Source organism: Faecalibacterium sp. 9 (assembly GCF_048320955.1).
GTDB lineage: Bacteria > Bacillota > Clostridia > Oscillospirales > Ruminococcaceae > Faecalibacterium > Faecalibacterium wellingii.
Genome location: NZ_JBLWGB010000003.1, coordinates 55430 through 112784 on the forward strand (window position 1 = coordinate 55430; position 57355 = coordinate 112784).

The 57355-nt window shown below is 53.9% G+C and carries 54 protein-coding genes (2 of these 54 cut by a window edge); 26 read left to right on the forward strand and 28 right to left on the reverse strand.

Annotation, left to right across the window (positions count from 1 at the left end; all coding sequences use genetic code 11):
* Positions 1–771 carry the 3' portion of an O-acetylhomoserine aminocarboxypropyltransferase/cysteine synthase family protein gene (locus ACKXF9_RS12490; RefSeq protein ID WP_005946495.1) on the forward strand. 504 nt of this gene lie to the left of the window's left edge, so 771 of the gene's 1275 nt are visible here — the last part of the coding sequence; its start codon lies off the left edge, out of view; its stop codon occupies positions 769–771.
* A gap of 214 nt (positions 772–985) precedes the next feature.
* Positions 986–1918 (forward strand): homoserine O-acetyltransferase MetA, encoded by a 933-nt coding sequence (metA, locus tag ACKXF9_RS12495; protein ID WP_418266425.1) that lies wholly within the window; start codon positions 986–988, stop codon positions 1916–1918.
* Between the two features lie 351 nt (positions 1919–2269).
* Here metA and ACKXF9_RS12500 read toward each other — a convergent pair whose 3' ends face one another.
* From ACKXF9_RS12500 to ACKXF9_RS12510, 3 genes are all read right to left on the reverse strand, one after another.
* Positions 2270–2854, reverse strand: coding sequence for a flavin reductase family protein (locus ACKXF9_RS12500; RefSeq protein ID WP_418266426.1), 585 nt, complete (start codon positions 2852–2854; stop codon positions 2270–2272).
* Entirely contained in the window at positions 2851–3831 is a 981-nt protein-coding gene (locus ACKXF9_RS12505) for a glycosyltransferase family 2 protein (RefSeq protein ID WP_418266427.1), read from the reverse strand. The genes ACKXF9_RS12500 and ACKXF9_RS12505 overlap by 4 nt, the downstream gene beginning before the upstream one ends.
* Before the next feature lie 158 nt (positions 3832–3989).
* Positions 3990–4670, reverse strand: coding sequence for a Crp/Fnr family transcriptional regulator (locus ACKXF9_RS12510; RefSeq protein ID WP_418266428.1), 681 nt, complete (start codon positions 4668–4670; stop codon positions 3990–3992).
* A 222-nt stretch (positions 4671–4892) separates the two neighbouring features.
* Here ACKXF9_RS12510 and ACKXF9_RS12515 point away from each other — a divergent pair, with 222 nt between their 5' ends.
* From ACKXF9_RS12515 to ACKXF9_RS12530, 4 genes are all read left to right on the forward strand, one after another.
* Positions 4893–5945, forward strand: a complete 1053-nt coding sequence (locus ACKXF9_RS12515; protein ID WP_418266429.1) for an ABC transporter substrate-binding protein — start codon at positions 4893–4895, stop codon at positions 5943–5945.
* A 267-nt stretch (positions 5946–6212) separates the two neighbouring features.
* Complete coding sequence (locus ACKXF9_RS12520; protein WP_418266430.1) at positions 6213–6968, forward strand: DeoR/GlpR family DNA-binding transcription regulator; 756 nt, start codon at positions 6213–6215, stop codon at positions 6966–6968.
* Positions 6965–7870: a 1-phosphofructokinase gene (pfkB, locus tag ACKXF9_RS12525; RefSeq protein WP_418266431.1), complete on the forward strand. Its 906-nt coding sequence runs from the start codon at positions 6965–6967 to the stop codon at positions 7868–7870. Before ACKXF9_RS12520 ends, pfkB begins: the two co-directional genes overlap by 4 nt.
* A 48-nt stretch (positions 7871–7918) precedes the next feature.
* Positions 7919–9844: a PTS fructose transporter subunit IIABC gene (locus tag ACKXF9_RS12530; protein WP_418266432.1), complete on the forward strand. Its 1926-nt coding sequence runs from the start codon at positions 7919–7921 to the stop codon at positions 9842–9844.
* Between the two features lie 228 nt (positions 9845–10072).
* Here ACKXF9_RS12530 and ACKXF9_RS12535 read toward each other — a convergent pair whose 3' ends face one another.
* Positions 10073–11281, reverse strand: a complete 1209-nt coding sequence (locus ACKXF9_RS12535) for a GNAT family N-acetyltransferase (RefSeq protein WP_418266433.1) — start codon at positions 11279–11281, stop codon at positions 10073–10075.
* A gap of 253 nt (positions 11282–11534) precedes the next feature.
* Between ACKXF9_RS12535 and ACKXF9_RS12540 the strand changes: the two genes are divergently transcribed.
* On the forward strand, positions 11535–13028 hold the full coding sequence (locus tag ACKXF9_RS12540) for a DUF1846 domain-containing protein (protein WP_418266434.1): 1494 nt from the start codon (positions 11535–11537) through the stop codon (positions 13026–13028).
* Positions 13029–13098: 70 nt separating this feature from the next.
* On the opposite strand, the gene ACKXF9_RS12545 is transcribed toward ACKXF9_RS12540, so the two are convergent.
* Positions 13099–13788 carry a GntR family transcriptional regulator gene (locus ACKXF9_RS12545; protein WP_249237224.1) on the reverse strand — a complete coding sequence of 230 codons (690 nt, stop codon included), beginning with the start codon at positions 13786–13788 and terminating at the stop codon, positions 13099–13101.
* Positions 13789–14179: 391 nt separating this feature from the next.
* Here ACKXF9_RS12545 and ACKXF9_RS12550 point away from each other — a divergent pair, with 391 nt between their 5' ends.
* The 9 genes from ACKXF9_RS12550 to ACKXF9_RS12590 all read left to right on the forward strand — a co-directional run bounded on the left by ACKXF9_RS12550 (position 14180) and on the right by ACKXF9_RS12590 (position 28476).
* Positions 14180–15280 (forward strand): TRAP transporter substrate-binding protein, encoded by a 1101-nt coding sequence (locus ACKXF9_RS12550; protein ID WP_249237223.1) that lies wholly within the window; start codon positions 14180–14182, stop codon positions 15278–15280.
* A 191-nt stretch (positions 15281–15471) separates the two neighbouring features.
* Complete coding sequence (locus ACKXF9_RS12555; RefSeq protein WP_097780928.1) at positions 15472–15927, forward strand: TRAP transporter small permease; 456 nt, start codon at positions 15472–15474, stop codon at positions 15925–15927.
* Positions 15928–15951: 24 nt separating this feature from the next.
* A complete protein-coding gene (locus ACKXF9_RS12560; protein WP_348585033.1) occupies positions 15952–17244 on the forward strand; it encodes a TRAP transporter large permease in 1293 nt (430 codons plus the stop codon).
* Between the two features lie 158 nt (positions 17245–17402).
* A complete protein-coding gene (locus ACKXF9_RS12565) occupies positions 17403–18776 on the forward strand; it encodes a sodium-dependent transporter (protein ID WP_418266435.1) in 1374 nt (457 codons plus the stop codon).
* A 369-nt stretch (positions 18777–19145) separates the two neighbouring features.
* On the forward strand, positions 19146–20933 hold the full coding sequence (locus tag ACKXF9_RS12570; protein ID WP_418266436.1) for an extracellular solute-binding protein: 1788 nt from the start codon (positions 19146–19148) through the stop codon (positions 20931–20933).
* A 37-nt stretch (positions 20934–20970) separates the two neighbouring features.
* Positions 20971–23280, forward strand: coding sequence for a hybrid sensor histidine kinase/response regulator (locus tag ACKXF9_RS12575; protein ID WP_418266437.1), 2310 nt, complete (start codon positions 20971–20973; stop codon positions 23278–23280).
* Positions 23281–23303: 23 nt separating this feature from the next.
* Positions 23304–25043, forward strand: a complete 1740-nt coding sequence (locus ACKXF9_RS12580; RefSeq protein ID WP_418266438.1) for a diguanylate cyclase — start codon at positions 23304–23306, stop codon at positions 25041–25043.
* 39 nt (positions 25044–25082) lie between these two features.
* A complete protein-coding gene (locus ACKXF9_RS12585; RefSeq protein ID WP_418266439.1) occupies positions 25083–25910 on the forward strand; it encodes a substrate-binding periplasmic protein in 828 nt (275 codons plus the stop codon).
* Complete coding sequence (locus ACKXF9_RS12590) at positions 25900–28476, forward strand: response regulator (protein ID WP_418266440.1); 2577 nt, start codon at positions 25900–25902, stop codon at positions 28474–28476. The genes ACKXF9_RS12585 and ACKXF9_RS12590 overlap by 11 nt, the downstream gene beginning before the upstream one ends.
* Before the next feature lie 107 nt (positions 28477–28583).
* Here the strand turns inward: ACKXF9_RS12590 and ACKXF9_RS12595 are convergent, their stop codons facing one another.
* Positions 28584–28814 (reverse strand): response regulator, encoded by a 231-nt coding sequence (locus ACKXF9_RS12595; protein WP_418266689.1) that lies wholly within the window; start codon positions 28812–28814, stop codon positions 28584–28586.
* Between the two features lie 412 nt (positions 28815–29226).
* The gene (locus ACKXF9_RS12600) at positions 29227–29574 is read right to left on the reverse strand and encodes an Hpt domain-containing protein (RefSeq protein WP_339395721.1); all 348 of its coding nucleotides are present in this window, start codon (positions 29572–29574) and stop codon (positions 29227–29229) included.
* Positions 29575–29887: 313 nt separating this feature from the next.
* Here ACKXF9_RS12600 and ACKXF9_RS12605 point away from each other — a divergent pair, with 313 nt between their 5' ends.
* The 4 genes from ACKXF9_RS12605 to ACKXF9_RS12620 all read left to right on the forward strand — a co-directional run bounded on the left by ACKXF9_RS12605 (position 29888) and on the right by ACKXF9_RS12620 (position 36701).
* Entirely contained in the window at positions 29888–30652 is a 765-nt protein-coding gene (locus ACKXF9_RS12605) for a MurR/RpiR family transcriptional regulator (protein ID WP_348585039.1), read from the forward strand.
* A 225-nt stretch (positions 30653–30877) separates the two neighbouring features.
* The gene (locus ACKXF9_RS12610; protein ID WP_418266441.1) at positions 30878–32485 is read left to right on the forward strand and encodes a PTS transporter subunit EIIC; all 1608 of its coding nucleotides are present in this window, start codon (positions 30878–30880) and stop codon (positions 32483–32485) included.
* A gap of 60 nt (positions 32486–32545) precedes the next feature.
* Positions 32546–33871: a 6-phospho-alpha-glucosidase gene (locus tag ACKXF9_RS12615; RefSeq protein ID WP_348585041.1), complete on the forward strand. Its 1326-nt coding sequence runs from the start codon at positions 32546–32548 to the stop codon at positions 33869–33871.
* Between the two features lie 1432 nt (positions 33872–35303).
* Positions 35304–36701, forward strand: coding sequence for an ATP-binding protein (locus ACKXF9_RS12620; protein ID WP_418266442.1), 1398 nt, complete (start codon positions 35304–35306; stop codon positions 36699–36701).
* Between the two features lie 236 nt (positions 36702–36937).
* Here ACKXF9_RS12620 and ACKXF9_RS12625 read toward each other — a convergent pair whose 3' ends face one another.
* Together ACKXF9_RS12625 and ACKXF9_RS12630 are read right to left on the reverse strand one after the other, a co-directional pair.
* A complete protein-coding gene (locus ACKXF9_RS12625; RefSeq protein WP_339396332.1) occupies positions 36938–37576 on the reverse strand; it encodes a YczE/YyaS/YitT family protein in 639 nt (212 codons plus the stop codon).
* A 102-nt stretch (positions 37577–37678) separates the two neighbouring features.
* Entirely contained in the window at positions 37679–37918 is a 240-nt protein-coding gene (locus tag ACKXF9_RS12630) for a GTP-binding protein (RefSeq protein WP_156073389.1), read from the reverse strand.
* Between the two features lie 131 nt (positions 37919–38049).
* Here ACKXF9_RS12630 and ACKXF9_RS12635 point away from each other — a divergent pair, with 131 nt between their 5' ends.
* Together ACKXF9_RS12635 and ACKXF9_RS12640 are read left to right on the forward strand one after the other, a co-directional pair.
* The gene (locus ACKXF9_RS12635; RefSeq protein WP_418266443.1) at positions 38050–38367 is read left to right on the forward strand and encodes a hypothetical protein; all 318 of its coding nucleotides are present in this window, start codon (positions 38050–38052) and stop codon (positions 38365–38367) included.
* A gap of 53 nt (positions 38368–38420) precedes the next feature.
* A complete protein-coding gene (locus ACKXF9_RS12640) occupies positions 38421–39155 on the forward strand; it encodes a hypothetical protein (RefSeq protein WP_317393132.1) in 735 nt (244 codons plus the stop codon).
* A 66-nt stretch (positions 39156–39221) separates the two neighbouring features.
* On the opposite strand, the gene ACKXF9_RS12645 is transcribed toward ACKXF9_RS12640, so the two are convergent.
* From ACKXF9_RS12645 to ACKXF9_RS12700, 12 genes are all read right to left on the reverse strand, one after another.
* Complete coding sequence (locus ACKXF9_RS12645; RefSeq protein WP_418266444.1) at positions 39222–40829, reverse strand: recombinase family protein; 1608 nt, start codon at positions 40827–40829, stop codon at positions 39222–39224.
* A 134-nt stretch (positions 40830–40963) separates the two neighbouring features.
* Complete coding sequence (locus ACKXF9_RS12650; protein ID WP_118700283.1) at positions 40964–41155, reverse strand: transposon-encoded TnpW family protein; 192 nt, start codon at positions 41153–41155, stop codon at positions 40964–40966.
* A 12-nt stretch (positions 41156–41167) separates the two neighbouring features.
* Entirely contained in the window at positions 41168–42007 is an 840-nt protein-coding gene (locus tag ACKXF9_RS12655) for an ATP-binding protein (protein WP_161116805.1), read from the reverse strand.
* The gene (locus ACKXF9_RS12660; RefSeq protein WP_418266445.1) at positions 42004–42744 is read right to left on the reverse strand and encodes a phage replisome organizer N-terminal domain-containing protein; all 741 of its coding nucleotides are present in this window, start codon (positions 42742–42744) and stop codon (positions 42004–42006) included. The genes ACKXF9_RS12655 and ACKXF9_RS12660 overlap by 4 nt, the downstream gene beginning before the upstream one ends.
* Positions 42734–42928: a hypothetical protein gene (locus ACKXF9_RS12665; protein ID WP_006573562.1), complete on the reverse strand. Its 195-nt coding sequence runs from the start codon at positions 42926–42928 to the stop codon at positions 42734–42736. The genes ACKXF9_RS12660 and ACKXF9_RS12665 overlap by 11 nt, the downstream gene beginning before the upstream one ends.
* 174 nt (positions 42929–43102) lie before the next feature.
* Complete coding sequence (locus ACKXF9_RS12670) at positions 43103–44722, reverse strand: relaxase/mobilization nuclease domain-containing protein (RefSeq protein WP_418266446.1); 1620 nt, start codon at positions 44720–44722, stop codon at positions 43103–43105.
* On the reverse strand, positions 44694–45092 hold the full coding sequence (locus tag ACKXF9_RS12675) for a plasmid mobilization protein (RefSeq protein ID WP_040647222.1): 399 nt from the start codon (positions 45090–45092) through the stop codon (positions 44694–44696). The genes ACKXF9_RS12670 and ACKXF9_RS12675 overlap by 29 nt, the downstream gene beginning before the upstream one ends.
* 440 nt (positions 45093–45532) lie before the next feature.
* Positions 45533–45958: a hypothetical protein gene (locus tag ACKXF9_RS12680; RefSeq protein WP_005921288.1), complete on the reverse strand. Its 426-nt coding sequence runs from the start codon at positions 45956–45958 to the stop codon at positions 45533–45535.
* A 42-nt stretch (positions 45959–46000) separates the two neighbouring features.
* On the reverse strand, positions 46001–46198 hold the full coding sequence (locus tag ACKXF9_RS12685) for a helix-turn-helix domain-containing protein (RefSeq protein WP_005921293.1): 198 nt from the start codon (positions 46196–46198) through the stop codon (positions 46001–46003).
* Complete coding sequence (locus ACKXF9_RS12690) at positions 46176–46676, reverse strand: RNA polymerase sigma factor (protein WP_004853592.1); 501 nt, start codon at positions 46674–46676, stop codon at positions 46176–46178. Before ACKXF9_RS12690 ends, ACKXF9_RS12685 begins: the two co-directional genes overlap by 23 nt.
* Positions 46677–46792: 116 nt before the next feature.
* A complete protein-coding gene (locus tag ACKXF9_RS12695) occupies positions 46793–47497 on the reverse strand; it encodes a zf-HC2 domain-containing protein (protein WP_005946129.1) in 705 nt (234 codons plus the stop codon).
* Positions 47490–48002: an RNA polymerase sigma factor gene (locus ACKXF9_RS12700; protein ID WP_003533443.1), complete on the reverse strand. Its 513-nt coding sequence runs from the start codon at positions 48000–48002 to the stop codon at positions 47490–47492. The genes ACKXF9_RS12695 and ACKXF9_RS12700 overlap by 8 nt, the downstream gene beginning before the upstream one ends.
* 254 nt (positions 48003–48256) lie before the next feature.
* Between ACKXF9_RS12700 and ACKXF9_RS12705 the strand changes: the two genes are divergently transcribed.
* Entirely contained in the window at positions 48257–48940 is a 684-nt protein-coding gene (locus ACKXF9_RS12705) for a glycosyl hydrolase family 28 protein (RefSeq protein ID WP_418266447.1), read from the forward strand.
* Positions 48941–49122: 182 nt separating this feature from the next.
* Here the strand turns inward: ACKXF9_RS12705 and ACKXF9_RS12710 are convergent, their stop codons facing one another.
* Positions 49123–49278: an IS3 family transposase gene (locus ACKXF9_RS12710; protein WP_418266448.1), complete on the reverse strand. Its 156-nt coding sequence runs from the start codon at positions 49276–49278 to the stop codon at positions 49123–49125.
* A gap of 145 nt (positions 49279–49423) precedes the next feature.
* Complete coding sequence (locus tag ACKXF9_RS12715) at positions 49424–49738, reverse strand: hypothetical protein (protein WP_418266449.1); 315 nt, start codon at positions 49736–49738, stop codon at positions 49424–49426.
* Between the two features lie 880 nt (positions 49739–50618).
* Between ACKXF9_RS12715 and ACKXF9_RS12720 the strand changes: the two genes are divergently transcribed.
* From ACKXF9_RS12720 to ACKXF9_RS12730, 3 genes are all read left to right on the forward strand, one after another.
* A complete protein-coding gene (locus ACKXF9_RS12720; protein ID WP_015536742.1) occupies positions 50619–51023 on the forward strand; it encodes an AbrB/MazE/SpoVT family DNA-binding domain-containing protein in 405 nt (134 codons plus the stop codon).
* Between the two features lie 49 nt (positions 51024–51072).
* Positions 51073–51246, forward strand: a complete 174-nt coding sequence (locus ACKXF9_RS12725; protein ID WP_255535605.1) for a helix-turn-helix domain-containing protein — start codon at positions 51073–51075, stop codon at positions 51244–51246.
* A gap of 362 nt (positions 51247–51608) precedes the next feature.
* On the forward strand, positions 51609–51989 hold the full coding sequence (locus ACKXF9_RS12730) for a hypothetical protein (protein ID WP_223388105.1): 381 nt from the start codon (positions 51609–51611) through the stop codon (positions 51987–51989).
* On the opposite strand, the gene ACKXF9_RS12735 is transcribed toward ACKXF9_RS12730, so the two are convergent.
* The 5 genes from ACKXF9_RS12735 to mgtE form a co-directional block, all read right to left on the reverse strand.
* Positions 51947–53029 (reverse strand): MBL fold metallo-hydrolase, encoded by a 1083-nt coding sequence (locus ACKXF9_RS12735; RefSeq protein WP_418266450.1) that lies wholly within the window; start codon positions 53027–53029, stop codon positions 51947–51949. The two genes, ACKXF9_RS12730 and ACKXF9_RS12735, sit on opposite strands and share 43 nt — an antisense overlap.
* 1 nt (position 53030) lies before the next feature.
* The gene (locus ACKXF9_RS12740; protein WP_207686079.1) at positions 53031–54695 is read right to left on the reverse strand and encodes an ABC transporter permease; all 1665 of its coding nucleotides are present in this window, start codon (positions 54693–54695) and stop codon (positions 53031–53033) included.
* A gap of 6 nt (positions 54696–54701) precedes the next feature.
* Entirely contained in the window at positions 54702–55775 is a 1074-nt protein-coding gene (locus tag ACKXF9_RS12745) for an extracellular solute-binding protein (RefSeq protein ID WP_418266451.1), read from the reverse strand.
* A 65-nt stretch (positions 55776–55840) separates the two neighbouring features.
* Positions 55841–56794: an ABC transporter ATP-binding protein gene (locus ACKXF9_RS12750; protein ID WP_112115029.1), complete on the reverse strand. Its 954-nt coding sequence runs from the start codon at positions 56792–56794 to the stop codon at positions 55841–55843.
* 180 nt (positions 56795–56974) lie between these two features.
* Positions 56975–57355, reverse strand: the final stretch of a protein-coding gene (gene mgtE, locus ACKXF9_RS12755) for a magnesium transporter (protein ID WP_418266452.1). Its footprint extends 996 nt past the window's final position; 381 of the gene's 1377 nt are visible here — the last part of the coding sequence; the start codon falls outside the window, past its right edge; the stop codon is at positions 56975–56977.

Here is a 57355-nt window from a genome sequence, read left to right on the forward strand (position 1 = left end):
GCTCACGCCCACGGTGTGCCGCTGATCGTGGACAATACCTTTCCCACGCCGGTCAACTGCCGCCCCTTTGAGTGGGGTGCCGATATCGTGACCCACTCCACCACCAAGTACATGGACGGTCATGGCGCGGTGCTGGGCGGTGCCATCGTGGACGGCGGCAAGTTCGACTGGATGGCCCATGCCGAGAAGTTCCCCGGCCTGTGCACCCCGGACGACAGCTACCACGGCATCACCTACGCCGAGCGTTTCGGCAAAGAGGGTGCCTTTATCACCAAGGCTACCGCGCAGCTGATGCGTGACTTTGGCTCCATGCAGTCGCCCATGAACGCCTACATGCTGAACCTCGGTCTGGAAAGCCTGCATGTGCGGATGCAGCGCCACTGCGCCAACGGCATGGCCGTGGCAGAGTTCCTTGAGAGCCATCCCAAGGTGGCCTACGTGAACTACTGCGGTCTGGAGTCCAGCCCGTACCATGCACTGGCGGAGAAGTATCTGCCGAATGGCAGCTGCGGCGTGGTCAGCTTTGGTCTGGCCGGCGGCCGTGAGGCTGCAAGCATCTTTATGAAGAATCTGAAGTTGGCAGCCATCGAGACCCATGTGGCCGATGCCCGCACCTGCTGCCTGAACCCTGCATCCAGCACCCACCGCCAGATGAACGATGAGCAGCTGAAGGCTGCTGGTGTGCCCGCAGAGCTGGTGCGCATGAGCTGCGGTCTGGAAAGCAGCGAGGATCTCATTGCGGATATCGCACAGGCGCTGGATAAGATCTAAAAGGCAAACGGGTTCGCCCTCTCAGCTTCACTTCGTTCAGCAGCTCCCCCAAAGGGTGAGCTTTATGCATCTGCCGGTTTGGGCCCCTCTCCATAAAAAGGTACTCCAGAAAAGCCCGCAGGCTTTTCTGGAGTACAAAGTACAAAAATAAATTCCGCTGAAGATAGCCAGAGCGTCAGCGGAGGCTATTCTAAATCGTTAGGAGTACGACACTATGCCGCTGATCATTCCCAAGACTCTGCCTGCTTACGATGCCCTATACAAGGAGAACGTCTTTGTCATGCACCGCGAGCGCGCCCTCGCCCAGCATATTCGGCCGCTGGAGATCCTGATCCTGAACCTGATGCCCACCAAGATCACCACCGAGACCCAGATCGCCCGTCTGATGGCAAATACCCCGCTGCAGGTGCACATGACCCTGCTGCAGACGGCCAGCCATGCGGCGACCCACGTTTCGGCGGCACACCTCGAATCGTTCTATAAGAACTTTGACGAGGTAAAAAACAACCGCTACGATGGCATGATCATCACCGGTGCACCGGTGGAGACCATGGACTTTGAGCAGGTGGATTACTGGCAGGAACTGTGCGAGATCATGGACTTCAGCGAGACGAATGTCTACTCCACCCTGCATGTGTGCTGGGGCGCGCAGGCGGGCCTGTACTACCACTACGGCGTGCACAAGCAGCTGCTGCCGGAAAAGATGTTCGGCGTGTTCGAGCACCGGGTCGTCCGCCCGTCAAACCCGCTGGTGCGCGGCTTTGACGAGGTGTTCTATGCGCCCCACAGCCGCCACACCGGCATCAGCCGCGAGGATGTGGACAACTGCAAGGCTCTGCGCATCCTTGCCGAGAGCGATGTGGCCGGGCCCTTCCTCATGAGCACCGAGAACGGACGGCAGATCTTTGTCACCGGCCACCCGGAGTACGACAAGTACACGCTGGATTCAGAGTACCGCCGCGATGTGGACAAGGGCCTGCCCATCCATGTGCCGGTGAATTACTACCCGGACGATGACCCGTCCAAACCGCCGCTGTTCCGCTGGCGTGCCCACGCCCACCTGCTGTATGAGAACTGGCTGAACTACTATGTCTACCAGAACACCCCCTATGATCTGGGCGAGATCCAGCGCGTAAAGCACGAATAAATGCAAAAGAAAACCGGTATTGCGTCAAAATTGCGCGATACCGGTTTTTGTGCTATACTGTTCCTGCGGCCCTTCTCCATTCCCTTAACCGCGGAAAGGAGGTGGTAACCAATGGAAGCCTTCATCTCATTTATACAGACTGTCGGAGCAGAGGTAGTTGCCTACTATCTGTGCAAGTGGCTTGACAGCCTGTTCTTCAAGGGCAGTAAGCACTAACCCAAGAAGCCCCCCGGTAGTATCAGTACCGGGGGGCTTTTGGTTTTTTCGTGGTAACCACGGAACAGGCCTTCATCTCATTGCCTATCTTTAGTATATGCAGTTTTGGGCAAAAGTCAAGCGATGAAATGCAAATTATTTTTTACGCCTTACCGGCTTTTTCTTGCGCACGCTGTAGCCAAAGGTGCCCAGCTTCCGGCCCAGAGCCAGATAGTCACCGTGGCTGTAGACGATGAGTTTTGCCTTTTCGAGACACAGCTTGCCGCTTTCGTCCAGCAGGCTTTCATCCACATCACAGGCCACCACTTCGGCAAGGAACAGATCGTGGCTGCCCAGCGGGATCACCTGGGTCACTCTGCACTCAAGGTTCACCGGGCTTTCTTCCAGAATGGGGCAGTCGGTCAGTACAGTGCCGGGGGCGGCGTGCAGGCCGCAGGCGGCAAACTTGTCCACGTCACGGCCGCTTTTCACGCCGCACCAGTCCACCGAACGCACCAGCGCTTCGGTGGGCAGATTGATGGCAAACTGTCTGCTTTCCTGAATGAGGTGGTGGCTGTAGCGTTCCGGCCGAACGCTGATGGATACCATGCTGGGCTGGGTGCAGATGGTGCCCGTCCAGCCGATGGTGATGAGATTGGGCTTTTCCAGCCCGCCGCAGGACACCAGTACCGGCGGTTCCGGGTTCAGCAGGGTGCTGCCGCGCCAGCTCTGTTTGCTCATCCGTGATACTTCCTTTCGTAGGGGGCCCAGGTGCGCTCGCTGATGATGTAGCGCGGACGGGCCTTGGTCTCCATATAGATCTTACCGATATATTCGCCGATGACGCCCAGACACACCAGCTGCACGCCGCTCATGAAGCAGACGATGCACACGATGGAGGCCCAGCCGGCCACGCTGCTGCCCATGGCGGCGCACACGATGGCCCAGATGACCCCGATAAAGCCAATCAGGCTCACGGCAATGCCTGCCCCGGTGATGATGCGGATAGGCTTGTTGGAAAGGCTGGTGATGCCGTCAAAGGCCAGTGCCAGCATCTTGCTCAGGGGGTAGTGGCTCTCACCGGCAAGGCGCTCATGGCGCTCGTAGGTGACAACATCGCTCCGGAAGCCCACCAGAGGCACCATGCCGCGCAGGAAAATGTTCACTTCCCTGTAGTCGGCAAAGCTTTCCAGCACACGGGTGCTGATGAGGCGGTAGTCTGCATGGTTGAACACGATGTCCGCGCCCAGAGCGTTCATCACATGGTAAAAGCCTTCGGCGGTGAACCGCTTGAAGAAGGTGTCCGTATCGCGGCGGCTGCGCACACCGTAGACCACCTCGGCACCATCCAGATACTTTTTTACCATCTCGTCCATGGCGTTGATGTCATCCTGACCATCGCAGTCGATGGAAATGGTAATATCGCAGGTGCCGCTGTGCAGCGCCTCCATCAGACCGGCCAGCACGGCGTTCTGGTGGCCGCGGTTGCGGCTCTGGGCGATGCCGATATAGTGCTCATCCTGCGCAGCAAAATTCTGGATCAGCTCCCATGTCTTGTCTTTGGAGCCGTCGTTCACGAACAGCACCCGGCTCTTTTCACTCACAAGGCCCTGTGCGGCCAGAGAATGGATCTTTTCCAGAAACATGGGTGCTGTGATGGGCAGCACCTGCTCTTCGTTGTAGCAGGGGATCACGATCCATAAAATCGGTTTTGACATATTTAAAAATACTCCTTAAAAATAACAAGATAATGCCGCTGACGGTTACGGCCTTCCAGTGAAAAAGAGTTTTAGAAAAAACCGCAGATTTTTCTAAAACTCAAATATAAAATTTCCGCTGAAGACAGCCAAAGCGCACGCTGCGGCTATTCAAATGGTCACTGCACCATCTGCTTCAACACCTCGGGTTTCAGCAGTTTGAAGCTGCTCTTGTAGGTATCCAGCAGGCCGTCCCGCTGCATCTGGCTCAGCTCACGGCTGAGGGCGCTGCGGTCACAGTTCAGGTAATCTGCCAGCTGGATGCGGGAGAACGGGATGCTGAAGGTCAGGCTTCCGGCCCGTTCGCTCTCGCTCAGCAGATAGGCGCACACCTTGGCCCGCAGACTTTTGAGCACCAGCAGGTCTACCCGGCGGGAGAGGGAAAAATATTTATCGCTGATGGTGCGCACCAGATTGCGCAGCGCCAGCTGATGCGCCGGGCTGCCGTCCGACAGCAGAAGCTGCTCGTAGGGGATGAGCAGCACCTCGCAGGGCACCGATGCCACCACTGTGACCGGGCTGGTCCGGCTGGAACCGCCCAGCACATCGCCGAACACCCCGCCCGGCTCCATGTGTGTGATGGGGATGCGGGTGCCCTGCGGCCCGGGACGGTAGGCTTCCAGCTCGCCGTTCAGCACAATGCCTACCCGACGGCTGGGTTCGCCCGCCAGCACAAGGGCCTCGCCCTTGCCGTAGCTGCGCACCACGGCACCCAGCTGGCTCAGCAGGGTCTGCAGCTCTTCGGCGGTCAGACCATTGAATAATGAGGTGGAGCATAACAGCGAAAGATAGTTTTTCATCGCAAATTTGTGGGAAAGACCTGGGGTCTCCACAGCCCTCCTGCAATTCCGTTGCACACGCAACGGTATTTTTGATTCTATTATAGTAAACTTAGACCCGCAAAGCAAATGATTTTGTAAATTTGCTTTGTAAAAAATATAAAAAGACAGTCCGATGATTCTGTGCAAAGTTTTTGCGGCACAGGAATCGTGCCGTCTGATGAGGAAAAGAGGGAACCCCGCATGAAAAAACTGACATCTATGCTGCTGGCTCTGGCCCTTGCCCTGAGCCTTGCCGCCTGCGGCGGCGCAGCATCCGGCACTACTGCTTCCAGCGCTGCCTCCGGCGAAGCCGTCTCCGAAGCTGCTTCCAGCGAGGAAGCCAAGGAGCTGTCCACCACCGATGCGCTGCGCATCGCCGGCCTGAAGGGCCCCACCACCATGGGTCTGGTGAACCTGCTGAGCATGGAAGAGGACGGTACCGCTTCCATGGACTACGATCTGCAGCTCTACGGTGCTGCCGATGAGATCGTGCCCCTGCTGATGAAGGGCGAGCTGGACATGGCTGCCATCCCGGCAAATCTGGCTGCGACTCTGTATCAGAAGACGGAGGGCGGCATTCAGGCTGTTGCCGTCAACACGCTTGGCGTGCTGTACGTAGTGGAAAAGGGCGGCGATACGGTCCAGTCCATGGCAGATCTGAAGGGCCGTACCATCCTGTCCACCGGCAAGGGCACCACGCCCGAGTACGTGCTGCGCTACCTGCTGACCCAGAACGGCATTGACCCGGACAAGGACGTGACCATTGAATACTACAGCGAGGCCACCGAGGTCACGGCTCAGATGGCCAATACCGAGGATGCCATTGCCGTCCTGCCCCAGCCCTACGTGACCGCTGCAGGCCTGCAGGACGACACCCTGCGTGTGGCTCTGGACCTGACCGAGGAGTGGAACAAGGTGGCCGATACCCAGCTCATCACGGGCGTGACCGTGGTGCGCAAGGAGTATGCCGAGGAACACCCGGACGTGGTGGCTGCATTCCTGACCGACTACGCCAAGAGCGTGGAAGCTGCCAATACCGATCTGGACGGCACCGCTGCTTTGTGCGAGGAGCAGGGCGTTGTGGCCAAGGCTGCGATCGCCAAGAAGGCTCTGCCCGAGTGCAACATCGTATGCCTGACCGGCGACGAGCTCAAGACCAACGCATCCGCTTATCTGCAGGTGCTGTTTGACGCCGACCCCAAGGCGGTGGGCGGCGCAATGCCCGGCGACGATTTCTACTGGGCTGCCGAGTAAGCCTTTTCTGAACCAGACCTTCTCTCCGGCCGCTGTGCGATTGGTACGCACGGCGGCTTTTTTGTTTGCACAGAATGCTTGTATCCCAGCTTTTGTGCTCCCTGCACAAATTTCAAGACAATTTTTTGTGAACGAAAATGAACGAAAGCGACTGAAAGTGATTGATTTTGGCACTATATTTGCTATAATAAAGATGCGATCAACCAAAATAACGCACAAACGGTCACAAACTGTCAAACAAAAATAAAGCCAAAGGAGAGGATGCAGATGCTGGCAGAAGAACGCTTCAGCCTGATCATGGAACAGCTGGACCGCAAACGCACCGTCACGGTGCAGGAGCTGTGTGAGGCGCTGAACACCAGCGAATCCACCATCCGCCGCGACCTGACCGAGCTGGATCGGCAGGGCAAGCTGAACAAGGTGCATGGCGGTGCCACGCTGCCGGACAGCCGCTTTCTGGCAGACGAACCCACCATGGAAGCAAAGGAAACGCTGGCGGTGGAGCAGAAGCGCAGCATCGCACAGGCTGCGGCGCAGCTCATCAATGCGAACGATTTTGTGTTCATCGATGCCGGTTCCACCACGCTGGAGCTGGTGCGGGCCCTGACCGGAGATGCCCTCAAGGCCAGCTATCTGACCAACGGCGTGGCCCACGCCCGGGCGCTGGCCCAGAAGGGCTGCCGGGTGTATCTGCCCGGAGGACTGCTGCGGCCCCAGACCGAGGCTATCGTGGGTGCGCCTACCGTGAGCATTATCCAGCAATACAATTTCACCAAGGCCTTCATGGGTGCCAACGGTGTGGCGCTGGAAGCAGGCTTTACCACCCCGGACCCGGAAGAAGCCGCCGTCAAGGCGGCAGCGGTGCACCGGGCACGGGAAACATGGTTCCTTGTGGATGACGCCAAGTTTGCCCGCATCTACCCGGCAGTCATCGCCGACCTGCAGGGCGGTGCCATCCTCACCAACCGCTGCCCCAATCCGAAATACAAACAGTTCACACTGGTAAAGGAGACGGAAGTATGATCTACACAGTTACATTCAATCCGGCCATCGATTATGTGGTGCGCTTGGAAGCACCGCTGGAAGTAGGCGAGGTGAACCGCGCAGCCGGTGAGGACTGCGTGCTGGGCGGCAAGGGCATTAACGTGTCCGGCGTGCTGGCACAGCTGGGCTGCAGGAGCGTGGCGCTGGGCTTTGTGGCGGGCGAGACCGGCGCATGGCTGGAACGCGGTCTTGCTGCACAGGGCTTAAAGACCGATTTTGTGCATCTGGAACAGGGCATGACCCGCATCAATGTAAAGATCAAAGCCGGGCAGGAGACCGAGCTGAACGGGGCAGGCCCCGACATTCCGGAGAGCGCCATGCAGGAGCTGGAAAAGAAGCTGGACAGCCTGAACGAGGATGATATCCTCATTCTGGCGGGCAGCATTCCCAAGAGCCTGCCGCAGGATACCTACGAGCGGCTGCTGGCCCGGCTGCAGGGCAGGGGCGTGCGTGCTGTGGTGGATGCCACCCGCGATCTGCTGGTGAATGTTCTGCAGTACCACCCCTTCCTCATCAAGCCCAATAACCACGAGCTGGGCGAGATCGTGGGCAGGGTGCTGACTACGGACGAAGAGATCATTGCTGCGGCCCGCACCCTACAGCAAAAGGGCGCCCGCAACGTGCTGGTGAGCATGGCGGGGGACGGTGCCCTGCTGGTGGACGAGCAGGGACAGGTACACCGCATCGGCTGCCCCAAGGGAAAGGTTGTAAACAGCGTGGGCGCAGGCGACAGCATGGTGGCCGGCTTTGTGGCTGGCTGGATGCAGACCCGGAGCTATTCCTTTGCACTGCGTCTGGGCACCGCCTGCGGCAGCGCCACCGCGTTCAGTCTGGGTCTTGCTACCAAAGAAAAAATCGACGAACTGATGAAGGAAATCTGACCCTCTGTGACGGAGAGGGTTGCAGTTATACAGGAAGGGAGAAAAATCATGCGTATTACGGAATTATTCACCGCGCAGTCCATCGCACTGGATGAGGCTCTGACCGATCAGGAGCAGATCATCAGCCGTCTGGTGGAGCTGCAGGCCACCCATGGCAACATCACGGACAAGGAAGCCTACAAAAAGGCCCTTTATGCCCGTGAGGCGGAGGGCTCCACCTATGTGGACAACGGCATCACGGTGCCCCACGCCAAGACCAATGTAGTCACCCGGCCCAGTCTGGCGGCGCTGCGGTTGAGCAGCCCGGTGCAGTACAACGCCGAGGACGACGGCACCACCGACCTGCTGTTTGCCATTGCAGCTCCGGAAAACGGCAGCCTGCATGTGGACATGCTGGCCCGTATGATGCAGATGCTGATGAACGAGGACTTTGTAGAAAAACTGAAGGCCGCAAAGACCCCGGCAGAGTTCCTTGACTGCATCGATGCACAGGAGGAGGCTCAGTTCGGCGCGGAGAGCTTCACCCAGCAGGAGATCCCCCAGAACGGCTACCGTATTCTGGCCGTGACCGCCTGCGTCAACGGCATTGCCCACACCTATATGGCAGCGGAAGCCCTGACCAAGGCCGGTGACAAGCTGGGCCTGCCCACCAAGGTGGAGACCAATGGCTCGGACGGTGCCAAGAACATCCTCACCAGAGAAGAGATCGCAAACTGCAATGGCATCATCGTGGCGGCAGAAAAGAAGGTGGAGACCGCCCGCTTCGACGGCAAGCCGGTGCTGTTCACCCGGGTGGACGATGGCATCCACAAGCCGGAGGAGCTCATCAAGAAGATCGTGCACGGCGAGGTGCCTGTTTACCACGCCGAGGGCGGCGCACAGGCCGCCGAGGATGCTTCCGGCAAGGACAGCTTTGGACGCACCCTGTACAAGAACCTGATGAACGGTGTCTCCCACATGCTGCCCTTCGTGGTGGGCGGCGGCATCATGATCGCACTGGCGTTCCTGCTGGACGATTACACCATCGATCCCTCCAACTTTGGCATGAACACCCCGGTCGCTGCCTTCTTTAAGACGGTGGGCAACGCAGCCTTCGGTTACATGCTGCCCATTCTGTCGGCCTTCATCGCCATGTCCATTGCAGACCGTCCGGGTCTGGCAGTCGGCTTTGCGGGCGGTGTGCTGGCCATGAACGGCACCAACTTTGCAGGCATTGCAGCGGGTGAGACCACCGGTGTTTCCGGCGGCTTCCTTGCGGCGCTGCTGGCCGGTTTTGCTGCAGGCTACATCGTTGAGCTGCTGAAAAAGATCACCGAAAAGCTGCCTGCCAGCCTGAATGGCATCCGTCCCATGCTCATCTACCCGCTGGGCGGTATGCTCATCCTCGGCGCGGTGATGTGCGGCATCAACCCGGTCATGGGCATGATCAACACGGCCATGACCGATTGCCTGAACGCCATGGGCGGCACCTCCAAGGTGCTGCTGGGTGCCATCGTAGCCGGTATGATGAGCGTTGATATGGGCGGCCCCTTCAACAAGGCAGCTTACGTCTTTGGCACGGCAGCCCTTGCCTCCGGCAACTATGAGGTGATGGCCGCTGTCATGGTGGGCGGCATGGTCCCTCCCATCGCCATTGCCCTGTCCACCACCTTCTGCCCCAAGAAGTGGACGGCCGACGAGCGCCGCAACGGCATCGTGAACTACGTCATGGGCCTGTGCTTCGTTACCGAGGGTGCGATCCCTTATGCAGCAGCAGATCCCCTGCGCGTCCTGCCCAGCTGCGTGGCCGGTGCAGCAGTGGCTGGTGCGCTCTCCATGACCTTCGGCTGCGCTCTGCGTGCACCGCACGGCGGCATCTTCGTGTTCCCTGTGGTTGACCACGCAGTGCTGTACTGTGTGGCACTGGCCGTGGGCAGTGTGCTGGGTGCCGTGATTCTGAGCTTGCTCAAGAAAAACCGTACCGACGCAGAATAAACGCTATTCCCTCCATATTCGAGATACTTCATAAAGCCGCAGCAAGCCCCCGGGGAGACCCGGGGGCTTGCTGTATCCAGTTGCCCGGCAGGACGGCAGGAAGCTTTCTCCGCGAACAGCCCGGAACCCACGGTTCCGCCCCACCACCTGCGGTGGCAGGGCCCCACTTCCCGGTCATTCGCTGGAGAAACTTCCTGCTGTCCTGCAAAACTACAGGTAATTTTAGAATCAGATATAATCCGAAATGTACGGGATCTTATGGAACAGTACATCGTCCAGCCGTTCCACGGCTTCCTCCCGGCCCTCGATGCGTTCCAGCTCAAACAGGCGTTCTGCGGTCTTGTAGCCCAGCAGCAGGGTGGAAAGGGTGCCGATGCCCATTTTCAGGTGGTATTCGGCGGGGGCATTGGTCAGCTTGCAGCCGCCGTCTGCAAATCGGATGCGGAAGGTGCGGTCGTTCCAGGGCAGAAGAGTGTCCTCGATCTCCAGCTCGATGCACAGCTCGCCGCCGTCCGGGTCGCAGGGGTAATCCTCCAGAAAGCCGGCCACATCCACGATACGGCCCATGGCATAGGGGCGGATGGCCTCCTTGATGTCGCCGTCGTCCATTTCAAAGGCGATGGGCTCGCTGAAATAGGTATTGCCGTGCACCTCGTCGATCATGGAATCGTGGGCGTGGATATACTCCCACAGACCCTTCTGGGCCTCGCGGTTCAGGTAGATCATTTCTTTGATGTGCATGATGTCGTTCTTGATGAGGTACACCATGTAGCCGCAGGGCTTGTCTTTTACATTATAATAGACGGCAACGTTGGTGTCATCCTCATCCCAGCGCCAGTATTCTTCCCATGCCAGCGCGTTGCGGAACAGACACCCGTGCGTGATGGAAGCAAAGTGCGAGTGCAGCTCGTGGAATTCGGTGTTGTCCCATGCGACGCGCCGCACATAGCCGGGCGCGGAGACCTTTGTGGGGATCTGCCGGTCCTTGATGTTGAAGGAGATCTTGTTGGAGATGATCTCCCACCCAAGGTGATGGTACAGCGGGATGGAGTAGGGGTAGAGCAGGGCAAAGCTCTTGCCCTCCTTGTGCATCTGGGTCAGTCCCTGGATCATCAGCCGCTTCATGATGCCGTTGCCGGTGTACTCCGGGTAGGTACACACGCTGGTCACAAAGCCTACGTGATATACCGTGTCGTAGATGTTCATTTTCAGCGGGTAGACCGCGAACTGTGAGACGAGGTTTTTGCCGTCAAAGCAGCCCAGCACATCGGCGCGTTCCAGCACAGGAAACTTGGACTGCTTGATCTCGTCGTCCTTCCAGCCGGTGGCGGTAAGCTCTTCCTCGGTCACCTGAAAGGTATAGCGCAGCAGGGCGTTATACTGATCGAGATCGTCGGTCTCAAGATAACGGTATGTATAATCCTCGGCAGAGTTCATGATAGACTTCCTCTCTGTTTTCAAAGGCGTTTGCCGAACAGCTCCATTATACACCCGTTGTCAAAAAGGCGGCAAGAACCATTTTCACAAAAAACAGGGCAAAGAATAAGGCGAAACGCCGCATTTGCTGGAAAAAGCCTCACGGGCCTCCTTTTGGATTGCACCCGGTTTTTGAGTGTGGTATACTGTTTCTGTTATGGAAAAGTTCCGGTGCGGTGTACCGGGCACAGCAAAGAGGAAAAGGAAACGAACGATGAAAATTGGATTTGACAACGATAAATATCTTTCGATGCAGTCGGAGCACATCCGTGAGCGCATCAAGAAGTTCGACAACAAGCTCTATCTGGAATTCGGCGGCAAGCTGTTCGATGATTACCATGCATCCCGCGTGCTGCCGGGTTTTCAGCCCGATTCCAAACTGCAGATGCTGCTTCAGCTGAAGGATCAGGCCGAGGTGGTCATCGTTATCAGCGCCGAGGACATCATCAGCAACAAGATCCGCGGCGACTACGGCATCACCTACGATCTGGACGTGCTGCGCCTGATCGACGCCTTTCAGGAGGTGGGCCTGTATGTGGGCAGCGTGTGCGTGACCAAGTACGCCGCCGCACCGGAGGTGGAGGCCTTTGAAAAGCGGCTGAACGGTCTGGGCATCCGCACCTTCCGCCACTACAAAATTCCCGGCTACCCCAACGATGTGGCCCGCATCGTCAGCGACGAGGGCTACGGCAAGAACGATTACATCGAGACTCAGCGCCCGCTGGTGGTCATCACGGCCCCCGGCCCCGGCAGCGGAAAAATGGCGACCTGCCTTTCCCAGCTGTACCACGAGTACAAGCGCGGCGTCAAGGCCGGCTACGCCAAGTTCGAGACCTTCCCCATCTGGAACATTCCCCTCAAGCACCCGGTGAATCTGGCCTACGAGGCCGCCACGGCCGACCTGAACGATGTGAACATGATCGACCCGTTCCATCTGGAAGCCTACGGCGTGACCACCGTCAACTACAACCGCGACATCGAGATCTTCCCGGTGGTGAACGCCATGTTCGAGCTCATCGCGGGCAAGAGCCCCTACAAGAGCCCCACGGATATGGGCGTCAACATGGCGGGCAACTGCATCGTGGACGATGCGGTCTGCCGCGAAGCATCCCGCAAGGAAATCCTGCGCCGTTACTTCAAGTGCCTGTGTGAGCAGAAGATCACTGGCACGGTCAAGGAGACCGAGCGCTACAAGCTGGAACTGCTGATGAATCAGGCCGACCTGACCGTGGGCCAGCGCGAAGTGGAAAAGCAGGCTCATGTCCGCAGCGAGAGTACCGGCGGGGCCCCCGCTGCCGCCATTGAGCTGCCGGACGGTACCGTTGTCACCGGCAAGACCGGCCCCCTGCTGGGTGCGGCTGCATCTGCCCTGATGAACGCCCTCAAGGTGCTGGCCGGCATCCCGCAGGAGACCGACCTTGTGAGTGCGGCTTCCATTGAGCCCATCCAGACCCTCAAGACCAACTATCTGGGCGGTAAGAATCCCCGCCTGCACACCGATGAGATCCTCATTGCCCTGTCCAGCTCTGCAGCCGACAACGAGCAGGCCGCAGCGGCCATGCACCAGCTGCCGAACCTCAAGGGCTGCGATGTGCACTCCACTGTGCTGCTCTCGAGTGTGGATACCAGCACCCTGAACCGGCTGGGAATGTACCTGACCTGTGACCCCGTTTACGAGGAAGAGGACCGCAAGTACCACAAGCAGTAAATCATACAAAAAACGAAACGGGCGCATCCAAAGGCCGAAAGGCTGGCGGATGCGCCTGTTTTTTATTGGTTCAGATACCGGTAAAATACGATTTGTATTTCTCCGCATACAGCTGGGTGCCCATGCGGCGCAGGCCGCCGTACAGGTGATGCCGAATCAGCGGTTCAATGGCGTCCACATCCTTTTCCCGGATCACGCGCAGGATCTCCCGGTGCTCGCTGAGCACATCCGGCACATTGTTTGCCCGCACCACATCCAGACGGGTGAAGCGGGAGTAGTCCGGCTGCGGCTTGGTCAGGCTCTGCCAGATGTACCACTTGTTCATGCTGCAAAACCAGATGGCGTGCATTTCCAGATCCAGCATGAGGAAGGCGTTGATATCCACATTCTCCGGGTCGGTCATGGTCTGGGCCATTTCCTCCAGCAGGTCATATTTGTGCTTGATCTCGATGTACTCTTTGGGCGAACAGACCTGAATGAAATCGCGCAGCACCATGCTTTCAACGGCTGTGCGCTGGTATGCGATCTGATCCACGATATCCAGATTGATGGGGGTGACGATGGTGCCCTTGCAGGGAATGATCTGCACAAAGCCGTTCTGTTCCAGCCGCTGCAGGGCAGCGCGCACCGGCGTGCGCGAAATGCCGAACCGTTTGCACAGCTGATTTTCGCTGATGGTCTCTCCGGGCTTGATCTTCAGCGTAACGATATCATGTTCCAACGTCTGGTAGATGTCCTCCGGATGCAGCTGTTCAGCCATGTGTTCACACTCCATTTACACAGTTGATGATAAGATATTTCTATTTTAGCCTGCCCAAAAGAGATTGTCAACGTATGAGGATGAAGTATACAATAGCCTGTATACAAGTATAGGAAAAGCTCCGAAATTTATCATTTTTGACGAAAATTGATATATCAGATGAAAATGAACGGAATTGTGTCATCGAATTGTAACAGTTTCCACGAGAAACGGATAAGATTGTTAGTTATGCACAAAGAAACTTTACGAAGTTGGTGAAGTTTGGCTCTTGTGCGGATGTGAATTTTCTGTTACGATTAGCGTGCAATGAAAATGCTGTATACAGGGGCATACCAAAAAACTTTGCTGGCGTATGAGGCAAAACGGCACCCCTGAAACAAGGAGGAAGATTATGAAAAAGATCTCTCGTCGCAATTTCCTGAAGGTATCTGGTGCAATGGCAGCTGCAGGTGCTCTGGCAGCCTGCGGCGGTTCCGGTGCATCCACTCCGGCTGCTTCCGGTGCAGCATCCACCAGCACTGCAGCAAGTGCCGCAGCAGCCGGTGAGGACAAGTTTGCATCTCTGGGCGATTTCACCATGACCGTGGGTCATGCACAGCCCGAGGGCAACCCCCGCTTTGTTTCCATGGAGCAGTTTGCCGCCGATGTGGCAGAGGCCACCAACGGCCATGTGAAGATCGAAGTTTACGGCAACGGCCAGCTGGGCACCGAGAAGGAGATGCTGGAGCAGGTCGTGGCCGGCACCGTGCAGGGCATGCGCGGCGGTCAGTTCGACTTCAGCCCCCGTCTGCTGATGTTCACCCTGCCTTTCCTGACCAATACCCGTGCACAGGTCACGGCTCTGCTGCAGAGCGATCTGGCACAGAAGGTGTGCGCTGAGGCCGAGGGCGAGACCGGCACCGTCATCATCAACCTGTGCGATGCAGGCGGCTACCGCCAGTTCTCCAACTCCAAGCATGCCATCAAGGCTCCTGCAGACCTGAAGGGCCTGAAGATGCGCACCAACGGCATGAAGACCATTGACATGACCTTCCAGGCAATGGGTGCTACCACCACCACCATCCCGTACTCCGACCTGTACATGGGTCTGAAGACCGGCGTTGCAGACGGTCAGGAGAACCCCTGGGTCAACGTGGAAGGCATGAAGTTCTATGAAGTGCAGAAGTACTTCACCGAGGTCAACTACCAGTTCCATCCGGACCCCTTCTATGTGAACGCAGCATGGTGGAACGGCCTGCCCGAGGAGTACCGCGATATCATTACCGAGTGCGCCACCAAGATGGGCGAATACAACGACGAGCTGATCGACAAGAACTCCAGCGCCGCAAAGCAGACCATCGTGGACTACGGCTGCGAGGTCTACGAGCCCTCTGCCGATGAGCTGAAGGCCTTCCAGGCCGCTGTGCAGTCCGTGTACGACCAGTGTGTCACCGAGGGCATCTGCACTGCCGACGAGATCAAGGAGATGCAGGATATCGTCGCAAAGGCATAAGCAGAAACGACCAAAGGCGAGAACGGCCATGTTACGGTAAAGGCGAGAGGGCAGCCTGCGGGCTGCCCTCTGCTGTAACAGGCCAATGGAAAAAGTTGTAAAATAACCGAAAGGGGCTGAGCACCATCGAAAAGCTGAAAAAAATCGGCAAGAAGCTGTTTGACATATACTTTACCATCGGCGTGATCGCCATGGCACTGCTGGCAGCTCTTGTGATCTTTACCGTTATTGCGCGCTACTGCTTCTCTCTGAGCTGGAAGCAGCTGGCAGAGTTCAACACCACCCTGTTTGCTTTTACCACCTTCTGGGGCATGGGCATCAACGTGATCAAGGACGAGCACGTCATGATCGACATCCTTTACGACGGCGTAAAGCCTGCCCGCAAGCGCTGGCTTGCCATCATCAACTACCTCATTGTGCTGGCCGTGGTGCTGGTGTTCACCTATCAGGGCTTCAAGTATGTGGGCGTTGCCGGTAAGCAGATCAGTCAGGGCATGGAGATCCCCATGATGTATATGTACGGCATCATGCCGGTGTGCGGCATCATCTGTGCCATCTGCGTCGTGATCAAGATCATCACCCTGTACAAGGCCGACATTTCCTACTTTGCGCCCAAGAATCAGGCGCTGAGCCGTGACGACGCATAAGCGGAAAGGGGAGAATACACAACTATGGCAATGCTCATCCTTCTGGTGCTGCTGATCTTCTTTGCCGCGCTGGGCATCCCGCTGGCCTTCGCCATCGGCGCTTCCTGCGTGACCTACATCCTGATCTATGCACCTACCTTTATTACTATGCTGCCGCAGCGCGTGTGGAACGGTGCCTACAGTGAGCTGATGATCGCCATGCCGCTGTTCATGCTGGCTGGTGAGCTGATGAACACCGGCGGCATCACCCAGCGCATCATCAACTTCTGTATGGAGCTGCTGCGCCCCGTCCGCGGCGGTCTGGGCGAAGTGAACATCGTGGCTTCCATGATCTTCGGCGGCATTTCCGGTTCCTCGGTGGCCGACACGTCGGCTCTGGGTTCCATCCTGATCCCCGCCATGGAGAAGGAAGGCTACCCGCCGGAAGCTTCTGCGGGCATCACGGTGGCATCCTCCACTATGGGCATGATCATCCCGCCCTCTACGCCCATGATCGTTTACTCCATGATCTCCGGCGCATCGGTGGGTGCGCTGTTCGTGGCAGGTGCCGTGCCCGGCATCCTGATCGGACTGACCCAGCTGGTGCTGGTGTACATCATCAGCGCCAAGAAGGGCTGGCATCCGGAAAAGGTCAAGTTTGACGGCAAGCGCGCCGCAAAGAGCCTGCTTTCCGGCATTCCCGCCCTCATCATGCCACTGTTCATCATCATCTGCGTTTCCTTCGGCGTGTGCACTGCATCTGAAAGTGCCGGTGTGGCCGTGCTGTATTCCATGCTGGTGGGCTTCTTCGTCTACAGGGAGCTGACATGGAAGGGCGTCTGGGAGGCTTTGAAAAAGACCCTGATCTCTTCCTCCTCCATCATGCTCATCATCGGTTTTACTACCATCTTCACATGGGTGCTGACCATGCAGAAAGTGCCGCAGACGGTAGGTGCCTTCTTCATGTCCCTGAACATGCCCGCGTGGGCCATTGCGCTGATCTTTGATGTGCTGATCCTGATGATCGGCACCTTCATCGACGTCAGCCCGGCCATCCTGCTGCTCACTCCCATCCTGCTGCCGGTCATGGTGCAGTACGGCTTCTCGCCGCTGCAGTTCGGTGCCATGATGATCACCGGTCTGGCCATTGGTCTGGTCACCCCGCCGGTCGGCATGTGCCTGAACGCCTGCAATAAGATCAACCGTATGCCCATCATCGAGATCTTCAAGGGCGCAGCGCCCTACGTGATCTGCAATGTGATCGTTCTGATCTCCATCAGCCTGTGGGGCCCGCTTACCACCGCCTTGCCGCAGCTGCTGGGCTACAGCATCTTCTGAGCTCAACGCGTATACCTCTTATAAAGACAGGCAGCGCTCCCTTGCGGGGCGCTGTTTGTTTTTTGTACGCAAACAGGCGGGACTGTTGTATTTGGCCGACAGATATGGTACACTAAGACCACTTGTGTATAGGAATATAGGAAAAGAGGATCTGCAACATGGATACACAAAAACAAAAGCGCAGCGCTTTTTCCGGCAAGATCGGCTTTGTGCTGTCGGCCGCAGGCGCTTCGGTGGGCCTTGGCAACATCTGGCGGTTTCCGTATCTCGCCGCGAAATACGGCGGCGGCATTTTTCTGCTGGTGTACATCGTGCTGGCCGTCACCTTTGGCTACACGATGATCGTGGCCGAAACGGCACTGGGCCGCATGACCCACAAAAGCCCGGTGGGTGCCTTTGGTGCCTTTGGCAAAAAGGGCGGCCTGCGGTTCGGCGGCTGGATCAATGCGGTCATCCCCATTCTGATCGTGCCGTACTATTCGGTCATCGGCGGCTGGGTCATCCGCTATCTGTCGGAGTATATCAGCGGCCACGGCAGTGAGCTTTCGCAGGACGGCTATTTTTCCAATTTCATTTCCAGCGGACTGTCGGCAGAGGTGTGCTTTCTGATCTTCACGGCCTTTACGCTGGCCATCATCTTTGCCGGTGTGCGCAACGGCGTGGAGCGTGTTTCCAAGGTGATGATGCCGGTGCTGGTGGTGCTTTCGGTGGTCATTGCAGGCTATTCGGTCACGCGCCCGGGTGCACTGGCCGGCGTCAGATATTTTCTGGTGCCGAACGTGGCAAACTTCTCCTGGATGACGGTGGTCACAGCCATGGGCCAGATGTTCTATTCGCTGTCCATCGCCATGGGCATTCTGGTCACTTTTGGCTCCTATATGAAAAAGGATGTCTCCATTGAGGAATCCACCGAGAACGTGGAACTGTTCGACACGGCCATTGCCATCATGGCGGGCCTGATGATCATTCCGGCGGTGTTCTCCTTCTCCGGCGGCGACCCGGATACCCTGCAGGCCGGTCCGGCGCTGATGTTCATTACCATCCCCAAGGTGTTCGAGAGCATGGGCTTTGGCCACGTGGTGGGCATCCTGTTCTTTTTGCTGGTGCTGTTTGCAGCCGTCACCAGCTCCATTGCCCTGACCGAGAGCGCTGTCTCCACCTTTGAGGACGAGCTGGGCTGGAGCCGCGAGCGCGCAACGGCACTGATCGGCCTGATCATGGTGGCGCTGGGCAGCCTGTCCGCGCTGGGCTACGGCCCGCTGGCGGGTGTGACGGTGTTCGGGATGCAGTTTCTGGATTTCTTCGATTTCCTCACCAACTCTGTCATGATGCCCATTGCAGCCATTGCCACCTGCCTGCTGGTGTCCCGCGTCATCGGCGTGCAGAAGATCGAAGAAGAGGTGACGCTGGACGGCAAGCCCTTCCGCCGCAAAAAGATCTTCAACTTTATGATCCGCTATCTGTGCCCCATCTTTGCGGCCATCATTCTGGTCAGCTCGGTGGCAAATGCCCTTGGCTGGATCGCCATGTAAGCAGCCGTTACCATCGGGTAGAATGCTGAAAACGCAGCGGTAAATAACAGAAGAGTCGTGCAAAGCTGAGCATCTGTGCAAGAACAGGTGCTCAGCTTTTTTGCGCTTTTTTGCCGCACCGGAAGGAAAATAACGATAAAAAGCCCGGATTTTACCCTTTTAAGTGCGAAAAATTTCCAAGCGGCTTGAAACGCTTTTGTTGCAGTGTTAAAATAATAACACTGCTTTTATGGGGTAATCGACGCAAAACTCAGTGCGGTCTGCTCGCAAGCGTCGGAGTTCCTGTGGGATGTGTAAGAATCGCTAAAGCAGCACTGCGCTACTGCACTTGCGTGGTACTGCCTCCGAAAATGTGAGGAAAATATTTGTATGATGAAAAAGATCTCCCGCCGCTCGTTTTTGCGGGTTTGCGGCATTACGGCGGCAACGGCAGCGCTGACCGCCTGCGGCGGCGGTAAGACCGAAACGGCGAAAAAAGACGATGCGCACGAAGCCATCACCTTTATGGCACCTTATAAGGAGATAGAAGCCTTTATTGAGCAGGTGCACAGCGTTTACCCGGAAGTGAACATTGAGGTCGTGCCCTACAGCGGCGATAACACCACCACCTGTTTGCAGAATATGTTTGCGGCGGGCGACCTGCCGGACGTCTGCACCTTGACCTACTACGACCCCCGGATCAATCTGGTCTCCGACAAACTGCTGGACCTTTCCGGCTACGATTTTACGGATAACTATGTGGAGTCCCGTCTGCAGGACGTGTTCGACAACGGTGCCATCTACCTGCTGCCCTCGACCTACAACTGCTACGGCATCACCTACAACAAGACCCTGCTGAAGAAATACGGCTGGGAGCTGCCCAATTCTTTCGCTGAGCTGGAAGAACTGGCGGCAAAGGCCAAGGAAGCAGGGGTCGATCTCTGTCTGCCGCAGATCCAGTATCCGGGCTACGGTTTCCAGTACCTGTGCAACATTGCGGACGCCGATTTCCTCGGCACACTGGACGGCAGGCTGTGGCAGCGGGATTATCTGTCCGGTAAGGCGAATGTCAGCAATACCCCCGGCATGATGCAGGCCATGGCCTATGTCCAGAAGTGGAAGGACATCGGGATGCTGAACGACACCGGCGACGCTCTTGACGACAATGTGACCCGGCAGAGGATGGCCGAGGGCAACACCCTGTTTCTGATGGGCGGCACCAACGGCATCGTGGAGGCAGAGGGCAACACCGATAAATACGGGCTGATGCCGTTTCTCTCGGAGGACGGCACCCAGAACGTTTTTGTGCTGAATGTGAACCGCTTCTACGGTCTGAATAAAAAGCTGGAGCAGGACCCCCAGAAGCTGGAAGATGCGCTCAAGGTGATGCGTGTGCTTTCCACCGTTGCAGGCACCAGCGCTCTGCAGCCCGCAACGGCGCTGAAAAGCAGCCTGCTGCCCTTCAAGGACGCAAAAGCGGACGGCACCTACTATGCCGACATCGCCGATGCCCTGAACGCAGGCAACACCGCGCCCTTTATCTATTCCGGCTGGGAAAACACCATCGTGACCACCGGCCTTAAAATGCTGGACTTCATGAAGGGCAATGCCACCATGGAGGATGTGATCCGTCAGCTGGACGAGGATCAGGATAGTGTGGTGAACAACACCCCGGATACCATCACTACCGTCACCGAGGAGCTTTCGCAGGAGGACTGCGCCATGCTGGTGGGCCGCTGCTTTGCACAGGCTACCGGCAGCGACCTTGCGCTGGTGTCGCTGAGCACATGGATCCCTGGCAACCCGTCCGAACAGAACCATCACGGCGTAGCGGCCAAGCTGTACGCCAAGGGCATTACGGATTACGACCTTTCGGTCATCCTGCCCACCGGCTGGAACCGCACCATCCAGACCGTTGCCCTGACCGGGCAGCAGATCAACGACCTGCTTGCTTCTGGTTATGATGCCTACGGCAACGGCAAGGGCTACCCCTATGTGCTGGTAAGCCCGGTGCAGCCGGATGCGGGCAAGACCTATCAGGTTGCCATCTGCGGTGTGAGCGACCAGTTGGCTGCGGAGACCACGGTCACAGACAGCGGCGTGGTGGGCATGGATGCTGCAAAAGCCTTCTTTGGTGCATACACCACCATCAGCCGGGCAGATACCGCATGGAGCTAGGGTGCATCTGAAACAGAACAGACAGGAGATACTGGATGTGAACAACAAACTATATAAAAAGCTGCTTTGGGGCATCGGCGTTGTCATCGTTGCGGTCATCCTGACCCTTTTTATCGTGAGCCGGACCTACATCCAGAACCTTGTCTACCATGAGCGGCTGAACCAGATGGAAGAGGTCACCCACCAGATGTTCCGCAGTCTGGAGGATGTGATCGACACCCACTGGGACGAGGTGGATGTACAATGCAATTATTTGTACTGCACTCCGCTAAAGACCGATACCGAGTTCTACCGCTATCTGAAAAAGCTGTCGGAGCTTTCCAATTACCATGAAAGACAGATCGAACTGATTGCCGTGGACTCTGCCGGACATTACTATACGGAGAATGGCCGCATGGGGCTGCTGCGAGGAATGAAGTATTTGGAAAGCGCACCGCAGCGGATCAGCTACGTTTCTAACTCGCTGACCGTGGACGACTCCCGGATGGTGTTCCTGAAACAGCTCTCCACCCCCATCACACTGCAAAGCGGAGAAAAAGAGATCACCCTGCGCTATTTTGGCATTTCGCAGAGCATGACCCAGCTGAACGATTATTTCCGCTGTGATGCCTACGAAAATAACAACAGCGTCTATGTGCTGGATAACGACGGTTTCAAGCTGTTCAACGTCAACGATACCGAGCTGCTGAAGGGACACAACGTATACACCGTGCTCTCCCGGATGTCCTACTTGCACGGTTCTTCCTTTGCGGAGGCAAAGGAGCGGCTTGACCGCACAGGCTCCTGTTATTCCAACGCCGTGCTGGACGGCACCGAGTATTTCTACGCTCTGAAGCAGATGGAAAACGCCCGGTGGACGCTGGCGTTTCTTGTCCCGGCAGAATATGTGGCCGTGAATACCCAAAAGCTGGTCAACATCGTCATGGTCATCATCATCGTCATTGCGATGGTGTTCTCGGTCATAACAGTTTTTGTCGGCTGGTCTCTCCTGCGGCAAAAGCAGCAGCAGGAGCTGCAGGCAGAAAAAGAAGCGAACCTCCGTCTGGAGCAATACAACATCCATCTGACGCAGGTAAACGAAGAGCTGCGGCAGGCACAGGACATTGCCGCGGAGGCGCTGCAGTCTGCCGAGCGTGCCAGCAAGGCCAAGACGGACTTCCTTGCCAACATGAGCCACGATATCCGCACCCCCATGAACGCCATCATCGGCATTACCACCCTGATGAAAAACGAGCTGCACCAGCCGGAAAAGCTGGCCGAACATCTGGGCAAGCTGGAAAGCTCCGGCCAGCTGCTGCTGGGCATCATCAACGATATTCTGGATATGAGCCGCATCGAGAGCGGCAAGACCACCCTGAATGAGGAAAAAATGAACCTTTCCCAGCAGATCAGCCAGCTGGACAGCATCATCCGCCAGCAGGCAGGCCAGCACCGCCAGACCTTTACGGTAAACACCCATCTGCAGCACGAAAATGTGCTGGCAGACCCCAACCGTCTGAATCGGGTGCTGATGAATATTCTCTCCAACGCAGTCAAGTATACGCCCACCGGCGGACATATCCGGTTTGAGGTGAACGAGCTGCCCCGGAACGAGCACTACGCCCGATACCGCTTTGTGGTGCAGGATGACGGCATCGGCATGAGCGAGGCCTACCAGAAGACTCTTTTTGATCCCTTTACCCGCGAGGAAAAATCCGGCACCAACAAGGTGCAGGGCACCGGCCTTGGCATGGCCATCACAAAGAGCATTGTGGACCTGATGGGCGGCTCCATCGGCGTGGAGAGCGCCACCGGCAAGGGCACCCGCTTTGAGGTGGTGCTGGAATTTCCCATTGACGCCGAGGCAGACCATGCGCAGCAGGTGCAGGCCCTGCCGGAGGAAGCGGAAGAAACTTCGCCCCTGTGTGGCATGAAGTTCCTCTGCGCCGAGGATAACGCCATCAACGCCGAGATTCTGCAAATGCTGCTGGAAGCCAAGGGTGCAAGCTGCACCATCTGCTCCAACGGTCAGGAGATCGTGGATGCCTTTGCCAGCGTAAAGCCCGGCGATTACGACATGATCCTGATGGATGTGCAGATGCCGGTGATGGACGGCTTGGAAGCCACCCGCCGCATCCGCAGCGGCGAGAATCCGCTGGGCAGGATCATCCCCATCCTTGCCATGACCGCCAACGCCTTCCTTGAGGATATGCAGAAGAGCAGGGAAGCCGGTATGGACGAGCATCTCTCCAAGCCCGTGGATATCGCTGCGCTGGAACAGACAGTAAAACGCTTTCGTGTTACCCCCCCCCCGAAAATAAATAGCGGACAAGCGCGTTTCCGCAGAGGAAGCACACAAACGATGTAAATGATGTAGGAGAAGGTTAGAACGTGAATACACTTTCCGAGATCGAGGACTATTACAAAAAGCGCGAGCAGCAGCTGATCGAAAAGCTCCACAAACAGGAAGCCGCCCTTGCCGCAGCAAATCAGAAGCTGAAACAATTGACCGATAATCAAAGAGCACCGGTGGACGAAACCGCCGAGCAGCAAGCTGCACGGGAGCAGAAGCTCAAAGAAGAGCTTTACCGGGACCCGCTGACAGGAGCCTACAACCGCCGCTATTACGAAGAGGTCGTCCGCAAGACCATCGGCCCGGCGGGTGTCGCACTGCTGGATGTGGATGATTTCAAGATCTGCAACGATACCTATGGGCATCATGCCGGAGATATGGCGCTGAAAACGGCGGCAAACGCCATTCAATCCCGCATCCGGAAGTCGGACCTGCTCATCCGCTGCGGCGGGGACGAGTTTTTGCTGGTGCTGCCCGGCATTCCGGGAGACTTTCTGCGCACCAAGCTGGAACAGATCTGCACCGCCGTGCAGATGGCATCCGTACCCGGCTACTCGCATTTCCGCATCTCGCTGAGCATCGGCGGAACCATGCAGTCCATCACCGACCCGATGGAAAATGTGGTCCGCCGTGCAGACCGGCTGATGTATCAGGCAAAGCGCCGCAAGAATACCGTCACGGTGGAGGTCCCGGGGCAGGATCTGGCTGCGCTGGAAAGACTTTTGCAGGAAAAGTCACAGATCCTGCTGGTGGACGACTCCGAAATGAACCGCGTGATGCTGTCGGAGATCCTGGGGCAGGAGTACCGCATTCTGGAAGCGAAGGACGGACAGGAATGCATGGAAAAACTGCAGGAGGAAGCCGGAGACATTGCACTGGTGCTGCTGGACATCAATATGCCGGGAATGGACGGTTTTGAGGTGCTGAGGGCCATGAATGCCAACCACACCATCGAGGACACCCCGGTCATCATGATCTCCAGCGAGGACTCCGAAGACGCGATCCGGCGGTCCTATGAGCTGGGTGCGAGCGACTATGTCAACCGTCCTTTTGATGCACGCATCGTATACCGCCGGGTGACCAACATCATCAAGCTGTACGCCAAGCAGCGGCGGCTGGTACAGATGGTGTCGGATCAGATCCGCGCCCGCGAAAACGATACGGATATTCTGGTGGGCGTGCTGAGCCACATCGTGGAGTTCCGCAACGGCGAAAGCGGGCCCCATGTGCGGCACATCCGCACCATCACCGAACTACTGCTCCACCATCTGCTGGACATCAGCAGCAGATATCCGCTCACGGCGGAGCAGCAGGATCATATCCCGCTGGCCTCTGCCCTGCACGATATCGGCAAGATCGCCATTGACGAAAAGATCCTCAACAAGCCCGGCAGGCTGACCCCGGAGGAATTTGAGCTGGTCAAGACCCACAGTATGCGGGGCGCCGAAATGCTGCATGATTTGGATAATTTTGGCGAGCAGCCGCTGCTGCAGACCGCCTACGAGATCGCCCGCTGGCACCACGAACGCTGGGATGGCCGCGGCTACCCGGATGGGCTGAAGGGCGATGAGATCCCCATCAGCGCACAGCTGGTCTCGCTGGCCGATGTGTACGATGCACTGACCAGCAACCGCTGCTACAAAAAAGCCTACCCCCACGAAAAAGCCGTGCAGATGATCCTGAACGGCGAGTGCGGGGCGTTCAATCCGCTGCTGCTGCAATGCCTGACGGATATCCAGACCGACCTGAAAGAAGAGCTACAGGGGCATCCCGACTGAGCTGTGGATGCGATCAAAACAGGAGTATAAAAAGCCCGAATGAAACACAGAATCTCACGCCGTGCATTCCTGAACGGATGCACGCTGCTGGCGGCAGCTGCTGCCGTAGGCAGTCTGACTTCCTGCGGAGGAAAGGAAGCAAAAGACCGCGGTCTTGCACAACTCGTTGTGGGAAGCGACACCTACCCGCCTTATATCTATCTGAACAATGACGGTGTTCCCACCGGGATCGATGTGGAGATTGCCACCGAGGCGTTCCGCCGCATGGGGTATGCTGCCCGGTTTGAAACGATCGACTGGGAGCAGAAAACAAATCTTGTGGAAAGTGGTGCCATCGACTGCATCTGGGGCTGCTTTTCCATGGATGGCCGCGAAGAGGCATACCGCTGGGCGGGGCCTTACATGGTGAGCCGTCAGGTGGCTGCGGTGGATGCGAACAGCAGCATCCGATCCCTCAGCGACCTTGCCGGCAAGACCATCGCCGTGCAGAGCACCGGCAAGCCGGAGGAGATCTTTCTCAGCGGCTCCGACCCGCGCATCCCGCAGACGGTGGAGGTGCTCAGCATCGAAAACCGCAGTGTGCAGTACGCAATGCTGGCCTGCGGCTTTGTGGACGGCATCGCCGCCCACGAGACAGGCATCCTGCAATATATGAAGGACAATGCCGTAGACTTCCGCATTTTGGAGGAACCGCTGCTGGTCACCGGGCTGGGCATCGCCTTTGCCAGGAACGACACCCGCGGGCTGGACAGCCAGCTGACCGATACCCTTGCGCAGATGCGCGCGGACGGCACGCTGGAGCGGATCATTGGCCGATACCTTGAAAATGCTGCGCAGTATCTGGAGGTGGACACCATTGGCGCGTAAAAACAGAACCACCCCGGATAAAAGGAGATGGGCGGGCTATCTGATCGTCGGCGTGCTCCTGATGATCGGTGTGACATTTCTTTCCGGCTGGCGGGCAATGCGCACAGCGGAGGAACGCTTTTGCCAGACCCTTGAGTTTGTCAAATCCCAGTCCACCAGCTTTGAAAAGTACAATGATACCATCACGGCAAAGGCACTGCGCCGCACGGCGGTCGCGGTCCATCAGCTGGCAGAGGACCCTGCCCTCGACCTCTCCGACCCGCAGTGCCTGAACAGGCAGGCAGAAAAGCTCTGGCTTACAGGCATTTCGGTTCTGGGGCCGGACGGCACGCTCCGGTGCGAGTCCACGACCAATGGCATCGGCTATGCCCGGTTTGGCGACCAGCTGAAAAATGACGCTATTCTGGACGTTTTATCTTACCCGCGAAAGACCTATGTGAAGCGCGTCCTGCTGGAAGATGGCTCTGCCGTGGATGTTGCGGCACACCGGGCAGACAGCACAGAGCTGCTCCTGCTTGCCTACCGGTATACCCCGGCGGAATTTGTGGAGGAAACGGCGCTGTCCATCCAGAGCGTACTGGACGGCTACCCGGCAGAAACCAGCGGCACGCTGTTCATCGTGCAGAACAATCAGGTCATTGCCGCAAACAGCCCGGAGCTGATGGGGCAGGATACTGCGGACAGCCCGCTGGTGCAGGGGATCCGCAAAGCCGGTGCCGCAGAGAAGCTGACCCATACCCGGGACTGGAACGGCTCCGGCTGCTATTTCGGGATGTTCTGCCATGGCAGATCCTTCGATCTCTATGCGTACACGGATGAAAAAATGATCTTCCGTGAGTCGCTTTCGCTGGTCCTGACGGCGCTGGTCGGCTACATCCTGCTTGTAATGGTCCTTCAGCTGCTGCGCCGCCGTTCCGTGCAGGAGATGGAACAGCAGAAAAAAGAGCAGGAGAGGAAGTATCAGACCCAGCTGGAAGAGCAGAACCGCAAGCTGGAGATCGCGCTTCAGCACGAGGGGGCGGCAAACCGCGCCAAGCGGGAGTTCCTGTTCAATATGAGCCACGATATCCGCACCCCCATGAACGCCATCATCGGCTTCACCTCGCTGGCTGCGACCCATATCGACAATAGGGAACAGGTGCTGGACTACCTGAAAAAGATCTCCACCTCCAGCCAGCATCTGCTTTCCCTCATCAATGATGTGCTGGATATGAGCCGCATCGAGAGCGGAAAGGTAAAGATCGAGGAAAAAGCGGTGCATCTGCCGGACCTCATCCACGATGTGCGCTCCATCATCCAGCCCAATATTTCGGCAAAGCGGCTGTCGCTTTTCATCGATACCATGGATGTGGAGAACGAGGATATCATCACCGACCCGCTGCGGCTGAACCAGATCCTGCTGAATATTTTGTCCAATGCCATCAAGTTTACCCCCACAGGCGGCATGATCAGCATTCGCATTGCTGAGAAAAACGGTGCGCCTGCGGGCCGGGCCTGCTATGAGTTCCGCATCAAGGACAATGGCATCGGCATGAGCGAGGAGTTCCAGAAGCACATCTTTGAGGAGTTCACCCGTGAGGAAAACTCCACCGTCAGCGGCATTCAGGGCACCGGCCTCGGCATGTCCATCACCAAGAACATTGTGGACCTGATGGGCGGCACCATCGCCATTGAGAGCGAGCCGGGCAAGGGCAGCGAGTTCATCGTGAATCTCTGCTTTGCGCTCAGCGGACAAAAGGTGGAGCTCAGGCAGCTCCCGCAGCTGGAAGGGCTGCGGGCACTGGTGGCGGACGACGATACCGACACCTGTCTGAGCGTCAGCACTATGCTGTCCAAGATCGGGATGCGGCCGGAGTGGACGATCTCCGGCAGGGAAGCGGTGATCCGCACCCGGTACGCCATGGAGCAGGGGGATGAATTCAGTGTTTACATCATCGACTGGCTGATCCCCGATATGAACGGCATCGAGATCGTGCGGCAGATCCGCAAGGTGATCGGAAAAAGCTGCCCCATCATCATCCTGACGGCCTACGACTGGGCTGATATTGAAGAGGAAGCCCGTGCTGCCGGTGTCACCGCCTTCTGCGAAAAGCCGCTGTTCCTCTCGGAGCTGCGCAGGGTGCTGGCAGAGCCGTTCGGTGCAGAGCCTGCCTGCAGGCCGGTGCAGCTGAATGCGGAGCCCTTCAAAGGGAAAAAGATTCTGCTGGTGGAGGACAACGAGCTGAACCGTGAGATCGCAGTGGAAATCCTGAAGGAAGCGGGATTTGAGGTGGAATCGGCCGAGGATGGCGAGATCGCCGTCCGGAAGATGAAGCAGGCGGCAGACGGACAGTATGACCTGATCCTCATGGACATCCAGATGCCCAACATGGACGGCTACGAGGCAACGCGGCAGATCCGTGCGCTGCCGGATGCCGCAAAGGCGGGCATCCCCATCTTTGCAATGACGGCAAATGCCTTTGAGGAAGACCGTCAGAACGCGCTGAAGGCCGGTATGAACGGCCATATTGCAAAGCCGCTGGATATTCCGCACCTGCTGCAGGTCCTTGCAGACGTACTGAAATAAACAGCGCCCAAAAGCAAAAGCACCCACAGCAAGCATCACAGAGGTTTTGACCTCCGGTGAGCAAATTGCTGTGGGTGCTTTATTTTTTATGCCTGACAGGCGGCTTGTTACAAAATTTTGCACAGTTCCTGCACAAGATCGCCGATCACGATGGGTTTGGACAAAAAGCCATTCATGCCGCTTTCCAAGGCATTGCGGCGGTCTTCGTCGAATGCGTTGGCGGTCATGGCAAGGATCGGGATCTTTGCCAGTGCAGGGTCGTCCAGTGCGCGGATCTGGCGGGTAGCGGTACACCTGAATGGTCTGGGCGTCCTCCTGCTGCTGTACCTGTTCTGCAGTTTTTGTGCCGCAGCCGGTCAGCAGGGAAACCGCCATCACCAATGCCGCAAGCAGGGAAATAAGGCGGTGCAATGTTCTTTTGCTCACTAAATCGTTCTCCTCACAACTCTTGGGCAGCTGGCGTTTTCCGGCAAAGCTGCTTTGGCCTACTTGTCGTACATCACTGCCCGCAAGAGTGTGCGCTGTAAAACCCGCCCACGGAAAGGATGCCGCAAATATTTTGCGTGTGTCCTGTTTTGTACTCTCCCTCTACCGCGAAAGGGCAGAGAATGACAGAAACATAAAAATATTTTACTACTGCCATGAAGGATTTTCAATGAATTTTCACGTATTTATACATAAAAACCACGCATGTCCGATTTCTTTGCATCGGCGCACATGGCGGGCGGAAAACTGTGGGGGCAGCCTGCGTTACTGCACCCCACGGATGGCATCCGTCGTGATCTTGTACTGTTCCGTTACACGGGCAAACCATTCCCCGGAGCCTTCCAGTGTGCCCGCACGCAGCACCTCGGTCAGCTCATAGGCGGGCTGATAGAGATTGGTAAAGCCAAGGTTCTGGCATACACCCTTGAGCGTGTGTGCCGCACGGAATGCTTCCTGTGCATTTCCTTCCTTCAGCGACTGCTCCAGCTTTGGATAGCTGTCGTCGTTCAAAAACATCAGCGCAAATTTACGGACCATACTCTCACGGGGCAACCGATGAAATACCTCTTCATAGTCTGCGCCCATTTCTTTATAACACTCCTGAATCGTCATAATCCCCTGCACGGCCTTTCTTATTTCTTTCTATGTGCGGCACTGCATTGTCACAAAAGTGCCACGCGGATTTGTTGCAGTTTGTTATGTTATCAATATACCATTTATTAAGTAGGATTTCAATTCATTTGCAGCGGTATTTTATAAAAATAAGGGCCGCTGTACATTATTTTGTGCAGCAGCCCCCTTTGCAGGATGTCCTGCCGCTGTGAAATCTGTTCTTGACGTCCGTGCGAGTAAGCGGTACGATACAAGCATAGACCGGAACGGCAAACGGATGATACAGAACGATCACGTACAGGAGGATGCTTTTGTGAACATTGAAAAGATCACGCAGGGGAAGAACCTGACCGATACAGAGCAGACCGTGCTGGAGTACATTCTGGATCATCTGGACACGGTGCAGACCGAGGGCGTGCGCGGGGTGGCGCGGGCAAACTATACCTCCACCTCCACCATCATGCGGCTGGCGCGCAAGATGGATTACAGCGGTTTTGTGGATATGTGCTACAAGCTGCGCTCCTTTACCGAGACGCCGCACCAGACGATGAAGGAGGAAGAAAACTTTCTCAACAGCTTTGGCGTGGAGTCGCTGCTGAACTACAATACCTATACGCAGCTTAAAGCCTGTGCGGAAAAGATCCTGGAGCAGAAAGACAAGATCATCTTTGTCTACGGCACCGGCTTTTCCGGTACGGTGTGCACCTACCTGACCCAGAAGCTGGTCAACATGGGCATTTTGTGCGTCAGCGCCACGGGCGGCGACTCTGTGGGCATCTTTGAGAATACGCTGGAGCGGATGGGGATGTTTTTCTGCATCTCCAAATCCGGCGAGACCTCGATGGTGCGCGACAAGATCAAGACTGCACAGGAAAACGGCGTGTGCACCGTAGCCATTACCGGCGAGCAGAAAAACAGCATCGGACAGTTTGCAGACCTGTGGTTTCGGATAGAGAACCCGTGGAAGCTGGATGACCAGAACACCATGCCCAGCACCTTTTTTCCGCAGACCATGATGCTGATCGAGCTGATTGCCTACGAATACCGCCGTCTGTGCCTTGGAAAAGACATGAAATAACGAGTATTTGTGCAGAATGTGCAAAAAAGACTCCGTTTTTTGCACAGAAGCGCCAGAAACGCGTTACCGCTTTTGGTAACGCGTTTCCTTCTGTTCAAAATTTGTTTACATCTGTAAATTTTTGTGCGATAGTAATGGCACAGATCCGGCCGGATATGTGTGGATGGACGCATCCCGCGCAAGAACGATATCTGAAAAATGTGAAACGAAAGAAGGAGTCAACCCATGAAGGATAAGGTAATGGATGCATTGCAGCGGTTCTCCAAAGCAATGTTCATCCCCATTCTGATCCTGCCCATTGCCGGTATTCTCATCGCTGTGGGCAACCTGTTCACCAATGTCCGGCTGCAGGCAGTGCTGCCGTTTCTGAACAACCCGGTCACCATCGGCTTCGGCACGCTGCTGTCCGGTTCGCTCAACGCCATCCTGGGCAATCTGGGCGTTATCTTCTGCGTGGGCCTCAGCGTGGGCCTGGCCAACAAGAAAAAGTCTGAGGCAGGCTTTATCTCTCTGCTGGCATTCCTGGTGTTCCTCAATGCCATGAACAAATTCATGAACATGCGCGGTATGCTGGTAGAGGGCAGCCTTTCCGGCACCGGTCAGGCCATGGTTCTGGGCGTTCAGGTCCTGGACATGGGCGTGTTCATCGGCCTGCTGCTGGGCATCGTGGTCGCATGGGTGCACAACCGCTTCTGCGAGACTGAGTTCAACAACGCTTTCCAGATCTACGGCGGCACTCGTTTTGTGTTCATCGTTCTGATCCCGGTCATGGTGGTTCTGGCTGTGCTGTTCACCTTTGTGTGGCCGTATGCACAGGCTGGCATCAACGCTCTGGGCGGCTTTATCCGCGGCGCAGGCAACTTCGGCCTGTTTGTCTACGGCACGCTGGAGCGTCTGCTGATCCCCACCGGTCTGCACCATCTGGTCTACACCCCGTTCCTGTACACCTCTCTGGGCGGCACTGCCACTGTGGGCGGTCAGGTGCTGGAGGGTGCCCGCAACATCTACTACGCCGAGATCGCAGATCCCTCCGTTGCTGTGCTGAGCCAGTCTGTCATCTGGGATGCCCGCGGCATTTCCAAGATGTTTGGTCTGATCGGTGCTTGCCTGGCCATGTACCAGACTGCACGTTCTGAGAACCGCGAAAAGATCAAGCCCGTGCTGATCACCGCTGCTGTCACCTCCTTTATCGCCGGTGTCACCGAGCCCATCGAGTTCAGCTTCCTGTTCGTGGCTCCCGTCCTGTTCGTTGTGCACGCTGTGCTGGCCGGTTCCAGCTTTGTGGTGCTGAACCTGCTGGGCTGCCGCGCCATCGGCCCCAACGGCTTTATCGATTTCCTGCTGTACAACCTGCCGCTGGGCATTGGCAAGACCCGCTGGCCCATCTACATTGGCGTAGGCGTTCTGTACTTCTTCCTGTACTATGTGATCTTCCGCGTGCTGATCGTCAAGCTGAACCTCCACACGCTGGGCCGTGAGGCGGACGGCATGGAGATGAAGCTCCACACCAAGGCTGAGTACAAGGCCAAGACTGCTGCCACTGCTGGGAACGGCACCGCTGCTGCGCCCGCACAGGACACTGCCGTGGACGCTGCCACCATCGTGGAGGCACTGGGCGGCAAGGAGAACATCCTGAAGGTGACCAACTGCTACACCCGTCTGCGCACCGAGCTGGCAGACCCCGACAAGGTGCAGGATGATGTGCTGAAGAACCAGACCGGCGCTTCTGCCGTCATCCACAAGGGCAAAAATGTGCAGGTAGTGTATGGCCTGAAGGTCAACGCCGTGCGCAAGGCCGTGGATGCAGAGCTTGGCCTGAGCGGCGAAGATTAACCAATTGCGTTTCTTGAATTGAATTATAGAAAACATCCATAAGAAGGAGGGCATTTTTCCATGAAAAAGTTTTCTATTGTGATCGCCGGCGGCGGCAGCACCTATACGCCGGGCATCGTTATGATGCTGATGCATAGTCTGGATCGCTTCCCGATCCGCAGCCTGAAGCTGTACGATAACAACCCCGAGCGTCAGAAGACCATTGCCGATGCTGTGGCACTGGCTATGAAGAAGGTCGCCCCGGATGTGGCATTCAGCTATACCACCGACCCCGAAGAGGCCTTCACCGACGTGGATTTCTGCATGGCACACATCCGCAGCGGCGGCTATCCCATGCGTGAAAAGGACGAAAAGATCCCCCTGAGCCACGGCGTAGTGGGTCAGGAGACCTGCGGCCCCGGCGGCATCGCCTATGGTATGCGCAGCATCCCTGACATCATGCAGCTGATCGACTATATGGAGAAATACAGCCCCAACTGCTGGATGCTCAATTACTCCAACCCTGCGTCCATCGTCGCAGAAGCCTGCCGTGTGCTTCGTCCTCACTCCAAGATCATCAACATCTGCGATATGCCGGTGGGCACATTGCGCCGCATGAGCTACATCGTGGGCAAGACCCCGAAGGATCTGGACGTGCGTTACTACGGTCTGAATCACTTTGGCTGGTGGACCAGTGTCAAGGACAAAGATGGCACCGACTACACCCCGCAGCTGATCGACTACGTGAGCAAAAACGGCTATCTGACCCAGAAGGCCATTGAGACTCAGCACATGGATGCCAGCTGGCAGGAGACCCACCGCAAGGCCGCCGATCTGCTGGCGGTCACTCCGGACTGCCTGCCCAACACCTACCTGAAGTACTACCTGTACCCGGACTACGTGGTGGAGCACAGCGACCCCAACTACACCCGCGCCAACGAGGTGATCGATGGCCGCGAAAAGAATGTCTTCGGTGCAGCACGCGCCATTACCGCTTCGGGCGAGTTTAAGGGTGACGAGTTCAACATCGACAACCACGCCAGCTTTATCGTCGATCTGGCTCGCGCCATTGCCTACAATACCCACGAGCGGATGCTCTGCATCGTGGAGAACAAGGGTGCTATCAGTAACTTTGATCCCCACGCCATGGTGGAGGTCCCCTGTCTGGTGGGCAACGATGGTCCGGAGCCCCTGTGTCAGGGTGAGATCCCGACCTTCCAGCTGGGCATGATGAACCAGCAGGTCGCCGTGGAAAAGCTGGTGGTCGAGGCCTACTGCGAGCACAGCTACCAGAAGATGTGGCAGGCATTGACCCTGAGCAAGACCGTGCCCAGCGCCAAGGTAGCCAAGGAGATCCTGGACGACCTGATCGTAGCCAACAAGGACTACTGGCCTGAGCTGCACTAAAGTCTGCGCTTGTGAAGCGCTGTCCCGAATATCCCCATTTTTCATGAACTGAAAGGGGCTGCTGCACCGCGATGTGCAGCAGCCCTTTCGTTTTTGCAGAGAGTTCAGAAACTTTCTCTGCCGGATTTTCTTTCGGGTGGCAATGTCCTGAAAACAGAAATGGCCCGGCTGATGCCGGGGCTGGGTGTACTTGAACAGCATCCCGTCCAGATAGATTGACACCGGTTTATAGGGAGCGCCTGCCTATTTTAGCAGAAAGCATAGAAAACGGCGATTTTGGCCTCAATTAGCTGGAAAGCCGATTTTATTAGCTGAAACCGAAAATTCTGCTAATGGCATTCGCTGGCTGATTTTGGCGATAGGTTCAAAATGAAAAATGCGAAGATCGTCTTTCCCATGGAAAAATGACCTTCGCATTTTCTTGAAATGGCGTCCCCGATGTGATTCGAACACACGGCCTTCCGCTTAGGAGTAGGGGCTGAAGCAATAAATCCTAGACAAAAGTAGGTAAAACAAGTGACGTTTTATCAATGGATTTTTTGTTGCGCTGTCAATCTGAGTAAAGAACACAAACCCCGAAATAAAACGAGTAAAAGGCTTTTCATTAGCAGAAAATTAGCAGAGCTAATGAAAAGTGGAAGGTTCATTGTAAAATGCCCACCTTTCATTAGCTGGGAGGTGTACGTTTCCCTACGGATATTTGCTTGTTTAGCATTCGTGAACCAGTCCATACAGCCGTAACTGGTGTGATGGACAAATGTTTTCAATACTCTTTCTCTTTTTTGCCTCGTGTTGCCAATTTGGATTTCTCCTCTCTATCCGTATATGTAACAGTGGGCTGCTCGCACAGCCCACCCTACTATCTCAAACAGCAAATTGCTGTGATTTATAGTTCTATACCTTTCCGTATTTGTCCCCGACATCCCCGGAAACCGAAAACTCTGTTTTCGTGTGGGAAATCTTTCAGCCGTCTGGCAGCGTACCGAATCCATAGGGTTCTCACCGAGCTGCCCGAAGGCAGAAGTATCATTATTCTGTGATGGCTCTTAGCTATGGAGAAGCTGTCATCCATTTACCGTCAACCTACCGCTCATTCCCTCAGTGGGAGATCATCGCATTTGTTACGGACGTGGCTCATCATCACAGGAACGTGACTGAAGAATGCGTGTTCAATTTTCAAGGGGCGGGATAGCTTGAGGGCTGCTTTGAACGCTTTCCGAAGCTATGGCTGTATTGTAACCGATGCGGAACGAAATGAACAGGAACTCAGAGTTCACAATTTTTGAGGAAAATAGGAAGTATCGTTCCTGTTTCTCGATGAACCGTCAAAAATATATTTCTTGACTTTATGTAAGAAATGAAGTATTATACTCGTAAGAAACTAACTTACGAGTATATAAATTCGATAAATACACTTTGGGGAGGGAACAAAATGAGCCGATTTTACTGCCGCGATGAGGAACTTCGGAAGTTAAACAAACGATATGAGAATGGAAAGTTTGAATGCGTTGTCATTTACGGCAGACGCCGTGTTGGAAAAACTGCGCTGATCAATGAATTCTGCAAGGATAAACCGACCATTTTCTTCTCTGCCTTGAATACGACCGGAAAAGAAAATCTGGAAGCCTTGTCCAAGGCAATCATGAGTTTTGAACGACCCAATGCAGAATCATCTCCGGAATTTACAACCTACGATGCAGCATTGGACGAACTGACAGCTCTCTCCAAGGAGCAGCGGATCGTATTTGTAATTGATGAGTATCCTTATCTTGCAAAGGCTAAACCCGCTATTTCCGCAATGCTTCAGCACATCATCGACCATAAATGGACAGAGTCCCAAATGTACCTGATCCTGTGTGGCTCGTCCATGAGTTTTATGGAAAGTCAGGTTTTGGGCAAAGAAAGCCCTCTGTATGGGCGCAGAACAGCGCAATTCAAGATCATGCCGCTGGATTACAAGGAAACAGCGGTGTTCCATCCGAATCTGTCCGAGGAAGATAACGCCCTGATTTATGGCATCACAGGCGGCGTTCCGCATTATATCAACAAATTGGATGTTCGGGACAGCGTAGATGAAGCACTGATGGAAAACTTGTTTGACCGTTCCAGCTACCTCTATGAGGAACCGGCCAACCTGTTAAAGCAGGAGCTGCGTGAGCCGGCAATTTATAATGCAATCATCAAGGCAATTGCAGAGGGGGCTTCTCGCCTGAATGATATCACCACGAAAGTTGGTGAAGAAAACTCTGTGGTGGCGAAGTACCTCAAAACGTTGATAGACCTTGGAATCGTCAAAAAGGAAACGCCGATCACTGAGAAACCGGGCAAAAAAACGATCTATCTTCTGGCAGACAATTTTTTTCGTTTTTGGTACCGTTTTGTGCCGGTCAATGCAAGTGCCATTGATTCGGGGCGGATCGCAAAGACCTACCCCCATGCGGTGAAGCAGTATTTTCCAGACTATATGGGTCTGATTTTTGAGAAGATGTGCCAAGACTACTTGCTCTATTATGCGAATGATCTTCCTATCGAGTTGAGTGAGATTGGGCAGTGGTGGGGAACCGACTCTCAAAAAAAGCAGCAGATACAAATCGATATTGTCGGTAGGCCGGTTGAGGGCAATGACTATATCATCGGCTCCTGCAAATATCGCAATGAAAAAATCGGTTTGGACGAACTGGAACTGATTCGGGAATATGCAGCAGTCTTTGGGAAAGGAACAAACTACCACTACTACATTTTCTCGAAAGGCGGATTTACGGACGGACTACTTCAGGCACAGGAACGCGGAGAAGTACAGCTGCTTACCCTTGCCGATATTTTTGAATAACACAAGAAACGCTCTTGCCGGTGTAAAACTGGCAGGAGCGTTTCTTGTTGAAGTGATTATAAAAGACCTTTGATTTACTTCTTCCAAAGCCTGTCTGATGGGTTTGTTATGGCTCCCCATCGCCGCAGCAGTCCACAGGCGGTTTTGAAAGATAAATCTCCTTCATTTTTATTTTCTGCTTAACGGCAGCAATAAAAAAGACCCCCGCAGCGTATGATTTGACGCTGCGGGGTTTCTCAATTATTCGGTTTGTATTGCAGCACCTTCTGGGAGAACGTCCGATCGAAGAACTGGATGAAGGGCCCAAGGCAGAACGCACAGATCAAGGTGCCAAGGCCCACAAGGCCACCCAGCAGCCAGCACAGCAGGGCGCTGAGCGCATCGGTGAAGATGCGGCACCCGAAGTACGGGCAGGGTGTGTAGTCCCGCAGACCGAGGGAAAGGTAATCGTAGGGCGCAATGCCGAGGTCGGCGGTCTGGTAGAGCGAAGCACCCAGCGCCGTGACCAGCACCGCCGCGATGACCCACGCCAACTGCACCGCCAGCGACGGCGCGTCGCCGAAGTGGGCGTGAATGGGGTCATAGAACGCCGTGACGATGTACCCGATGCAGATACCGTTGACGAAGGTGCCAAGGCCGATGTACTTGCGCCCGAACCAGAATTCCAGCAGGAAAAACAGGATGTTCGTGCACAGGTTCTGGGTGCCCAGCGAGATGCCGAGCAGCTCCGCCAGCCGCATGTTCAGGGCGCTGATGGAGTCGTTGCCGAGGTGGGACTGCTTGAAAAGCGCAATGCCAAGGGCGATGATGACGATGCCCGCCACCATGCCCACCACCCGCCGGGCAGTCGGTTTGCGCAATGTGGTGCCGTTCATAGGGGATTCTCCTTTAGCGTTTCTTTTCCCCTATTATACGCCTACTTTGGGCGGGAGACAAACTATTTATGGAAAGATACAACGATATACGAGGGATCCGCCTTACCCCTTTAATCTCACCTCAATCCGTTCTTTCTCCAGCCCCTCCCCGATCACGATGAGCACTTCCTGCCCCTTGGGGATAGCGTTTGCCGTCAGGCCGTCGGCGGTGGCGTTCAGCTTCACCCAGCCGTTCTCGTCCTGTACGAAGCCTTTCGCCCGCAGCACATGGCCGCACGCGGGGTCGGTGAAGAGGGCCGGGATATTCTGTTCGAGCTGCTGGCACGAGAGGCCCAGCTCCAAAAAGTAGGCCGAACCAAAGGCCCTATGCGGTTGGCGTTACCTGCTTCTAATTATAGCAAAAGGAGGTTCTTTTTCTACCGTTTCAATGCTACGGCTCTATTCTTCCACAAGCATAGCTTGTGGTTTTCTCTATGAATAAGAGCGGGGCCTTGCAAAAGGCTCTGCTCTTGTTGTCTAAGAAAGTATTGTCATTTCGAGACAGAAAGAATATACTTATATTAAATGATAAATATATACCGGTTTACAATGCATATAGCGGTCAGACAGAAACCATGCAGGCAAAATGGGCTAACCTGAAAAAAATGGAAAAAGAAACATTTGCAAAGATTATTATGGGAAAAGCAGATATCAGCGAATTTGATACTTTTGTTGAAAACTGGAAGAATCAGGGTGGTGACCAGATTCTCAAAGAGATCAACGAAGAATTAAATAATAGCTCTGGTAATTGATTATAGGCAGTATGAATCATAAGTATTTATGATGGAGCGAGGAGAAAAGAGATATGAAGGATTTTGAAAATGATTTGATTTATTATCCTAATCCGGACCCGGTCAAGGAACCGAGATTTATTTTAAAATCTGTAGATGAATTGGAAAAATCAACAAAATACAGTGTTACCTGCAATGGAACAGAGCGTGTGGTATACCATACAGATTCGTTTGACTATGTTGTAGTAGTAGATAACGAAGCGTATGATCTGGAGATTTCAATCCATACACCATATGAAAAACTTGAAATCCGTCCGTCCAGCTTTGGCATAGTTCCTTTTGTAAAAGGAGAAACAGTCCATATCCATCTTGATGAACCGAGAAAGTTTACTGTAGAGACAGATGGTGGTCTTCATGATGCATTGTTTGTGCTTTGCTCGCACAGGATTGAGAAGCCGGCAGATACCACCATCTGCTTTGAAAAGGGCAAGGTATATAATGTAGGAGTTCTTACCTTAAAGTCCAATGATACGGTTTACATAGAGGAAGGTGCTGTTGTATCAGGTTGTGTATACGCAGACCATTGTGACAATATTTCCATTGTAGGAAACGGAATTATCAATGGAGCCTGCTGGCATCTGCCGGACAGTAATGCAGACCGTTTCTTTATCTATGCCAAGTGGTGTAATAATGTACTCTTAAAAGGCTTTACTGCTGTAGACGGTCCTTCCTGGCATGTAGTTCCTGCGGCGTGTGACCATGTTGTGATTGATGATATGAATATTTGCTTATGTGTGATAAAGAAGTAATAGAAGTGTAAAAAATTTTGCCGTTCCTATCCGGCACTTGCGCTTTGTGTCGGATAGGTCGGGCGGTCATTCGGGCAAGTCCACCTTGCCAACGAAAGAGTAATAAATCTCAATGTCCTGTCTGCGTGTGCCGTTTTCATCGTAGCTGCACTCATGCACAACGATTTTCTCTACAAACTCACGTAAGAGGGTGTGGGTCAGTTCTTCAAAGTTCATGTGCTTGCGGACAATGTTCATAAACTTTTCTGCGTTTACGGTAGCTTCCTGTGCTTTGGAAAGCTCCGCCTGTATTCTGGCAACACGCTCTTTCAATTCCTGCTGTTCGGCTTCATAGTCTGCCGAAAGCTCCGTGAAACGCTCGTCAGAAATGCGACCGCTTACGCTGTCCTCATACAGCCGCTTGAAAATAGCGGAAAGTTCACCGATACGCTTTTCGGCAGCTTCCAGTTCCTTTTTCTTGGCGGCGTTCCGGCGTTTGCCGCCGTCCTCGTTCTGCTCGATCAGCAGCTTCATAAACCGGGCTTCATGCTTTGCCGCATAGCTCGTCACTTTCCGTAGATTGGAGAGAACGCCCGCAGTCAAAAGGTCGGTGCGGATAAAATGTGCGGTGCAGTCATGGGTGCGCTTTTTGTAGTTCCCGCAGATATAGCAGTCCTGTTTCCGCTTATCGGTCTGGTAACGCTGCTGATACATGACGCTGCCGCAGTCCGCGCAAAAGAGCATACCAGAGAACAAACCCACTTCATCATAGCGGTTCGGACGCTTGCGCTGTTTGCGTAATTCCTGCACACGCTCCCATGTCTGGGTGTCGATGATAGGCTCATGGTGGTTCTCGAAAATTGCCTGTTTCTCAATGGGATTTTCTATGCTGTGCTTGGTCTTGTAGGACGGTTTCTCCGTCTTGAAGTTCACCAAACAGCCCATGTACTCCCGGTTTTCAAGGATATGCACCACGGTATTTGTCGCCCATTTGCACTCATAGCCGAGGTGGTAGCGGCGGGTGCTTCCCGTCCTGCGGTATTCCAGCGTCCCCGGCGTTGGGATTTCCTGCTCGGTCAGCATACGGGCTATCTTAGTCGGACCGTTCCCGGCAAGGCACAGACGGTATATCTGCTTGACTACGGGTGCGGCTTCCTCGTCAATGATGAAGTTTTCGTCCTCGTCCATGAGGTAGCCATACACAGGCTTGCTTGTGATGGGCTTGCCACTCATGCCTTTTGAGCGTTTTACTGCTTTGATTTTCTTACTCGTATCTCTCACCAGCCATTCGTTGAAAATGTTCCGCAGAGGGGCAAAATCATTGTCGCCCTGTGCGCTGTCTACTCCATCGTTGATGGCGATAAAGCGGACTCCTTTTTGTGGGAAAATCATCTCGGTATACATTCCCACCTGCAGGTAGTTTCGCCCTAACCGTGACATATCCTTTACGATAACGGTAGCCACTTTCCCGGCTTCAATGTCCGCAAGCATGGATTGAAAGCCCGGTCTTTGGAAGTTCGCACCAGAATAGCCATCGTCCGTGTACCAGCGCAGATTGGAAAAGCCGTTCTGCTTTGCGTAGGTTTCAAGGATACGCTTCTGGTTGGAAATGGAATTACTTTCGCCTTGCAGCTCGTCCTCATGGGATAGTCTTGGATAAAGGGCAGTGATTTTCTGGGTGGTCTGTCTTAACATAAAATCCTCCGTTTCCGACAGCCAGCCCCACTATTCCGTATTTCGATTATACCACATGGGGCGGCTGTCTGTATAGCGGCTTCTGCTTCTTTACCGCCCGGTAAAATGACGATTTTTCTGTGCGGCTTGTAGCGTTAGGGCGAAAGCTGGGCTTTGTGTCCTGCGGCGGCTTCCGCCTCCAGCACTTTCATCATCTTATCGGCTGCTGTGTCGGTGGTATCTTTTTTGAAAAAGCCGGAAACGACAAGGACGGTGTTGCCCATGCGGATCTCTGTCACGCAGTCCGGGCAGCGTTCCGGGGTGGTGTTCTGCTTGTTCTCTGCCATAGGCAACTCCTTTCATTTCATCAATTCTTTTAGTCTGTTCAGCTTGGCTTGCGCCGTTTCACGGCGGAAGTTCTCTCCCGTAAAGAGGATAGGGGCGCACATTTCCAAAAGGCGGTCATAAATCCGGGCATGGGCGGTGTCCAGCGGATTTTGCAGGCTGTCCAATGTCAGATTGGTGGTAACGATTAAGGGCTTGCGGCTGCGGTAGCGGCTGTCAATCACATTGTAGACCTGTTCTAAACCGTACTCTGTGCCGCGCTCCATTCCAAAATCATCAATGATAAGCAGAGGAAAACGGCAAAGACGCTCGATATACTCGTTGCGCCCCTCAAAGCTGGCGGTCAGGTCATTCAAAATCGCAGAGAAGTTCGTCATGCGGACAGCGACTTCCTGCTCCATGAGGGCATTAGCGATACACCCGGCAAAATAGCTTTTTCCTGTGCCGACCTTGCCCCATAGCAGATAGCCGATATTTTCCTCGCGCATGATTTCCCAATGCTCCACATAGAAGTGTGCAATCTCCATTTGCGGGCATTTCCCGTTGTCGTTGGCGAAAGTCCATTCCTGCATGGTAGGATTGGTAAATCCCCGGCGTTTCAAGTCCTCCACGGTGTCAAGGTGCTTTCTGCGCTGTTCGGCGGCTTCACGCTCCAAACGCTGGGCTTTCTGGCAGTCACATTCTGCCGGGTGGCGGTCACGCCCAAACAGGGCGGCTTGCTTTTCCAGGAAGTAGGCTTCTTTCGGAGTGTGACACTTGCCGCAGTAAAGCAGTCCGTCCTCGCCCGTGTAGTCCTCCGGCTGTGGGGTAACAGCCGCCATATTCAAAACTCGTTCTGTAAACAGATTACTCATAAGCTCTCGCCCTCCTTGCAGGTGTATTCGGGTATGCCCTGTTTCGGGGCAACCTTTGCGGTATCGTCTGCCGCCCATCTGCGGATAGTGGCGGCGTGGTTTTTATATTTCTTGCCCGTGGACGCGATATAGCCGGAAAGCCGCTCAATGTAGTACGCCCATTTTTCGGGCAGCTCCGCTTGCAGTTCGGAAAGCTCCGTATCAGTCAGAAATACATTCTCATATCTGCCATAGCTGCGGGCGAGGGCTTGTCCCTTTAACTCTCCCTCTTTTTCTAACTCTATATCTATCTCTTTCTTTATCTCTATCTCTGGTGGACGAATGTCGGACAAATGTCCGCCATTTGTCCGCGGCGGCAAAAGTGCCTTATTTTCAAGCCTTGCGGCGCGTTTCCGTTCCGCTTCGGTAGAGGATTGACCAATCATCAGCTCGATGTCGGTCATATAAAGCAGCCCGCAGTCAAGCTGCTCCACAAGTCCTAACTGCTGGAAGATGGCTAATGCCCATTCCACCGTCCCGATTTGGTGACGGGTCAGCGTGGCTATCATCTGGGCGGTATAGGGGATATGCTCGTCAAGCTGCAATCTGCCGCCATTTTTCAGCGATTTTAAGTACAGCTTCAAGAGGATATTGGAATACAAAATCCCGTCTTTCATGTCCTCCAACAGCACAATGGAATCGCTGTCGAAGAAGTTTTCTTTCAGTTTGAGGTAGTAATATTTGCGGTTATCTGCCATTGGCGGTGTCCTCCCTGTGTTTCCATCTCTTAGAGAAATACCGGGGGCAGAGGACGATAATCGCCCGGAAGCTCTGCTTGCAGCCGTGTGTGCAGCCCCGGCAAAGGTCATTGTAGGTAATACGGTTTCGGTGGTTGAGGAAAAAGCTCCATTCCAACCGCCGCTTTTTGCTCATGCGTGGCATTTCTCGCTCCTTTCTGCCGTTTCCGCTGGTATAAGCGGATAGGTCGGTAAAAATGTAGTTTCTCGGTGTCATTTTCGGGGATTTCCTGCGCTGTGCGCCCCGTTTCAAAGGTGGGCAGTATTGCGGATAGGGTGCAGGGCATATCCCCGTTTTGGTATCGTTTCGGGGCGGTTTTTAACGCTCATGTTCGTGCTTTTTCTCTCTGTCTTTCTCGCCTTGCAGGATTTGAGAAAGATTGCTTTTCACGGTATGCAGCTCCTTGACACGGGCTTTTTTCTCCCGGTATTCGTTGTAATGGGCGTTCTTTTCGGCGGTAAGCTGCTCGATTTCCGCTTGCAGGGCTTTATGGCTTGGCAGCTTGGAAACGCCATGCGCCCGAAAATAACGGGTGGCTGCGTCCGCTATGATAAAATCGCTTTCGTGCCGTTCCCGGTAGACGCTACGGGCTTTTTCCGTTTTCTGCGCTTTCAGACCGTCACGGGCAGGCTTGGTCTTGGCATAGGCAAGCACCTGTGTCTGAAGCTCCTTTTTCTCCCGGATAGCAGCGTCCAGGGCTTTCAGCTTGGCGGTGCTGTCCTGTAAATCCGCATTGGCGGATACAAGGGCTGCGTCCAGCTCCTCCGGCGAATAGCCGTACTGCCCGTAGGCGGAAACGGTAGCCGCCATTTGTTTCAGATTGTGGACTGCCGCCCAGCGGTCATAGCCCGCGCCCTTTCCCTCCGCTCGCTTCGCTGCCCGGTCAACCATGCGCTGAATACCGTCCTTTTCCGGGGTGGTTTGGACAGCTTTTTTGCCCTGCAAACGCTCCCTTATGTTGCGGGGGTATTCGGGTACGGTTGCGGTCTGCTCGGCGGCTCTGTGGGCGTTCTGTTCCAAAAGGGCAAGAACGGCAGCGCGGTCAAAATCATCTCCCAACTTGCGGGCGGTAATGGGCTTTGTCCTGTCCGGCGTGAGGTAGGATAGCCGCCCTCGGCTCTCCTTGACAGTCACGCCCTGTTGCAAGAGAACGGCGGTGAACTCGCCATAGTTTGCGGCAGAGGACAGCGCGGTGCGTATGGCCTGCCGCAATTTTTCCTTGTCTGTTTCAAACTTCGTGGGCTTGGCTGGCTGCTCCTCGGCTGGCAAGGCGGCAGCTTCCTTGTCCAGCTTTGCCTGCCCTTTCCGCTGCGCCCAATACTCACGCTCGGTAATGCGGCTTTTGCTGCCATGCAAAAGGTCGATTTGATAGAGATTTTCCCGGTGGCACAGCTCCATGACTTCGGCTTTGAAGTATTCCATCGCCGCGTCTGTGCAGCGGTGTTTGCACCCGGCGCGGGTGTCTGCCGGTCTGTCCATATAGGGCAAGAATGGAACTTCGGCTATCCGCAGAGAATTGATAACGATATGCACATGGATATTGCCGCTGTGGTTGTGTCCGTCCGGGTGGGTGCAGACAATGGCTTGGTGTCCAGGAAACTGCTTCCGGCAAAATTCCTCGCCCAACGCCTGCGCCCGGTCTACGGTCAAACCGTTGTCCACCGCGTCCCGTGGGTCAAAGCTGATAATGTAGTGGTGGCTTTTTACATCTTCCCGCTTCTGGTTCTTCCCATAGCGGAGATTGGAGCGCATACAGGCAACGGCAAAATCCTCGTCGCCGCAGTTCAGCGTGGCTATTCGATAGTCCTCCCTGAGCATGAGCCGCCCGTTTTCATCAAGGGTGGGCTTCATGGTAAACTCGTCATGTTCAAAGGTGAGGTACTGCTCGGCTGCGCCATAGTCCGCATTTTTAGAGCTGATATGTTTGAATGTTGCCAACAGCGTCACCTACCTTTCGCAGGACTTCAAACTTCAAGGCAGCAAGGTCAGAAATGGCGGCGCGGACTTCAACGGACAGGGCGTTGTATGGTGTGCCGTACTCGTTGAGGGCGCGGGCAATCTGATTGAGGTTGCCACCGATTTTTCCATATTCGGCGGTCAGCCTGCCAACGGCGGACAACAGTTCATCATTGACCGGGGAAACGGTAACGATGGGGCGAATGGTCGCCCGTGTAATGGCTTGCCGGATAAATTCGGCTTGGCTCATGTCATAGTGTTTCAGCCGCTCGGTAAAGTCGGCGTATTCTTCCTCGGTCATGCGGGTTTTGACCACATGGCAGCGGTGGGGCGTGTTGTATTTTTTCTTCAAGCGTTGACCTCCTTTCTCGCCCGACAGGGCGCATGAGCAGGGTTTGGGGAAGGCACTCCCCAACAAGATTTACCAAAGGGGGCAAAACCGCAGATATGCGGATTTTGGCACCGTGGTAGAATCTTGCTCTAAAAAACTACCGCTTTCCTCGGCGGCTCTGGTTTGCGGATATACTGGCTTGCTCCACCAATATAGCGATTGCGGCGGCGTGTTCTGCCCGCTGTTCACCACTACAACGGTGAAAAGGGGTCGTTTTGGCAAACGCAGCGGAAATTTTTTTGTTTTCCCTGTCTGCTCCCTACAACAATCCGGCGGTGTGGTTTGCCAAAGATTTTTGAAAATGGGCGCAAAAAAAGCAGTAAACCTTTTCAAGATTTACTGCTTATCTACCGCTGTGATGGGCGGCGGTATTAAATTGTCAGCCGTTTTTCAAATGGAATTTATCTGCAATCGCTTTCTTTCCGCTTTCCAATTCCTTTTCTGTAATCTTCCATAATCCTAACGCAATGATCTGCTATCTTTTGCATTCCGAGTTCTTCAAAAAAGGCAATTTGTATTTTCATCAGTTCTTCACAAACAGTCAACTTCTGCTCATCCATATTACTAATAGCAAGCCATGGGAACGCTTTATATTTCTTAGTGTCCCCAATGAGAAAATTGTACCCTATCAACTCATTTTCACGGAAAACGAAATAGAATTGTGGGCCTGAACCTGGAACTGACTTTTCCATAATTTGCTGCATTGTTCTCACGCCGCCGTATGCCGGAAAAAAACCTATTCGCTCAAGAGCATTTAATATGTCAATCCTTTTATCTGTGGGTATGTCTCTATAATTGATAATCTGTTCCATTTGCTCTACCCTCATTGAAGTTTAATTTGTCAGGCTCTAATTATACAACTTTTCTGTTTAGCGGTCAAAGCGGAACTTCAACAGGCTTTCTATCAGTTGCCTGACAATATGCTCCTGCATATCCGTGTTAATCTGTCCGTCCATTTTCGCACAAGAGCGGACATATCCCGCATAATGGGATAGGACGGCGGCAACAGCTTCCGGGTCGCCCTCGCTTGCCTTAACGATTGTCTCATAGGGAAGTAGCTGGCTCATAGGACAAACCCTCCAACTCTGCCCGTAGCCGCCGTAAAATCATCTGAATACGCCGCCCGGTTGTGTTGCCAGCCCGTCCATATCTCCGTCCAATCTCCCTATGCGTCAATCGTTGGAAGTAGTACAAGAAAATGATTTCCTGTTCCATCTGTGATAGTGCGGACAGGGCTGCGGCAAGCTCTGGACTTTCCAAAAGCACCATCTGACCACAGACGAAAAGCGGATAGCTGGTCATGCCGGATTGCTCCGCAAAGTATTTATCTGTGGTACTGAATGGATAGTGTTTTTCTTCTATCAGATATTCAAGCGAGATTTCCCGCTTGCGGCGGCTCCGTATGCTCCGGGCTGCGTCTATGGCAGCGTGGCGAATAACAGTCTTGCAAAAGGCATCGTGTGTATGCCGGATATGTTCTTGATACTTTTCGTGTTCGGTCATGGAAAATCCCCCTTTCTGAATAATGGCAGAGGGCGGCAGCATCTTGTGCTGTCGCCCTCTTGATTACCGAACAGCAAAGACGGGCGGGGCTGTCAACGGCGGCGCATTTGCGCCGTTCATCTTGACCGTTGACAGGCTCGGCTGGGTTTGCTATCTGCTCACGGCAATTCACTCTCATTGATAGGAATTGCCTCAAGTTCCGTATTCAAATTGTTCCAATAAGAGCCGATATCCGCACTTGTGAAATACTTAAAACCGCCTGCTGCTGACTTCAATTCGCCGTTTTTAACCCCATAGCAGGCGTAAATCAAATCGTAGCTTGTTCCATCTGAGAGGTTAAATCTAAAGCTGGTCACATCTGCTCCGGCAGTTTCCTCAGTCGTTTTGTCTTTTAGGGATAAGCCCTTGAACTTATCATATAGGGTCTTTATATCATTTTCAGCAACAACTACTTTCTTTTCTGCTGATGCAGGCACTCCGTCATAGTGGTACATTTCAACGTTTTCGACATCTTCAACCTCAAATGGGAAGTCGATTTTGACAGGCTCATAAGCAATGTTTATAGGTAACAGAAAGAGAGCTGTAAAAATTGCAATGATACAAAGAGCGATGGAAACGAGAACAGCAATCGTTATCTTTTTTCTGCCTCTCTGCTTTTCTTTTGCCTCATGGCGCATAATAACGCTTTCGCTTTCTTCGTGAAGAACATCTTCGCTCGTGTGAGAAAGCAATTTCTGATAAATTGCGTTACAGTCAGCACAGGCGTTCAAATGCTCTTTTACCATCTCTGCGCTTGCTTCGCTGCAAGCACCGTCAACATACAGCGGAAGAATATCTCGAACAATATCGCATTGTTTACTCATGCTTTTCATCCATCCTTTCTTGAATTTTTAGCTTTGCACGATGATAAGTAACTCTCGCCCATGATTCTGTTTTTCCAAAAATTGCAGCGATTTGTGAAAAAGATAGTTCCCCGAATACGCGAAGCTGAAAGACTTCTTTGTATGGTTCTTCCAAACGGTGAAGAACGAGGTGTATGCGGAACGCCATGTCAGAATCTGCAACTGAGTTCTCAACATTTTCATTTGATGGCAAGTCATTGATTTCACTCACATCAGCTACTCGCTGACGGCTTCGCATTTCATCATGGTAAAGGTTTTTTGCTATGGAGCAGAGCCATGTCAATTCATCTGACTTACCTTTGAATTGTGATGTTGTAGAAACAGCCTTATAGAATGTGTTCTGCGTGATTTCCTCTGCTATCTCACGATTTTTGGCAAGAGAAATAGTATACGAGTATACCTGTAAATAGTAGGCTTTATAGAGCTTTTCATAGTCCATACTTGTCATCACCTCCTTCAGCTTCATAGGTTAGACGGAGAAATCGGAATTTCGTTACAAAGAAGTTTGAAATTTTTATACCTTTACGCTACTCTTGCTTTGTGCGGACTATTGGTAGACGCGCATTAACGGCAAGTAAAGAGATTGCTGTGTCAGCTTGATATGTTCAAATGCTAATTAAGTATAGCATACAGCTATGAATTTTTCTATTGCGTTCCCCTGACTTCGGAATAGTGGCAGGGCTGGCTATCCTTGTTTTGCTTTGTGCTTCTCTACCGTACATGAGCATTATGTCGAGGATTGTAACGGGAGACGGTATTGATATTACGAGCAGCCAGGACGTAGAGGTAAAAAATTGCTTTATCCGTTCCACAGACGACAGTATCTGCATCAAATCCCAAAGATTGTTTGAAGATCCGTCAACGGTACGTGACGTAACAAAAGTGCATGTTCACAATAACGTGATCTGGAATGCAGAACCCGGTAATGCCATAGAGCTTGGTTATGCCCTCCAGAGCGAAATCCACGACCTAGTATTTGAGGATTGTGATATTATACACTGCCAGTATGAAGGAAACATGGGTGGTGCGGCGCTTTCCATCCATCAGGCAGATGGCGGCCATGTTCATGATATACATTATAAAAATATCAGAGTAGAGCAGGCAGAACAGAAACTGTTCGATATTAAGGTTCTGCTTTGCAGATATACGGAACAGCTTGCCAAAGGAGAGATTAATGATATCTATTTTGATAATATCCAGGTGCTGAACGGAGATATCCCGGTCTCCATGATCCGGGGGTATCAGACACCGACAGAAGAAGTACGTGTCCATGATGTCCATTTTGATAACATTACTTTTATGGGGAATAAGTGTGAAACCTGGCAGGATATGCGGCTTGTTACAGAACTGGCAAATGACATTTATGTCAATGGTGCCAGAATATGCAGACAGATGAAATTCTGAGAATATCACCATATAGAGATGGTTTTATTACTTGCAGCAAGGAGGGTATTTATGGAACAAAGCAGCATGCTTTTCCAAAAAGACGGAAAAAATTATTTACAGCTGGACTGTGAAAATGCAAAAGAGCTTTCTATGAAATGATATGTACCCGGTTTTCTGGACACCGGTTCAAAATTGAATAATTAAGCTTCCATCATGGATGCTTCCCTGAATTTAGAGGGAGGCATCCATTTTGTTTTCGCTTGGATCCTGCTGTTATTGTAATAGTCGATATAATCAGCAATAGCTTTGGAGAATGCTTCAAAGGAAGGATAATCTTTCTCAAAACCATATCCCATTTTTCAGGTGTGGAACGGAATACATGGACCTGCTTCTTATAGGGGCAGTGGGCATACAGGCAGGTGCGGAACTTGAAATCGGGTCGATAGTACGGGCACAGCTTGCAGCTGTCCGGGGCACGGTCAGAACCTTCGCCAGCGGCGATCACATGGTGCATGGAGTGCTGAACATGGCGCAGAGCTTCGTTTCGCTTGTGGCGCACTTGGTATCACCTCGTTTCTCCAGCGGTGCCATCAGATCTTTGTAGCAGGGAACCAGCACACAGGGCTTTGCCCGCTTGTAGGGACACCCTTCGCACTTGCTGGGGCCTTTGGGCGGCTCGATCAGATAGTAGCAGTTCTCTTTACCGAGAACGCAGCCCTTCTTTCGGTTCTTCCAGAAGAAGCAGTGCCGGCAATCTGCCGGGCGGGAAGCGTGGTAGCGGATACCGTCCATCGTGACGGTCAGAACTTTTTTCATCGGTAAACCCTCCTTTGGTGGATTCGGGAAGTTCAGCCCGAAAACAGAAAAAGCGCGTTCCTCTTTCTGTTCCGAGAGAACAGCGAGTGAACGCGCTATGTATGGAGAAAAGTTGTTTTGCACGGTTTCTGGTAGGAATGTGAAAAATAGATTTACATAGTTTATCTTGTATTTACATGGATTTACAGGAAAGCGGTTACCAATTTTAGCAGAAAGCATAGAAAACGGCGATTTTGGCCTCAATTAGCTGGAAAGCCGATTTTATTAGCTGGAACTGAAAATTCTGCTAATGGCATTCGCTGGCTGATTTTGGTGACAGGTTCAAAATGAAAAATGCGAAGATCGTCTTTCCAATGGAAAAATGACCTTCGCATTTTCTTGAAATGGCGTCCCCGATGTGATTCGAACACACGGCCTTCCGCTTAGGAGTAGGGGCTGAAGCCATAAATCCTAGGCAAAAGTAGGTAAAACAAGTAACGTTTTATCAATTGATTTTTTGTTGCGCTGTCAATCTGAGTAAAGAACACAAACCCCGAAATAAAACGAGTAAAAGGCTTTTCATTAACAGAAAATTAGCAGAGCTAATGAAAAGTGGAAGGTTCATTGTAAAATGCCCACCTTTCATTAGCTGGGAAGTGTACGTTTCCCTACGGATATTTGCTTGTTTAGCATTCGTGAACCAGACCATACAGCCGTAGCTGGTGTGATGGACAAATGTTTTCAATAGAAAAAGACCAGAGCTTTCTGCGAGAAAACTCTGGTCTATGTAACAGTGCGAATGGAAATGCGCATTGTCTTGTAAAAGGAAGGGGCTTATGGTATTCTTACGGGAGTAAAGGCACTGGATGCAAGGAACTTTGCGTGATTTTAGGAGTGTGCGATGGAAAAGAAATTTAATATTGTAGTCGGTGAAGATGGAACTGTAAAACTCCCAGATGCGGTTCTGGAAAAACTTGAAGTCAAACCCGGAGAGGAAGTTCGCTTCGAGGTAGATGACAATTTCTATGCAGTCAGGCTTCTATCGCGGATAGAAGCTGAACGCTTGGATTACTTGAATTGGATGCATAATAAACATTGCCCCTCTATTGAGGAAATGATTGCAGAGTCGAGAAAACAAGCCACTCAGAACATTGTGATCTCCCGTATCCTTGATGGGATGCCGGCAGAAAAAATCGCAGAAGGCTATGAAGTTTCACTCGATTATGTAAAACAGCTTACACATCAGCTGAAGATGGACATAGAGGAAGCTAAGGCGAAAAAACACAAAGAAACGGGATCATCCTAAAACAGATAGCGGCAGTTTTCCATATACGGAAAACTGCCGCTGTTTATGTATGCAAGCGCGTGATATGAATCTGTGTGTGTTGGCAAAGAAATGCGGAATATCGTATTCCACGATCCAAACCACTGCTCGTCGGGGAGGCCAGTTAAGCGTAGAGACGATTGAAAGAATCTGTCTGGGTTTGGAAATTACACTAAAAGACTTCTTTGATTCCTCATATTTGTAGTAAAAAGCCGCTCACCATGCTGGAAACCTGCACGGTGAGCGGCTTTAATACTGCTTCTATTTATCCTTTGGCAACCTCCAGATAAACGCTATTCTCCATGCTCATTACTATTGAAGGAATATACGGGATCGCATTGTCATTATACCGTGTGGAAATAGTGGTCGATTTCATCTCTGTATGAGTTGCTAAATCATAAAGTGACCAGTTGCGTTCTTTACGGTGGGCGGTTATAGTATTCAGAATATTATCCGCCGCCGCTCCTCACTTTCGCACAATAAACTTTTGCTTATTATACTGTACTACGCAAAAAACATATGCCTTCTCGTCGCATAAAAAGTACGAAGTTCGGGAGTGTTAAAATCATGGATAGCCTGTCCGCATTTGACGATTTATACACTGCCATCGAAGCGTGCCTCATTTACCCTGATGAAGTCATCGATCGTTTGGCACGGGCATTCTACCCAGCCATCCTTGCCTGCTGGAACAGCGAGGAAGGCCAGCGTGAGTTTGCTGCATGGCAGGCGGAACAGGTTCATCTTGCTGGAAAAGAGAAGCAGGAAGTTCCCGCTGGGGAACTCCCTGCTGTACATATCATTCTTGTCTGTGGCTTTTGGCAGGGTACGTCCGGGTGGGCGCACCCTGTTTTTTTGTTTTTAATAAACAAGATGGAGCAAATCGGCCAGTACGATCATAGCAACAATTATAGCAAAAAGAAACACGGGCAATCAATCTCCGGGCTGTGATATGGGATTACCCGGCCAAATTGATTCTTTTCCGCAAGCTCCCGGCACTGCATTGCATCCAGATGCACCGGATACCGCAGGAAGAGCATCTGCCCGTTTTTCAGCATTTCTGCGCTCAGGCTGCCCGCATCCGGGGTGCCTGTCATGATGCCGTGTGCTCCGTGCGCCACCATTTCGCGGGCGCGCTGCCCGGCTTTTCCTGCCAGCTGCGGTCCGCTGAGAAAGACAACGCCTTTTTCCCGGCTGAGGATAGCATCCGGCTGCACCCAGTCCGCAAAATGCGGCGGCACAGGCAACAGCCACGGTCCACCCAGCTGGATCTGCTGTAGCTGACGAAGGAAATGCGCATCGCCGTAAAATTTCAGATTCGGTGCAAAGCGTTTCAGCAACAGAAGGATCTCCGGCCCTCGGCCATATTTCGGCACCGGGAAGAACAGGAGCTGTGTCTGTTTCAGGCACTGCACGGTCTCCACACAGAGTTTTTTGACGCAAGTGTTCCAGTCTGCGTCCGTGCTGCCGTAAGCCGCATCCAGAACGGCCAGATCTGCCGTCTGGCTCCGCAGCGGGTCACAGGGGTAGAGCGGGCTGTGCTCTGCATAGTCGCCAGAAAAGAGAATGCTCTTTCCGTTCCATTCAAATCGCAGCCAGACGCTGCCTGCGCAGTGCCCGGAACGCCCCCATGTGACCTGCAGGCCGGGCAGTTCCGGCACAGAGCCGGAGCCTTTGCAAGGGCAGAGACTTTCCAGCGTTTGGATATGATTCAAGGAAAAGGGCAGTTGGGTCAGAGTAGGCAGCGTAGCATAGACCGGCCCCTGATACCCCTGCTGCGCCAGCCACGGCAGCGCCCCGGTGTGGTCTGCGTGGCTGTGGGTCAGAAAGACAGCCCGCAGTTTTTGAATCTGCTCTGCATTCAGCCGGGGCAGGGCGTCCTCTGCGCCAGCCAGCAGACCGCAATCCACCAGAAAAGCAGCACTATTCTGTTCCACATAAAAGCAGTTGCGGCCATGTTCGCCGCAGCCCCCGGCAATAAAAAGTTCCATCTCAATGCACCTTCCGATGATCGATCACCGTGTTCAAGATCAGCAGTGCCGTGGTCGAAAACAACACACACAGCACCGCCATCGCCATGCCAACCGAAACGCTGCCCTGCTCAAATTCCCGCACGATAAAGGTGGAGACCACCAGTGTGTTGGGCGGAGCGATCAGACTTGCCGTTACCAGTTCCCGGAAAGCGATGATGAAGGTCATCATCCAGCCGGTGGCGATGCCCTGCCGGATCAGCGGCAGGGTGATACGCCGCAGGATGTAAACCGGGCTTCCGCCGAACACCTGTCCTGCCGCCATCAGGCTGTCACTGATTTGGGTAAAGGACGAAGTGACGTACTGCACCGTATAGGGAAGAAACAGCACCACATAGGCCAGAACCATGATGCCCATAGTGTTGTACAGCGGCAGGATGTTGTAGATTTGGTTCCAGAATAGCATAATTCCAATGACCAATACAATACCCGGCAGCATTTCCGGCAGCAGACCAATGGCTTCTACCACCTTGCGCAGTTTGGAGTGCGACTTCCGCACCGCCAATACCAGCAGAGTGCCCAGCACTGCACAGATGGTAGCCGAAGTGACCGCAAGAAAAACGCTGTTCTTCAAAGCACTCAATCCCTTTTCGTTCTCGGTGAACAGTTCTACATAATGTGCGATGGTAAAGTTGCCCGGTGCCAGACCGTAGCCGCGGAGATTGATGAGAGATGTGGAAATGACCGAGAAGTACGGAACCCCAACTGCAATCAGCAGCACCAGAACGATATATGCCCACGCAGCGACGGTGGCTCCTTTGCCCATGGACTGCTCTACGCGGCGGGCACCCTTGCCGCTGACCAAATTGTAACTTTTGCGCGTGGTAATGTAATTTTGCAGCATCCACATACACAGACAGATGCCTACCAGCACGGAGGAGAGCGTGGCTGAACTGCCAAAGTCGATGGGGGCTACGGTGGCGTGGCGGTGGATCTCGGTGGTAAACACCTCAAACCCGATGCGCTTGCCCAGCGTAGAAGGCGTGCCGTATTCAGACAGCGTTTTCACAAACACCAGCAGCGCACCGATGGCGTAGTTGCCGGAGAGCAGCGGCAGAAAGATCTTGCGCATCCGGGCAGAGAATCCGGCCCCAAACACAGCACCTGCCTCTTCCAGACTGGAGGGGATATTCAGCATGGCGTTTTTGAGCATGGTGAGCATGAACGGAAAAACGTGCAGGCTCATCACCAGCACCAAACCGCCCAGAGTGAAGAAGATCTTTTCGCACCCGGCAGCTGCGGGGATCAGCTGCTGCAAAAGCCCCTTTTTCTGCATAAATAAGATCCAGCCCATGGAGGCAATGTAGGGCGGCGTCATGAACGGGATCATAAAGAGGATGTCAAAGACACGGTAGCGGGCAAACTTTGTCCGGGAGAACAGATAGGCCAGCGGTGCGGCAATCAGAGTAGACAGCAGCACCACCAGCACACCCAACAGCAGCGAATTGCCGATCATGTGGGCGTTTTCCGGGTTCAACAGCGTCTGCACAGCGGGAGAAAAGTCAAGGCGGCCATTCTGCATGACCGCCTTGGCAAAAATCATTCCCACAGGACAGACGATCAGAAAGATCAACACCACTGCCAGCAACAGCAGCGGAAGATCCGCCTTACGATTCGTCTGTTTCATGGAGCGTTACCCGTTGCTGGCACCGCAGATCTGGTTGATCTTTGCGGCATCATCGCTGGCTTCCGCCATCATCTTGTCCCAATCGGGCGTGATCTGAGGAATATCCTCCAGATTGCTGCGCTTGTCGCACTTGATGTCGGTGCGGCCGGGCAGCAGATAAGCATTTGCCACCAGCTGCTGTGCCTCATCGCTGAACAGATAATCAACAAATGCCTTGGCATTGTCCATGTTGGGAGCCGTTTTCAGGATCATTGCCGGGCGGGGGTTCACGATGGTGCCGCCTGCCGGGTAGTAGATGTCCAGCGGCTCGCCCTTATTCTTGGAAGAATAGGCGTTGTAGTCCACGCCGGCCACAAGGATGCCCACTTCGCCGGTGGTGACAGCTTCCAGTGCAGCCTTGTTTGCGCCGGGGACCGTCATACCGTTGTCGGCCATAGCCTGAAAATCATCCCAGCCATTCTTGACCACATAGCCTGCCACAAAGTCCTTGCAGGCACCGGACTTTTCCGGGTCGGGGATGGCCAGCTGATCCTTATACTCTGCGTTGCCAAGGTCTTTCCAGTCGGCATCAAGCGTGGAGAACACCGTGGTGTTATAAATAACGCCCACAGCGGATGCACTGTAACCAAACAGCACACTGTCGTCATCCAGCCAGCCGTCCACGATGAGGTCGGAGTTTTCCGGGGTGTAGCTTTCCAGCTTGTCATCTGCTTTCATGGACAGACCATCCGACCAGGAAGCCAGAATCACTACATCGGCCACAGGGTTTGCTGCTTCGGCTTCCAGACGAGCGAGGATCTCGCCGGTAGTGCCCTGAAACTGCTCTACCTCGATACCAGTCTTTGCCGTAAAGCCCTCGGCCAGCTTATCGGCCAGACCAGCCGGAGAAGGCATATAGACCGTCACTTTGCCGGTGCCGGATGCGGCAGCGGGAGTGCTATCGCTTGCCACGCTGGAAGAAGCTGTGCTGGAAGCAACCGTGCTGCTTGCGGAGCCGCCGCAGGCGGTCAAGGCGGCAGCGGCAGTCAGAGTACCCGCCACAGCAAGAAAATTACGACGGCTGATTTTATAATTACGCATAAGGATTCTCCTTTTTCATTTCCAATGATGTATCATCAAGCCGCACCTTGCGGCAGGAAGCTGATTCAGACGGCAACGATGGCACTACGGGGCAGATAAAGCGAGATCTTTTCGCCCACCGAGACCCGTCGGGGGCTGATATATGTCCAGTCCTGTCCGTTGTGGTTCAGCTGTAGCTGGTAGCTGCTGCCAAGGAACTGCACCGCCGTGACATCGGCATCGTATTTTTCGGCCTGCTCGGTGGGAACCGTCTGTGCCTGTTCCGGGCGGAACAGATGATTCTGGTCGAGCCAGTTGGAAGAGCCTACAAATCGTGCCACGAACTCCGTTGCCGGATGGGAATAGATTTTTTCCGGGGTATCATACTGCTCAATTTTTCCGGCGTGACAGACCGCAATTGCATCGCTCATGCTCATGGCCTCAATCTGGTCGTGGGTCACAAACACGCCGGTAATGCCCAACTTGGTGATCAGCGTCCGCAGTTCCGAGCGCATCTCTTCCCGCAGCAGTGCGTCCAGTGCGGAAAGCGGCTCGTCAAACAGGATGCAGGCCGGTTCAATGACGATCGCGCGGGCAAATGCCACACGCTGCTGCTGACCGCCGGACAGCTGATGAGGATACCGCTGGGCAAAATCATCCAGCTGTACAGCGTGGAGTGCATTTTTCACCTTTTCGTCCAATTTGTCCGTCTTGCCAGCCGCCCGCAGGCCAAAAGCCACATTTTCAAAGACAGTCATGTGCGGCCAGAGGGCAAAATCCTGAAACACAAAGCCAAGGCCGCGCTTTTCGGGCGGGATATTGATCTTCTTTTCCGAGGAGAACACACAGCGATTCTCAAACCAGATCTCACCGCTGTCCGGCGTTTCCAGTCCGGCGATCATCCGCAACAGGGTGGTCTTGCCGCAACCTGAAGGTCCCAGCAATGTGGTCAGGCTGCCGCTTTGAATGACAAAGCTGGTAGGCTGGATCACCTGCTTTGCGCCAAAGGATTTTGTAACATGAACGAGCTTGATCTCCATATTTTGCACTCCTACTTTTGATACCTGCTCTATGGTAGCACGAAGGATTTGTGCAAACTATCCCAGTGGCGTAAATCTCATGTAAAAGTTTGGCAACAAAAAGTCCCCGCTGAACCTTAAGATCCAGCAGGGATTTCATGAAGATATAAATATCCGAAAATAAGCCCATCCAGAGGAAAGTCAGGCAAGATGGAACAGATCAATCAGCACCACCATTGCAAGGCCATAGTAAACGACAACCGCTACCAAATCGTTGATCGTCGTGATCAATGGTCCGGAAGCAACAGCCGGATCAATATGAATTTTATGGAACAGCATCGGAACCAATGTGCCCACCAGACTGGAAACGACCATGGCGACAACAAGTGATGCGCCTACACAGCCAGACAGCAGAAGTGCCGTATTCCAAGCGTAGCCTTTGAAAAAGTGGATATAACATCCCAGAAAACTCAGCGCCATTACGGCCAGAATCGTACCATTCAGCAATCCAACTCTGACTTCTTTCCAGAGCAGCTGAAATTTCTTGGATACCGTCAGATTTTCGTCTACCAGAACTCGAAT

Excerpts from the sequence above, each read along its gene's own strand:
- metA (WP_418266425.1), top strand. The coding sequence starts at position 986 with ATGCCGCTGATCATTCCCAAGACTCTGCCTGCTTACGATGCCCTATAC.
- ACKXF9_RS12500 (WP_418266426.1), bottom strand. The coding sequence starts at position 2,854 with ATGAGCAAACAGAGCTGGCGCGGCAGCACCCTGCTGAACCCGGAACCG.
- ACKXF9_RS12505 (WP_418266427.1), bottom strand. The coding sequence starts at position 3,831 with ATGTCAAAACCGATTTTATGGATCGTGATCCCCTGCTACAACGAAGAG.
- ACKXF9_RS12510 (WP_418266428.1), bottom strand. The coding sequence starts at position 4,670 with ATGAAAAACTATCTTTCGCTGTTATGCTCCACCTCATTATTCAATGGT.
- ACKXF9_RS12515 (WP_418266429.1), top strand. The coding sequence starts at position 4,893 with ATGAAAAAACTGACATCTATGCTGCTGGCTCTGGCCCTTGCCCTGAGC.
- ACKXF9_RS12520 (WP_418266430.1), top strand. The coding sequence starts at position 6,213 with ATGCTGGCAGAAGAACGCTTCAGCCTGATCATGGAACAGCTGGACCGC.
- pfkB (WP_418266431.1), top strand. The coding sequence starts at position 6,965 with ATGATCTACACAGTTACATTCAATCCGGCCATCGATTATGTGGTGCGC.
- ACKXF9_RS12530 (WP_418266432.1), top strand. The coding sequence starts at position 7,919 with ATGCGTATTACGGAATTATTCACCGCGCAGTCCATCGCACTGGATGAG.
- ACKXF9_RS12535 (WP_418266433.1), bottom strand. The coding sequence starts at position 11,281 with ATGAACTCTGCCGAGGATTATACATACCGTTATCTTGAGACCGACGAT.
- ACKXF9_RS12540 (WP_418266434.1), top strand. The coding sequence starts at position 11,535 with ATGAAAATTGGATTTGACAACGATAAATATCTTTCGATGCAGTCGGAG.
- ACKXF9_RS12545 (WP_249237224.1), bottom strand. The coding sequence starts at position 13,788 with ATGGCTGAACAGCTGCATCCGGAGGACATCTACCAGACGTTGGAACAT.
- ACKXF9_RS12550 (WP_249237223.1), top strand. The coding sequence starts at position 14,180 with ATGAAAAAGATCTCTCGTCGCAATTTCCTGAAGGTATCTGGTGCAATG.
- ACKXF9_RS12555 (WP_097780928.1), top strand. The coding sequence starts at position 15,472 with ATGGCACTGCTGGCAGCTCTTGTGATCTTTACCGTTATTGCGCGCTAC.
- ACKXF9_RS12560 (WP_348585033.1), top strand. The coding sequence starts at position 15,952 with ATGGCAATGCTCATCCTTCTGGTGCTGCTGATCTTCTTTGCCGCGCTG.
- ACKXF9_RS12565 (WP_418266435.1), top strand. The coding sequence starts at position 17,403 with ATGGATACACAAAAACAAAAGCGCAGCGCTTTTTCCGGCAAGATCGGC.
- ACKXF9_RS12570 (WP_418266436.1), top strand. The coding sequence starts at position 19,146 with ATGATGAAAAAGATCTCCCGCCGCTCGTTTTTGCGGGTTTGCGGCATT.
- ACKXF9_RS12585 (WP_418266439.1), top strand. The coding sequence starts at position 25,083 with ATGAAACACAGAATCTCACGCCGTGCATTCCTGAACGGATGCACGCTG.
- ACKXF9_RS12600 (WP_339395721.1), bottom strand. The coding sequence starts at position 29,574 with ATGACGATTCAGGAGTGTTATAAAGAAATGGGCGCAGACTATGAAGAG.
- ACKXF9_RS12610 (WP_418266441.1), top strand. The coding sequence starts at position 30,878 with ATGAAGGATAAGGTAATGGATGCATTGCAGCGGTTCTCCAAAGCAATG.
- ACKXF9_RS12615 (WP_348585041.1), top strand. The coding sequence starts at position 32,546 with ATGAAAAAGTTTTCTATTGTGATCGCCGGCGGCGGCAGCACCTATACG.
- ACKXF9_RS12620 (WP_418266442.1), top strand. The coding sequence starts at position 35,304 with ATGAGCCGATTTTACTGCCGCGATGAGGAACTTCGGAAGTTAAACAAA.
- ACKXF9_RS12625 (WP_339396332.1), bottom strand. The coding sequence starts at position 37,576 with ATGAACGGCACCACATTGCGCAAACCGACTGCCCGGCGGGTGGTGGGC.
- ACKXF9_RS12635 (WP_418266443.1), top strand. The coding sequence starts at position 38,050 with ATGAATAAGAGCGGGGCCTTGCAAAAGGCTCTGCTCTTGTTGTCTAAG.
- ACKXF9_RS12640 (WP_317393132.1), top strand. The coding sequence starts at position 38,421 with ATGAAGGATTTTGAAAATGATTTGATTTATTATCCTAATCCGGACCCG.
- ACKXF9_RS12645 (WP_418266444.1), bottom strand. The coding sequence starts at position 40,829 with ATGTTAAGACAGACCACCCAGAAAATCACTGCCCTTTATCCAAGACTA.
- ACKXF9_RS12650 (WP_118700283.1), bottom strand. The coding sequence starts at position 41,155 with ATGGCAGAGAACAAGCAGAACACCACCCCGGAACGCTGCCCGGACTGC.
- ACKXF9_RS12655 (WP_161116805.1), bottom strand. The coding sequence starts at position 42,007 with ATGAGTAATCTGTTTACAGAACGAGTTTTGAATATGGCGGCTGTTACC.
- ACKXF9_RS12660 (WP_418266445.1), bottom strand. The coding sequence starts at position 42,744 with ATGGCAGATAACCGCAAATATTACTACCTCAAACTGAAAGAAAACTTC.
- ACKXF9_RS12665 (WP_006573562.1), bottom strand. The coding sequence starts at position 42,928 with ATGCCACGCATGAGCAAAAAGCGGCGGTTGGAATGGAGCTTTTTCCTC.
- ACKXF9_RS12680 (WP_005921288.1), bottom strand. The coding sequence starts at position 45,958 with ATGAGGGTAGAGCAAATGGAACAGATTATCAATTATAGAGACATACCC.
- ACKXF9_RS12685 (WP_005921293.1), bottom strand. The coding sequence starts at position 46,198 with ATGAGCCAGCTACTTCCCTATGAGACAATCGTTAAGGCAAGCGAGGGC.
- ACKXF9_RS12690 (WP_004853592.1), bottom strand. The coding sequence starts at position 46,676 with ATGCTGCCGCCCTCTGCCATTATTCAGAAAGGGGGATTTTCCATGACC.
- ACKXF9_RS12695 (WP_005946129.1), bottom strand. The coding sequence starts at position 47,497 with ATGAGTAAACAATGCGATATTGTTCGAGATATTCTTCCGCTGTATGTT.
- ACKXF9_RS12700 (WP_003533443.1), bottom strand. The coding sequence starts at position 48,002 with ATGAAGCTGAAGGAGGTGATGACAAGTATGGACTATGAAAAGCTCTAT.
- ACKXF9_RS12705 (WP_418266447.1), top strand. The coding sequence starts at position 48,257 with ATGAGCATTATGTCGAGGATTGTAACGGGAGACGGTATTGATATTACG.
- ACKXF9_RS12710 (WP_418266448.1), bottom strand. The coding sequence starts at position 49,278 with ATGGGATATGGTTTTGAGAAAGATTATCCTTCCTTTGAAGCATTCTCC.
- ACKXF9_RS12715 (WP_418266449.1), bottom strand. The coding sequence starts at position 49,738 with ATGAAAAAAGTTCTGACCGTCACGATGGACGGTATCCGCTACCACGCT.
- ACKXF9_RS12720 (WP_015536742.1), top strand. The coding sequence starts at position 50,619 with ATGGAAAAGAAATTTAATATTGTAGTCGGTGAAGATGGAACTGTAAAA.
- ACKXF9_RS12725 (WP_255535605.1), top strand. The coding sequence starts at position 51,073 with ATGCAAGCGCGTGATATGAATCTGTGTGTGTTGGCAAAGAAATGCGGA.
- ACKXF9_RS12730 (WP_223388105.1), top strand. The coding sequence starts at position 51,609 with ATGGATAGCCTGTCCGCATTTGACGATTTATACACTGCCATCGAAGCG.
- ACKXF9_RS12735 (WP_418266450.1), bottom strand. The coding sequence starts at position 53,029 with ATGGAACTTTTTATTGCCGGGGGCTGCGGCGAACATGGCCGCAACTGC.
- ACKXF9_RS12740 (WP_207686079.1), bottom strand. The coding sequence starts at position 54,695 with ATGAAACAGACGAATCGTAAGGCGGATCTTCCGCTGCTGTTGCTGGCA.
- ACKXF9_RS12745 (WP_418266451.1), bottom strand. The coding sequence starts at position 55,775 with ATGCGTAATTATAAAATCAGCCGTCGTAATTTTCTTGCTGTGGCGGGT.
- ACKXF9_RS12750 (WP_112115029.1), bottom strand. The coding sequence starts at position 56,794 with ATGGAGATCAAGCTCGTTCATGTTACAAAATCCTTTGGCGCAAAGCAG.